Origin of the sequence: Pseudomonas sp. Irchel 3F3, assembly GCF_900187545.1 — a bacterium.
Lineage (GTDB): Bacteria > Pseudomonadota > Gammaproteobacteria > Pseudomonadales > Pseudomonadaceae > Aquipseudomonas > Aquipseudomonas fortuita.
Genome location: NZ_FYDS01000008.1, coordinates 283,567 through 324,652 on the forward strand (window position 1 = coordinate 283,567; position 41,086 = coordinate 324,652).

At 62.4% G+C, this 41,086-nt stretch carries 39 protein-coding genes (1 of these 39 cut by a window edge); 20 read left to right on the top strand and 19 right to left on the bottom strand.

The window, feature by feature from the left end:
- From CKW35_RS19675 to CKW35_RS19710, 8 genes are all read right to left on the bottom strand, one after another.
- Nucleotides 1-695 carry the beginning of a PrkA family serine protein kinase gene (locus tag CKW35_RS19675; protein WP_016484608.1) on the bottom strand. It extends 1,228 nt beyond the left edge of the window, so only the first 695 of its 1,923 coding nucleotides appear in the window; it begins with the start codon at nucleotides 693-695; its stop codon lies off the left edge, out of view.
- 284 nt (nucleotides 696-979) lie between these two features.
- Nucleotides 980-1,312, bottom strand: coding sequence for a thiosulfate sulfurtransferase GlpE (glpE, locus tag CKW35_RS19680; protein ID WP_095116675.1), 333 nt, complete (start codon nucleotides 1,310-1,312; stop codon nucleotides 980-982).
- 14 nt (nucleotides 1,313-1,326) lie between these two features.
- On the bottom strand, nucleotides 1,327-2,193 hold the full coding sequence (locus CKW35_RS19685) for a symmetrical bis(5'-nucleosyl)-tetraphosphatase (RefSeq protein ID WP_095116677.1): 867 nt from the start codon (nucleotides 2,191-2,193) through the stop codon (nucleotides 1,327-1,329).
- On the bottom strand, nucleotides 2,193-2,573 hold the full coding sequence (gene apaG, locus CKW35_RS19690) for a Co2+/Mg2+ efflux protein ApaG (protein ID WP_016484611.1): 381 nt from the start codon (nucleotides 2,571-2,573) through the stop codon (nucleotides 2,193-2,195). Before apaG ends, CKW35_RS19685 begins: the two co-directional genes overlap by 1 nt.
- 205 nt (nucleotides 2,574-2,778) lie before the next feature.
- A complete protein-coding gene (rsmA, locus tag CKW35_RS19695; protein WP_095116679.1) occupies nucleotides 2,779-3,579 on the bottom strand; it encodes a 16S rRNA (adenine(1518)-N(6)/adenine(1519)-N(6))-dimethyltransferase RsmA in 801 nt (266 codons plus the stop codon).
- Nucleotides 3,576-4,565: a 4-hydroxythreonine-4-phosphate dehydrogenase PdxA gene (gene pdxA, locus CKW35_RS19700; protein WP_016484613.1), complete on the bottom strand. Its 990-nt coding sequence runs from the start codon at nucleotides 4,563-4,565 to the stop codon at nucleotides 3,576-3,578. Before pdxA ends, rsmA begins: the two co-directional genes overlap by 4 nt.
- Nucleotides 4,562-5,881 (bottom strand): peptidylprolyl isomerase SurA, encoded by a 1,320-nt coding sequence (gene surA / locus CKW35_RS19705; RefSeq protein WP_095116681.1) that lies wholly within the window; start codon nucleotides 5,879-5,881, stop codon nucleotides 4,562-4,564. The genes pdxA and surA overlap by 4 nt, the downstream gene beginning before the upstream one ends.
- Entirely contained in the window at nucleotides 5,862-8,669 is a 2,808-nt protein-coding gene (locus tag CKW35_RS19710) for an LPS-assembly protein LptD (RefSeq protein ID WP_024717956.1), read from the bottom strand. The genes surA and CKW35_RS19710 overlap by 20 nt, the downstream gene beginning before the upstream one ends.
- A gap of 130 nt (nucleotides 8,670-8,799) precedes the next feature.
- Here CKW35_RS19710 and CKW35_RS19715 point away from each other — a divergent pair, with 130 nt between their 5' ends.
- Genes CKW35_RS19715 through CKW35_RS19725 form a run of 3 tightly spaced genes read left to right on the top strand, consistent with a single transcriptional unit; the run spans nucleotide 8,800 to nucleotide 11,256 of the window.
- Nucleotides 8,800-9,819, top strand: a complete 1,020-nt coding sequence (locus CKW35_RS19715; protein ID WP_023048201.1) for an aminoglycoside phosphotransferase family protein — start codon at nucleotides 8,800-8,802, stop codon at nucleotides 9,817-9,819.
- On the top strand, nucleotides 9,816-10,487 hold the full coding sequence (gene murU, locus CKW35_RS19720) for an N-acetylmuramate alpha-1-phosphate uridylyltransferase MurU (protein WP_023048200.1): 672 nt from the start codon (nucleotides 9,816-9,818) through the stop codon (nucleotides 10,485-10,487). The genes CKW35_RS19715 and murU overlap by 4 nt, the downstream gene beginning before the upstream one ends.
- Before the next feature lies 1 nt (nucleotide 10,488).
- On the top strand, nucleotides 10,489-11,256 hold the full coding sequence (locus CKW35_RS19725) for a TerB family tellurite resistance protein (protein WP_016484618.1): 768 nt from the start codon (nucleotides 10,489-10,491) through the stop codon (nucleotides 11,254-11,256).
- A 134-nt stretch (nucleotides 11,257-11,390) separates the two neighbouring features.
- On the opposite strand, the gene CKW35_RS19730 is transcribed toward CKW35_RS19725, so the two are convergent.
- Nucleotides 11,391-12,386, bottom strand: a complete 996-nt coding sequence (locus CKW35_RS19730) for an alpha/beta hydrolase family protein (RefSeq protein ID WP_016484619.1) — start codon at nucleotides 12,384-12,386, stop codon at nucleotides 11,391-11,393.
- 95 nt (nucleotides 12,387-12,481) lie between these two features.
- Here CKW35_RS19730 and CKW35_RS19735 point away from each other — a divergent pair, with 95 nt between their 5' ends.
- The 9 genes from CKW35_RS19735 to trpE all read left to right on the top strand — a co-directional run bounded on the left by CKW35_RS19735 (nucleotide 12,482) and on the right by trpE (nucleotide 23,574).
- On the top strand, nucleotides 12,482-14,869 hold the full coding sequence (locus CKW35_RS19735) for a PAS domain S-box protein (protein ID WP_095116684.1): 2,388 nt from the start codon (nucleotides 12,482-12,484) through the stop codon (nucleotides 14,867-14,869).
- A 7-nt stretch (nucleotides 14,870-14,876) separates the two neighbouring features.
- Complete coding sequence (locus CKW35_RS19740; RefSeq protein WP_172455960.1) at nucleotides 14,877-15,509, top strand: response regulator transcription factor; 633 nt, start codon at nucleotides 14,877-14,879, stop codon at nucleotides 15,507-15,509.
- 295 nt (nucleotides 15,510-15,804) lie between these two features.
- Nucleotides 15,805-16,929, top strand: a complete 1,125-nt coding sequence (locus tag CKW35_RS19745; protein ID WP_016484622.1) for an ABC transporter ATP-binding protein — start codon at nucleotides 15,805-15,807, stop codon at nucleotides 16,927-16,929.
- Between the two features lie 40 nt (nucleotides 16,930-16,969).
- Nucleotides 16,970-18,004 carry an ABC transporter substrate-binding protein gene (locus CKW35_RS19750; RefSeq protein WP_016484623.1) on the top strand — a complete coding sequence of 345 codons (1,035 nt, stop codon included), beginning with the start codon at nucleotides 16,970-16,972 and terminating at the stop codon, nucleotides 18,002-18,004.
- A 202-nt stretch (nucleotides 18,005-18,206) separates the two neighbouring features.
- Nucleotides 18,207-19,454, top strand: coding sequence for an ABC transporter permease (locus CKW35_RS19755; RefSeq protein WP_016484624.1), 1,248 nt, complete (start codon nucleotides 18,207-18,209; stop codon nucleotides 19,452-19,454).
- An 11-nt stretch (nucleotides 19,455-19,465) separates the two neighbouring features.
- The gene (locus tag CKW35_RS19760) at nucleotides 19,466-20,293 is read left to right on the top strand and encodes an ABC transporter permease (protein WP_003260880.1); all 828 of its coding nucleotides are present in this window, start codon (nucleotides 19,466-19,468) and stop codon (nucleotides 20,291-20,293) included.
- A gap of 240 nt (nucleotides 20,294-20,533) precedes the next feature.
- Entirely contained in the window at nucleotides 20,534-21,208 is a 675-nt protein-coding gene (rpe, locus tag CKW35_RS19765; protein WP_016484625.1) for a ribulose-phosphate 3-epimerase, read from the top strand.
- Entirely contained in the window at nucleotides 21,205-22,023 is an 819-nt protein-coding gene (locus tag CKW35_RS19770) for a phosphoglycolate phosphatase (RefSeq protein ID WP_016484626.1), read from the top strand. Before rpe ends, CKW35_RS19770 begins: the two co-directional genes overlap by 4 nt.
- Nucleotides 22,024-22,092: 69 nt before the next feature.
- Nucleotides 22,093-23,574 carry an anthranilate synthase component I gene (gene trpE / locus CKW35_RS19775; RefSeq protein WP_016484627.1) on the top strand — a complete coding sequence of 494 codons (1,482 nt, stop codon included), beginning with the start codon at nucleotides 22,093-22,095 and terminating at the stop codon, nucleotides 23,572-23,574.
- 32 nt (nucleotides 23,575-23,606) lie between these two features.
- On the opposite strand, the gene estP is transcribed toward trpE, so the two are convergent.
- Complete coding sequence (gene estP / locus CKW35_RS19780; protein ID WP_016484628.1) at nucleotides 23,607-25,496, bottom strand: esterase EstP; 1,890 nt, start codon at nucleotides 25,494-25,496, stop codon at nucleotides 23,607-23,609.
- 368 nt (nucleotides 25,497-25,864) lie between these two features.
- Here estP and CKW35_RS19785 point away from each other — a divergent pair, with 368 nt between their 5' ends.
- The 4 genes from CKW35_RS19785 to CKW35_RS19800 all read left to right on the top strand — a co-directional run bounded on the left by CKW35_RS19785 (nucleotide 25,865) and on the right by CKW35_RS19800 (nucleotide 29,201).
- A complete protein-coding gene (locus CKW35_RS19785) occupies nucleotides 25,865-26,458 on the top strand; it encodes an aminodeoxychorismate/anthranilate synthase component II (RefSeq protein ID WP_016484629.1) in 594 nt (197 codons plus the stop codon).
- Nucleotides 26,459-26,467: 9 nt separating this feature from the next.
- Complete coding sequence (gene trpD, locus CKW35_RS19790; RefSeq protein ID WP_023048031.1) at nucleotides 26,468-27,517, top strand: anthranilate phosphoribosyltransferase; 1,050 nt, start codon at nucleotides 26,468-26,470, stop codon at nucleotides 27,515-27,517.
- A complete protein-coding gene (gene trpC / locus CKW35_RS19795) occupies nucleotides 27,514-28,347 on the top strand; it encodes an indole-3-glycerol phosphate synthase TrpC (protein ID WP_016484631.1) in 834 nt (277 codons plus the stop codon). The genes trpD and trpC overlap by 4 nt, the downstream gene beginning before the upstream one ends.
- A gap of 149 nt (nucleotides 28,348-28,496) precedes the next feature.
- Nucleotides 28,497-29,201 carry a lipoate--protein ligase family protein gene (locus tag CKW35_RS19800; RefSeq protein ID WP_095116686.1) on the top strand — a complete coding sequence of 235 codons (705 nt, stop codon included), beginning with the start codon at nucleotides 28,497-28,499 and terminating at the stop codon, nucleotides 29,199-29,201.
- Here the strand turns inward: CKW35_RS19800 and crp are convergent.
- Nucleotides 29,198-29,842 (bottom strand): cAMP-activated global transcriptional regulator CRP, encoded by a 645-nt coding sequence (gene crp, locus CKW35_RS19805; protein WP_024717954.1) that lies wholly within the window; start codon nucleotides 29,840-29,842, stop codon nucleotides 29,198-29,200. The genes CKW35_RS19800 and crp overlap by 4 nt on opposite strands.
- Nucleotides 29,843-30,032: 190 nt before the next feature.
- Between crp and CKW35_RS19810 the strand changes: the two genes are divergently transcribed.
- Nucleotides 30,033-30,455, top strand: a complete 423-nt coding sequence (locus CKW35_RS19810) for an OsmC family protein (RefSeq protein ID WP_004376171.1) — start codon at nucleotides 30,033-30,035, stop codon at nucleotides 30,453-30,455.
- Nucleotides 30,456-30,494: 39 nt separating this feature from the next.
- On the opposite strand, the gene CKW35_RS19815 is transcribed toward CKW35_RS19810, so the two are convergent.
- The 6 genes from CKW35_RS19815 to hemJ form a co-directional block, all read right to left on the bottom strand.
- On the bottom strand, nucleotides 30,495-31,535 hold the full coding sequence (locus CKW35_RS19815; protein WP_095116688.1) for a DUF2157 domain-containing protein: 1,041 nt from the start codon (nucleotides 31,533-31,535) through the stop codon (nucleotides 30,495-30,497).
- Nucleotides 31,536-31,545: 10 nt separating this feature from the next.
- Entirely contained in the window at nucleotides 31,546-32,193 is a 648-nt protein-coding gene (coq7, locus tag CKW35_RS19820; RefSeq protein WP_060517960.1) for a 2-polyprenyl-3-methyl-6-methoxy-1,4-benzoquinone monooxygenase, read from the bottom strand.
- A gap of 65 nt (nucleotides 32,194-32,258) precedes the next feature.
- The gene (locus CKW35_RS19825; RefSeq protein ID WP_016484636.1) at nucleotides 32,259-32,597 is read right to left on the bottom strand and encodes a histidine triad nucleotide-binding protein; all 339 of its coding nucleotides are present in this window, start codon (nucleotides 32,595-32,597) and stop codon (nucleotides 32,259-32,261) included.
- A gap of 63 nt (nucleotides 32,598-32,660) precedes the next feature.
- Nucleotides 32,661-33,443, bottom strand: coding sequence for an SDR family oxidoreductase (locus CKW35_RS19830; protein ID WP_016484637.1), 783 nt, complete (start codon nucleotides 33,441-33,443; stop codon nucleotides 32,661-32,663).
- Between the two features lie 67 nt (nucleotides 33,444-33,510).
- Nucleotides 33,511-34,467 (bottom strand): nitronate monooxygenase family protein, encoded by a 957-nt coding sequence (locus CKW35_RS19835; protein WP_060517956.1) that lies wholly within the window; start codon nucleotides 34,465-34,467, stop codon nucleotides 33,511-33,513.
- 28 nt (nucleotides 34,468-34,495) lie between these two features.
- Nucleotides 34,496-34,921, bottom strand: a complete 426-nt coding sequence (gene hemJ, locus CKW35_RS19840; RefSeq protein WP_016484639.1) for a protoporphyrinogen oxidase HemJ — start codon at nucleotides 34,919-34,921, stop codon at nucleotides 34,496-34,498.
- A gap of 142 nt (nucleotides 34,922-35,063) precedes the next feature.
- Between hemJ and argC the strand changes: the two genes are divergently transcribed.
- Together argC and erpA are read left to right on the top strand one after the other, a co-directional pair.
- Nucleotides 35,064-36,098: an N-acetyl-gamma-glutamyl-phosphate reductase gene (argC, locus tag CKW35_RS19845; protein ID WP_019472953.1), complete on the top strand. Its 1,035-nt coding sequence runs from the start codon at nucleotides 35,064-35,066 to the stop codon at nucleotides 36,096-36,098.
- A 146-nt stretch (nucleotides 36,099-36,244) separates the two neighbouring features.
- Complete coding sequence (erpA, locus tag CKW35_RS19850; protein WP_095116690.1) at nucleotides 36,245-36,595, top strand: iron-sulfur cluster insertion protein ErpA; 351 nt, start codon at nucleotides 36,245-36,247, stop codon at nucleotides 36,593-36,595.
- Nucleotides 36,596-36,654: 59 nt separating this feature from the next.
- On the opposite strand, the gene CKW35_RS19855 is transcribed toward erpA, so the two are convergent.
- Nucleotides 36,655-37,746: an anhydro-N-acetylmuramic acid kinase gene (locus CKW35_RS19855; RefSeq protein WP_095116692.1), complete on the bottom strand. Its 1,092-nt coding sequence runs from the start codon at nucleotides 37,744-37,746 to the stop codon at nucleotides 36,655-36,657.
- Between the two features lie 4 nt (nucleotides 37,747-37,750).
- On the bottom strand, nucleotides 37,751-39,172 hold the full coding sequence (locus CKW35_RS19860) for a peptidoglycan DD-metalloendopeptidase family protein (RefSeq protein WP_095116694.1): 1,422 nt from the start codon (nucleotides 39,170-39,172) through the stop codon (nucleotides 37,751-37,753).
- 212 nt (nucleotides 39,173-39,384) lie between these two features.
- Between CKW35_RS19860 and tyrS the strand changes: the two genes are divergently transcribed.
- The gene (gene tyrS, locus CKW35_RS19865; protein ID WP_095116696.1) at nucleotides 39,385-40,584 is read left to right on the top strand and encodes a tyrosine--tRNA ligase; all 1,200 of its coding nucleotides are present in this window, start codon (nucleotides 39,385-39,387) and stop codon (nucleotides 40,582-40,584) included.
- The last annotated feature ends 502 nt before the right edge of the window (nucleotides 40,585-41,086 follow it).

Consider the following 41,086-nt stretch of genomic DNA (forward strand, 5'->3'; position numbering starts at 1 on the left):
TCCTCAAGCTTGCGAATATCGACCTTGCCGACCAGGGCGGAAATGTCCTGGTTGTTCTCGTCGCCCGGCTCGGTCTTGGCGATGGCGATCTGGTTGAGGATCGACGGGTACAGCTTGACCACTTTGAACTTGCTGATGTCGCCGCCGAACTCCTGCAGGCGTTTGGTGGCCCAGGGCGACATGATGGTGTTCAGGTAGCGCCGCGAGATGCCGTACTCTTCCTCGAGGATGGCCCCGTCTTCGGTAGCGTTGAACAGCCCCAGGGGCGACTCGAATACCGGCGAGCCCTTGATGGCATAGAACGGTACCTTTTCCATCAGCTGCTTGAGTTTTTCGGCCAGCGACGATTTACCGCCGCCCACCGGGCCCAGCAGATAGAGGATTTGTTTCTTTTCTTCCAGGCCTTGGGCGGCGTGGCGGAAATAAGACACGATCTGGTCGATGCACTCTTCCATGCCATGGAAGTCGGCAAAGGCCGGATAGCGGCGGATAACCTTGTTGGAGAAGATGCGCGACAGCCTGGAGTTGGTAGAGGTGTCGATCAGCTCTGGCTCACCGATGGCCAGCAACAGCCGTTCGGCCGCCGATGCGTAGGCACTGCGATCCTCTTTGCACAGCTCGAGGTACTCCTGCAGCGAGAGTTCTTCCTGGCGCGTGGACTCGAAACGTTGTTGGAAGTGGCTAAAAATACTCATGACGTCACCTCGCTCGATACGTGGAGACGACGCCGGATCAGTCAGCTGATGCTGGCATGCAACCGGTTTTGCCGGCTGCTGTATACCCCCCAGAACACCCTGTAACGCTACCGATGACCCGCACGCCGGTGTACCGGCTCTCCCCTTTTTCTGGATGGCCTGCGCTTAAGAATAGTTGGTTATCGGCAAGTTCAAGGGGGAGGGGCGGAGAAGTTGCGAACTACCGTTCGTCAGATAAGCCGCAAGCCCGCACAGGGCGCGGGCTGCAGTAGAAATGAAAATTTTTATTCGGCGGTGCCTTGGGCGATCTCGGCCGGGTAGGTGGCGCGCCACAGTTCAAAGCCGCCGTCCACGCTGTACACGTCGGAAAAGCCCTGGCCGACCAGGTAGGCGGCAGCGCTCTGGCTGGAATTGCCGTGATAGCAGACCACCAGGGTAGGTGCATCGAGGTCGGCGTTGCGGATGAAATCGGCAACCGAATGGTTATCCAGGTGCCGGGCACCGGTGATATGACCGGCGGCGAAGGCTTGGGAGTCGCGAATGTCGACGACGACCGCACCTTCTTGCTTGCGAAGCTCCAAGGCCTGCTCGGGAGGGATGCGCTTGAATTCGCTCATGGGTACTACTTCCTTCAGGTGTGGTCGTTGAGTGTAGTGGGTTGTGCCGGCTGGCGCAGGGTGCCGTCGTCGGCGCAGTCACAACGGTGGTATTGGCCGCTGTCGACGTTGTACAGGGTCATGGCGCCGCCCCACACGCAGCCGGTGTCCAGGGCGATGACGCCTGGCTCGTTGACCCGGCCTTCGAGGGCAGCCCAGTGGCCGAAAATGATCTTCACATGCCGCGAGCGGCGGTCCTTGTGGGCAAACCAGGGCTTGTAGCCCTTGGGCGCGGTGCCCAGGCCTTCCTTGCTCTTGAGGTCAAGTTTCCCCTCGGCGGTGCAGAAGCGCATGCGTGTGAAGTAATTGGTAATGACCCGCAGGCGTTCGATGCCGGAGAGGTTCTTGCTCCACTTGTTCGGCTCGTTGCCGTACATGCCGTCGAGGTATAGCTTCAGGCGGCCGTCGTCGCGCAATACTTCTTCCACCTCAGCCGCAAGACCAAGGGCCTGGCCGAGCGTCCACTGCGGCGGGATGCCGGCGTGCGACATGGCGATACCCCTTGCCTCGTCGTAATGCAGCAGTTTTTGCTGGCGCAGCCAGTGGAACAGCTGGTCGGCATCCGGTGCTTCGATGATCTCGCGCAGCGTGTCGCTTTTCCTCAGGCGCTCGACGTTGTACCAGGCGGCCAGCAGGTGCAGGTCATGGTTGCCGAGCACGCACACCAGCGACTGGCGTATCGAATACAGAAAACGCAGGGTTTCCAGTGATTCGGGGCCGCGGTTGACCAGGTCACCGACCAGCCACAGGCGGTCAACGGCCGGGTTGAAACTGACACGTTCCAGCAGGCACTTGAGGGGCTGCAGGCAGCCCTGCAGATCACCGACGGCGTAGGTTGCCATCAGTGCAACGCCCCGGGCACTGCGAGGCGGAAGGGGGCGATCTCGGCGTCGAAGCGCTTACCGTCTTCGGCGAACATCTGATAACTGCCTTGCATGGTGCCCACCCGGGTGGTGATCACCGCACCGCTGCTGTAAGTATGGCTCTGGCCCGGGTCGATGTTGGGCTGTTGGCCCACCACGCCTGAGCCCCGTACTTCCTCGACCTCGCCGTCACCATTGGTGATCAGCCAGTGGCGTGACAGCAGCTTGGCTTTCAGCGAGCCTTTGTTCTGGACGGTGATGGTGTAGGCGAAAGCGAAACGACTGTTTTCCGGGTCGGATTGTTCTTTCAGGTAGCGAGTCACGACGTTGACGTCGATTTGATAGCGGGGGTCGGACATGCAAGGGCCTTGGGCGAGCTGACGCAATAATGCAGTCTAGGCCATTGGGAGGGGGGAGGGCCAGCGGTGTGGGGCTTGTGGTCTTTGTTGTCAGCGCCGGCCTCTTCGCGGGTGAACCCGCTCCCACAGGAATTGCACAGTATTCGAAGGCTGTGGCGTACCTGTGGGAGCGGGTTTACCCGCGAAGAGGCCGGTACAAGCGATATCAGGCTTGCAGATCAGCCAACTGGTCAGCCAGGCGCACAAAGGCCGCCAGGTCCAGCTGTTCGGGACGCAAGCTGCCATCCACGCCGGCTGCCTCGATGGCCGCGCTGTCGAGCAGGCCTTTGAGGGTATTGCGCAGTGTCTTGCGACGCTGGTTGAACGCTTCGCGAACGACGCGCTCCAGCAGCAGGTGGTCCTTGGCCGGGAACGGCAGCACCTCGTGCGGCACCAGGCGCACGATGGCCGAGTCCACTTTTGGCGGCGGGTTGAAGGCACCAGGGCCCACGTTGAACAGGTGCTCGACGCGGCAGTGGTACTGCACCATGATCGACAAGCGCCCCCAGTCACCACCGCCTGGGCCTGCGGCCATGCGCTCGACCACTTCCTTTTGCAGCATGAAGTGCATGTCGCGGATCAGCCCGGCATGGCTGAGCAGATGGAAGATCAGTGGGGTGGAAATGTTGTAGGGCAGGTTGCCTACCACCTTGAGGCTGCGCGGCGGTACGCCCAACTGGTTGAAGTCGAACTTCAGGGCGTCGCCCTGGTGCAGGCGGAAGTTAGTGCGGCCAGCGAACTTGTGCTGCAGGATCGGGACCAGGTCCTTGTCCAGCTCCACCACGTCCAGTTGTGCACCGCTGCCCAGCAGGCCTTCGGTCAGGGCGCCCTGGCCTGGGCCGATTTCCAGCAGGTGTTCGCCGGCCTTGGCGTTGATGGCACGCAGGATGCGGTCGATGATGCCGGCGTCGTGCAGGAAGTTCTGGCCGAAGCGCTTGCGCGCCCGGTGTTGGTATTGCTCGTTCATGGTCGGTTCTCGGCCATCTGGTAGGCGGTTTCCAGCGCGACGCGCAGGCTGCCGGTGTCGACGTTGCCGGTGCCGGCGAGGTCCAGGGCGGTGCCGTGGTCGACCGACGTACGGATGATCGGCAGGCCCAGGGTCACGTTGACTGCAGCGCCGAAGCCTTTGTACTTGAGTACAGGCAGGCCTTGGTCGTGGTACATCGCCAGCACCGCGTCGCAGTGCTCCAGATATTTGGGGGTAAACAGGGTATCGGCCGGCAGCGGCCCGCGCAGGTCCATGCCTTCGGTGCGCAGGCGGGCCAGGGTCGGCTCGATGATGTCGATTTCCTCGCGGCCCAGGTGGCCGCCCTCGCCCGCGTGCGGGTTAAGGCCACATACCAGTATGCGCGGGTTGGCAATGCCGAACTTGTCGCGCATGTCGGCATGCAGGATACGGGTTACACGTTCGACGCGCTCGGCAGTGATGGCGTCGGCAATATCACGCAGCGGCAGGTGGGTGGTCACCAGGGCCACGCGCAGGCCGCGGGTGGCCAGCATCATTACCACCTGCGCGGTGTGGGTCAGCTCGGCAAGGAATTCGGTATGCCCTGAGAAGGCAATACCGCTTTCGTTTATCACGCCCTTGTGCACAGGGGCGGTGATCATCCCGGCAAAATGCCCATCCAGGCAGCCTTGCCCGGCGCGGGACAGGGTTTCCAGCACGAACGCCGCGTTGGCTTTGTCGAGCTGGCCTGGCACCACCGGGGCGGCGAGAGGGGTATCCCACACGTACAGGCTGCCCGCCGGTGCCGGTCGGTCGGGCCATTGACCCGGGACGACTGGCAGCAGGCTGACAGCCAGCCCCAGCTGCGTGGCCCGCTCGGCGAGCAGGTCACGGCTGGTGATGGCGATCAGGGGGTGGGGCTGGGCGTCTGCGGCAAGCAGCAGGCACAGGTCAGGGCCTATGCCGGCCGGCTCGCCGGGGGTGACGGCGAAGCGCAGGGGCTTCACTGGGCGGCCTGGTCAGCGCCAGGCAGCTTGATTTCAACGTAGGCTTCGTCGCGAATCTGGCGCAGCCAGGTTTGCAGCTCTTCGTCGTACTTGCGGTTGCGCAGGACGCTCTGGGCCTGTTGCTCACGTGCCTGTTCGGTGCTGTCGGTGGCGCGGCGGCCCAGCACTTCCAGAACGTGCCAGCCGTACTGGGTCTTGAACGGTTTGGTGACCACGCCTTGCTGGGCGTTGGCCATCTGTTCGCGGAATTCCGGTACCAGGCTGTTCGGGTCTACCCAGTTGAGGTCGCCGCCGTTGAGCGCCGAACCCGGGTCTTCCGAGAAGCTTTTCGCCAGCTCGCCGAAGTCTTCGCCGTTCTTGATGCGGTCGTACAGGCGCTCGGCCAGTTGCTCGGTGGCCGCTTCGCTGCGGATTTCGCTTGGCTTGATCAGGATGTGGCGTACATGCACTTCGTCACGCAGTACGTTCTCGCTCCCGCCGCGCTTCTCCTCGAGCTTGAGGATGATGAAGCCGTTAGGGATGCGAATAGGCTGGGTAATTTCACCGATCGGCATGCTGCTGAGCATCTTGGCGAAGTCGGGTGGCAGCTGGCCGGCTTTACGCCAGCCCATCTCGCCGCCTTCCAGGGCGTTTTCGCTGGCGGAGTTGGCAATCGCCATCTGGCCGAAGTCGGCGCCCTGGCGCAGCTGCTGGTACACGTCACCCACCTTGCGCGCTGCCTTCTGGATATCATCCGAGCTGGCGGCTTCCGGGGTCGGGATGAGGATGTTGGCCAGGCGGTACTCTTCCGACATCTGCATCTTGCCCATGTCGGAATTGAGGAAGTTTTTCACTTCCTGCTCCGACACCTGAATGCGTTCGGCCACACGGCGCTGACGCACGCGGCTGATGATCATCTCGCGCTTGACCTGCTCGCGAGCGTCATCGAACGACAGGCCGTCACGGGCCAGGGCGGCGCGGAACTGGTCCAGCGACATGCCATTGCGCTGGGCAATGGTGCTGATGGCCTGGTTCAGCTCTTCGTCGGTAATGCGGATGCCGGAGCGCTCGCCGATCTGCAGCTGCAGGTTTTCGACGATCAGGCGTTCCAGTACCTGCTGTTCAAGGGCGCTGGTCGGCGGCACGCCGCCGCCGCGCTTGGCGATGGTTTGCTGTACCTCATGGACGCGTTGGTCCAGCTGGCTTTGCATGACCACGTCGTTGTCGACGATGGCCACCACGCGATCAAGAGGTTGTACCGCGGCATGCACCGCGCCACTCAGCAAAGCGGCGCCCAGCAACACTGGGCGCAGACGATCAATAAGCTTGGTCTTCACGTTCACGGTAACCTTGAATGCCTTGGTCGAGGAAAGATTCGACCTTGTTGCCCACTACGCCACCGAGGCCTTTCAGAACGATCTGAAGGAAGATGCCGTGGTCGCCTTTTTCGTTCTGCGGAAGCGCCTGGCTGAAGTCGTCGTAATCGATCCAGTAACGGTTGATCAGGCGCAGCTTCCAGCAGCAGTTGTCGTACTCGAAACCACCCATGGCTTCCAGGGTGCGGTTGCGGTTGTAGTCATGCTGCCAGCGGGCGATGACGCTCCACTGCGGAACGATCGGCCAGATGACCGAGAAGTCATGCTGCTGGATCTTGTAGTAGTCCTTGATGTAGTTCGGATCGCCGGGGGTGCCGTAGTCACCGCCACCCACTTTCCAGGTACCTGTGGTCGAGTCGAAGGCAATGGTGTCATTACGGTAGCGATAGCCGAGGTTGACCACCTTGTTCGGGTTGTCTTCAGGCTGGTAGTGGAACATCGCGCTGCCCGAGCGGGTGCTGCGGCTGTCCGGGTCCCAGTTGAAGTCCGAATTGAAGCGCCAGTCGCGGTTGAAGTAGTAGTTGTACACCAGTGCATACGGCGACACGTCAGACTGCGAATCTTTGCGGGTGCGGTAGTCGATCCCAGGCAACTGGACCTTGCGGTCCTTGAAGTAGTAAGCCTGGCCAATGCTGAAGTTCTGGCGCTCGAAGCCGTTGTCTTCGATCCAGCGGGTGGTCACACCCAGCGACAGCTTGTTCTCGTCGCCGATGCGGTCGGTGCCACTGAAGCGGTTGTCCCGGAACAGCGAGTCGTAGCTGAACAGGGTTTCGCCCGTATCGAACAGCGGAATGTCCTTCTGGTCCTTGTACGGGACGTTGAGGTAGTACAGGCGCGGCTCGAGGGTCTGCTTGTAATTGGTACCGAACAGCGACGTGTTGCGGTCGAAGTACAGTCCGCTGTCCACGCTAAAGATCGGTACATCGCGATTCACGGAGCTGTCATAGCTGCCGTAGGCGCTTGGGTTCGCGTTCTGCAAGGCGATTGCATCTGCTTTGCCTTTGCTGTCCAGGTCGAGGTCGTACTGGGTATAGGCATACTTCAGCTTGGGTGTGATGAAACCGTAGCTGGCTGTCATCGGGTAGCTGATGGACGGCGCGACGTTCAGCCGTGTTCCGTTGGCACGTTCAATACCCTGGATGTTTTCGTCAAGCCGGCGACCGGCTGCCCCGGCAGAGAAATCCGGGTTGCCATCTTTGTCTCGAACGAAGTCATTCTTCAAGTCACGTTCGAAGCGTGCCGCCTCGGTTTCATAAGCAAAGTTCAACCCACCCGGCTGATAGGGCAGTACACCATTGAAGGTAATCTGCGGCAGGCGATCATAAGGCGTGATCTGCGAAATGGTCGCCGCCTCGTAGGCGTGCACGTTCAACCGCGCGGTGTAGCTGTCGCCGCGGTAGGTCAACGCACCTTGCTGGTCAAGGAAGTCCTTGCTTTCAACGCCGATCTGGTCGGATTCCAGGTCCTGGAAGTAGAACGGGTCGCTGATGTCGGTGTAGTTCACCTCGGTCATCAGGCGCTCGTCCAAACCGCCTTTGTGCTGCCAGTTGACCATCCAGCGCTGTTCTTTGTAGTCAGTCTGGTCTTTGCGGTCGTCGTCTTTGTCGTTCAGGTAGGCGCCGCCGAACTGGCCTTCGCTCGAAGGTGTCAGGTAGCGGAACTCGCCTTCCATCAGCAAGCCGCGTTTGGTCATGTAACGCGGGTACAACGTGGCGTCGTAGTTAGGCGCCAGGTTGAAATAGTACGGCGTGACCAGCATGAAGCCGGTGTCGCTGCTGCTGCTGAACGATGGCGGCAAGAAGCCGGACTGGCGACGGTCGTCGATCGGGAAGTAGATGTACGGTGTATAGAACACCGGGAAATCCTTGACCCGCAGCGTAACGTTGGTCGCGGTACCGAAACCGGTGGCCGGGTTCAGGGTGATGTTGTTGCCCTTCAGCTGCCAGGCGTTGCTGCCCGGTTCGCAGGTGGTGTACGTACCGTCCTTGAGGCGGATGATGGCGTTTTCACCACGCTTGGCATACAGCGCACTGCCGCGGATGTGCGACTTGTGCATCACGTATTCGGCGTTGTCGACCTGGGCTTCGCCGGTGTCGAGCTGGATCTGTGCCTGGTCACCGACCACCAGCGAACCGTTGTCACGAATCTTGACGTTACCCTTGAGCTCGCCACGGTTTTCGGTCTGGTAGAGGTTTGCCTCGTCGGCTTCGGCCTGCATGCTGCCCTGGCGCATCACCACGTCACCGGCGAGGGTAGCAATCTGCTGCTCCTGCTGGTACTTGGACACCTTGGCGTTGATGTAGGTCGGCGACTCGTCCTTCGGCGTGGTATCAGCCATGCCCGGGCGGGTTGGCTCGACATACGCGCCACCGCAGTACGGGCCGGTTTCGGCCAGCTGCGCGGCGGTGAGCTTTTCACGCGGTACCCAGTCCAGGTGGCTGTAGTCTTCGCTGCGCGACTTCAGGCCGCGGCCTTTGGCCTCGGTGACCAGCATCGGCCGGTCTGCGGTGTCGGCTTCGCTCGCGGCTTCTGTGCCGGAGCTGACGGCCGCACCCTCGTGCACCGGGCGCGGTGGCAGGTTGTTGACTGGCGCTTTGGGCTTGCAGTCCCAACCACCGGAGGCGGACACTTGGCAGTCGAATTGTTCGGCTGCCACTGCATATGAGGTGGCCAGAGGTTGCAGGGCCAGCAGACCGCCGGTTACCAGCAACGGAAACTTTCTACGAAACGCGGGGGATTTCAATGCCATCTTATTAGTCCGGGCTTCCTGCGTGCCATCTGCCCGCGTGTGGGGCCGCACGCCTCTCGATGGTCTGAAAAAGATGCTGGATAATAAAGCATGACCCGCTTGACGGCTAGGGCCGTCGGAGACCCTTGTAATGCCTGAACACGATGTACGCCTGCAACAACTGACGGTCTGGCTCGATGAGCAGCTCAATGATCTTTTCCGGAACAACGCCTGGGGCGAAGTGCCTGCAGGCAGCCTGACCGCCGCCAGCAGTGACGCCAGCTTCCGCCGCTACTTCCGTTGGCAGGGCGCGGGCCATAGCTTCGTGGTCATGGATGCACCCCCGCCGCAGGAAAACTGCCGACCGTTCGTCGCCATCGATCACCTGCTGGCCACCGCTGGTGTACATGTGCCGCTGATCCATGCCCAGGACCTGGAGCGCGGCTTCCTGCTGCTTGGCGATCTGGGTACCGAGACATACCTCGACATTATCAATGCCGACAACGCCGACGGATTGTTCGCCGATGCCATCGTGGCCTTGCTTGCCTTCCAGCGCCTGCCAATGGGCGCGCCGCTGCCCAGCTACGACGATGCCCTGCTGCGCCGTGAAGTCGAGCTGTTCCCCGAGTGGTACGTGGGGCGGGAGCTTGGCGTAGCTTTGAGCGAAGCACAGAAAGCCACCTGGCAGCGCGTCAGCCAGTTGCTGATCGACAGCGCCCTGGCCCAGCCCCAAGTGCTGGTGCACCGCGACTACATGCCGCGCAACCTGATGCAAAGCACCCCCAACCCCGGTGTACTGGACTTCCAGGACGCGGTGTACGGCCCCGTCACCTACGACATCACCTGCCTGTTCAAGGACGCCTTCCTCAGCTGGCCGCAAGCACGGGTCGAAGGCTGGCTGCGAGACTACTGGCAGCGGGCGAAGGCAGCCGGCATACCGGTGCAGGGTGACTTTGAAGCATTCCAGCGTGCCAGCGACCTGATGGGGGTGCAGCGCCACCTGAAGGTCATCGGCATTTTCGCCCGCATTTGCCACCGTGATGGCAAGCCACGCTACCTGGGCGACGTGCCGCGTTTCTTCGCCTATATAGAAGAAGTGATCGGCCGCCGGCCCGAATTGGCGGAGCTGGGTGAGCTGATTGCCGAGTTGCAGGCCGGAGCGCGTGCATGAAGGCAATGATCCTGGCAGCGGGCAAAGGCGAGCGCATGCGCCCGTTGACCCTGCATACCCCCAAACCGCTGATCCCGGTCGCCGGCCAGCCGCTGATCGAGTACCACCTGCACGCCCTGGCCGCGGCGGGCGTTACCGAGGTGGTGATCAACCATGCCTGGCTCGGCCAGCAGATCGAAGACCACCTGGGCGATGGCAGCCGCTTCGGGTTGAGTGTCCGTTATTCACCCGAGGGCGAGCCGCTGGAAACCGGTGGCGGCATCTTCAAGGCCTTGCCATTGCTGGGTGACGCGCCGTTCCTGCTGGTTAACGGCGATGTCTGGAGCGACTACGACTTCAAAGGCCTGCAGGCCCCCTTGCGAGGCCTTGCTCACCTGGTACTGGTCGACAACCCTGGCCATCACGGGCGCGGTGACTTCTGCCTGGTAGGCGAGCAGGTTGTCGATGGTGATGCCGCACCGGGCACGCTGACCTTCAGTGGCCTTTCGGTGCTGCACCCGGCGCTGTTCGACGGTTGTCGGCCGGGTGCCTTCAAGCTGGCGCCGCTGCTGCGTCAGGCCATGGCGCAGGGCAAGGTCACTGGCGAGCACTACCGTGGACACTGGGTAGATGTTGGCACGCCTGAGCGCCTGGCCGAGGCTGAGCGTTTGATTGGCGAGCGCGCCTGACATGTGGTGGCCAGGCACGGTGATTGGAATGGGTGCCGGTTTTGCTGTTGCCAGCATTCCGGGGGCCTTGCTCGGGGGGCTGTTAGGGCAAGCCATGGACCGCCGCCTGCGCTTGCAAGGCTGGGAAGACATGCGCGAACGCCTGGGCGGTCGCTCGGCGTTGCGCGACGACGAGCTGCTGTTCGTGATGCTCGGGCGCCTGGCCAAGTGCGATGGCCGGGTGGTCGAGCAGCATATCCGGCAGGCGCGCCAGGAAATGGTGCGCCTGGACCTGGCCGAAGCGGCCCGGCTCCGCGCGATAGCTGCGTTCAATCGCGGCAAGGCAGGCAAGGACCGGCTGGGCAGCCATTTGCGCCGCATTCGCCAGCAGCCGCATGCGGCTGAAGGCACCCTGCGTGCGTGTTGGCGCATGGTCTGGGCCGATGGCAAGATGGGCAACAAGGAACGTGAGTTGCTGCTGGATTGGGGGCAGAAGCTGGGCCTCAGCCGGCGCCAGGTGCAGGCGATGTCGCTGGAGTACGAGCCGCGCAAGGTAGCCGGAACGGAAGGGGTAGCCATGACCTATGCCGCAGCGTTGCGCTTGCTGGCAGTTGAGGCGGACACGGATGTGGACAAGGTCAAGCAGGCGTATCGCCGGCTGGTCAGCCGGCATCACCCGGACAAGCTGGCGGGTACCGGTGCCAGCGAGGTGCAGGTGCGTGAGGCGACCGAGCGTACCCGTGAGTTGCATCAGGCCTACGCCATGATCCGTAAGCGCCGGGGCCTGTGAAAATGGGGCCGCTGTGCGGCCCATCGCGACACAAGGCCGCTCCCACAAGTTCGCGCAAAGCCCGAGGGGGCGCAGTACTTGTGGGAACGGCCTTGTGTCGCGATGGGGGTGCACGGCACCCCATCGGTTTCAGCTCAACCCTGCGGGCTCATCCACCCCCGCACCCGGCGGAACAACTGCTCCTGTTCCGCAGCCTTGTTCCCCGGCATGGCAATCAACGACAACTGCCGGTACTGGCTGTCCTTCTGCCGCTTGCTGGCTTGCAGACGCTGCGCGGCCGCGTTGCGGTCGCTGCTGCGGGTGACGTAATAGATATCGGCCGTCGGCACCTTCAAGGTCGGCGCCAGGCTTTCCAGGTCATGCTCAACCCGCGCCGGTGTCTGTGCGGCCACCATCACCAGTTTTTGTACCTGGGGTGGCTGCTTCTCGCTCAGATAGCGGGCCGCCCAATACGCACCGCTACCATGGCCGATCAGCACGATGCTGCGAGCGTTGTGTTGCTGGGCGTACGCCACGGCGGCATCCAGGCGGGCGAAGATACGCTCGGCATCTGCAGGGTCCGCCTGCTCGCTGGCCTGTTCGGCGTCAGTGCTTTCTGCCGCATCGGCATCGGCCGCCGTGGCCTGGGCGACGTTGGCATTGGCATCGGCCGGCACGTCCTTGGCCGGGGCGCTTTCGCCTTGGTCTTTCGCAGGCTCGGCAGGCGGGGTGGCCTCGACCCGCGCTTGCGGGCTGTCGGCGAGCAGGTCGGGCAGGCTGACGCTCAGGCTGTGCCAGCCGACATCAGGGAATTTCTGCCGCAGCGGGCCGACCGCATTGGGCCAGTCGGCGGTCTCGCCTGCACCTGGGATGATGATGACGGCCCCTTGCGGGTCGTTGTCGTTAGCCGGTTTCCACAGGGCCAGAAAGCTGTCGGCACCGGCCTGCAGGGTCTGCTGCTCAGCCTTTGGCACCAGCCGCTCCAGCGCCTGGGCATCTTCCTGGCTGCGCTCCAGCAGGGGCGGGCGCGGGGCTTCGGCGGCTGGAGCCTCGGTGGTAGTGGTTTTTTCGGCATCGGCGGCCAAGGCGCCGAGTGGAAGGATCGAGGCCAGGCAGCACATTGCCAGCGTCGTGCGATAAAGTGTGGACATGAGTCAACCCAGGGCCAGAATGATACCGGCAGCCTAATAGTATTTGCCCGTGACGGCCATGCTGCATGGCCGCCTTTGCCAAGACGAGCGTTTAGATGAAGCGAGTACGTCGCCTGTTGGTTATCGGCTGCTTGTGGCTGCCCTTGATTGCATTGGCCAGGCCCGAGGCGGTGCCCACCGTTACGCTGGAGCCTGCGCAGCAGCAGTGGCTGGATGCGCACCGCAACGTGCGCGTCGGCCTGGTGCTGCAGGCACCCTACGCCCAGTTCGACCGGCGCCTGCAGCAACTGTACGGGGCCAACGTAGAACTGGTGAACAGCCTGGCGCAGGCACTGCACCTGGACCTCACCTGGCGCAACTTCAACGACCAGGCCAGCCTTGAACACGCCCTGCAGAGCGGTGAAATCGACTTCGCCCCTGGCCTTACCCAGACGCCGGCCAGCCTGCGCCTATGGTTGTTCAGCGACCCGTACATGCGCGTGCCGCAGCTGGTGGTGGGGCCGCGCACCGGCGCCATGGCGGTGGAGCTGGAAAAGCTTGAAGCCGAGCAGCGGGTGGCCGTGCGCATGCCAAGCCAGCTGGCCGATTACCTGCGCGGCAACTACAGCAACCTCAACCTGCAGGGGGTGCCCAACGAGCGCGAGGCCTTGCAACTGGTGGTGGGTGGCCAGGCCAGTTTTGCGGTGCTGGATGAAGCCCAGCTCAGCCGCTTGTCACGCGAGAGTGAGTTCAGCGAGCTGGCGGTAGTCGGCGATATCGGCCTGCCGCAGCTGCTGCGCATCGGCTCGCGACGCGACTGGCCGCTGCTGGCCGATGTGCTCGAACGTGGCCTGCAGGCGCTGCCGGCGAAAGAGCTGGAGCAGCTGCACCAACGTTGGCTACAGCCGAAATACCCACGCCTGAGTGAGTCGCCGGGCTTCTGGCAGAACCTGGCGTTGCTGTTCGGTTTGTTGCTGTTGTGTGCCTTGGCCACTTTGGTGTGGCAACGCCGGCAGCAGCGCCAGCTGGAGCGCAGCCTGCTGGCCACGCGGGAAAGCCTGGCGGAGCGACAGGTGCGTGAAGAGGCCTTGCGCCTGAGCCAGTTCGCCATCGACCAGAGCACGGTGGGCATCCTCTGGGTCAACTGGGACAGCCACGTACGCTACGCCAACCATGCCGCCGAGCGCATGCTGGGTTATGGCGACGGCGAGCTGCTGGAGCGGCCGCTGAGCGCCTTTGAGCCAAGCCTGACCATGGACCGTTGGCTGGAGTTGTGGAAAGGCGCTCGCACGGGGGAGGGCGGTGTCGGCCAGTTCGAGGCGCAGTGCCGGCGGGCCGACCACAGCCTGTTGCCGGTCGAGCTGTCCCTGAGCTTTCTGCGCTTTCGTGATTCCGAATATCTGGTGGTCTACCTTGCCGATGTCACCGAGCGCCACCGCGCCCTGGCGGCACTGCGAGAAAGCGAGGCGCGGCTCAAGGGCATTGCCGGCAACGTGCCGGGGCTGGTGTTTCGCCTTGAGCGTGACCCGGGCGAGGGCGAGCTGGAATTCCCCTACATCAGTGAGGGCAGCGAGGCGCTGGTGGGGTATGCGCCGGCCGAGATCCAGCACCCACAGATGGGCCTGCGCAACCTGGTTCACCCCGAAGACCGCGCCGATTACCACCGCGTCCAGGACCTGGCCTTGGCCAGCGACCAGGACTGGTCCTGGCAGGGGCGCATCCTGACTCGCCAGGGTGAACAACGCTGGGCGGACATCAAGGCCAGTACCCGGCGACTGGCCAACGGCCAGGTGGTATGGGACGGTGTGGTATGGGACATCACTCAGGGCAAACGGGCAGAGCTGGCACTGGCCCGTTCCCAGGAACAGTTGCGCGAGCTGTCGGCCCACCTGGAAAGCGTGCGCGAGGAAGAAAAAGCCCGCATCGCCCGGGAAGTGCATGACGAGCTGGGGCAGATGCTGACTGTGCTCAAGCTGGAGGTGTCGATGTGCGAGCTGGCGTTTGCCGAGTTGGACGCCGGCCTGAATGAGCGCCTGGCAAGCATGAAGCGCTTGATCGCCCAGCTGTTCCAGCTGGTACGTGATGTTGCCACTGCCTTGCGTCCGCCGATCCTCGACGCCGGCATTGCTTCGGCCATCGAATGGCAGGCACGGCGCTTCGAAGCCCGCACGCAGATCCCCTGCCTGGTACAAGTGCCGGATAATCTGCCAGCATTGAGCGATGCCAAGGCCACCGGCCTGTTTCGTATCCTGCAGGAGGCGCTGACGAACGTGATGCGTCACGCTCAGGCGCACAGCGTGGAGATCGAACTGGTGCGTGAAGAGGGGCGGCTGCGTATGACGGTCAGCGATGATGGCCGAGGCTTTTGCCGCGAGCAGACCCGGCCCACTTCATTTGGCCTGGTGGGTGTTCGCGAGCGGGTGCTGATGCTGGGGGGCAGCATGGTGCTGGACAGTGAACCAGGCGAAGGCACCAGCCTGAGTGTGGCCATTCCGTTGGAGTAGGAGAGCAATCGTGATTCGAGTACTGGTGGCCGAAGACCACACCATTGTCCGTGAAGGCATCAAGCAGTTGATTGGCCTGGCCAAGGACATGCAGGTGGTAGGGGAGGCCGGGAATGGCGAGCAACTGCTCGAAACCCTGCGCTACACACCGTGCGAGGTGGTGCTGCTGGATATCTCGATGCCAGGTGTGAACGGCCTGGAGGCGATCCCGCGGATCCGTGCATTGCACGATGCCCCGGCAATCCTGATGCTGTCGATGCACGACGAGGCCCAGATGGCGGCGCGGGCGCTTAAAGCCGGTGCAGCGGGCTATGCCACCAAGGACAGTGACCCGGCGCTGCTACTGACTGCAATTCGCCGGGTAGCGGGGGGTGGGCGTTACATCGACCCGTCGCTGGCCGACCGCATGGTGTTCGAAGTGGGCCTGACCGAGTCCCGACCATTGCACACGCTGTTGTCGGAGCGGGAGTTCTCGGTGTTCGAGCGCCTGGCCCAAGGGGCCAACGTCAACGACATTGCCCAGCAGCTGGCGCTGTCGAGCAAGACCATCAGCACCCACAAGGCGCGCTTGATGCAAAAGCTGAAAGTGAACTCGCTGGCGGAGTTGGTGAAGTACGCCATGGAACACAAGCTGGTCTGATTGCGACATCCCCGTGCCCGAAGCTTGCCGAACCCTCCGTGGGAGCGGGCATGCCCGCGAAAGGGCCTGGCCTGCTGATCTCTATGGCTGAGCCGGCCTCTTCGCGGGCATGCCCGCTCCCACAGGTTTAGTGGTTGGCTCGCAAGGGCATTCCAATCCCGCCATCTTTGTAGGGCAATCCCTACAACAAATCTTCCATCCGGATGATGGCATTCTCTCAGTGCCCCCGATTTCCGGGCGCTTGCGCCTCTTCTACGCTTTGGCCTACGCAGTCATCCAACAAGAAGGTGCAGGCATGAGCGAGGCGAAGTCGAACGCTGCAACCAGCGAAACGCTGGTCAGCTTCCGTGGTGTGCAGAAGAGCTACGACGGCGAGTCGCTGATCGTCAAAGACCTCAACCTGGACATCCGCAAGGGCGAGTTCCTCACCCTGCTTGGCCCGTCCGGCTCCGGCAAGACCACCAGCCTTATGATGCTGGCCGGCTTCGAAACCCCTACCGCCGGTGAAATCCAGCTGGCCGGGCGCTCGATCAACAACGTGCCGCCGCACAAGCGCGACATCGGCATGGTGTTCCAGAACTACGCGCTGTTCCCGCACATGACCGTGGCCGAGAACCTGGCCTTTCCGCTGACCGTACGCAACCTGAGCAAGACCGACGTCAGCGAGCGGGTCAAACGCGTGCTGAACATGGTCCAGCTTGATGCTTTCGCCAAGCGCTACCCCGGCCAGCTTTCCGGTGGCCAGCAGCAGCGGGTGGCCTTGGCCCGTGCGCTGGTGTTCGAGCCGCAACTGGTGCTGATGGACGAACCGCTCGGCGCGTTGGACAAGCAACTGCGTGAACACATGCAGATGGAGATCAAGCACATCCACCAGCGCCTCGGTGTGACCGTGGTGTACGTGACCCACGATCAGGGCGAAGCGCTGACCATGTCCGACCGCGTGGCGGTGTTCCACCAGGGCGAGATCCAGCAGATCGCCGACCCGCGCACGCTGTACGAAGAACCCTGCAATACCTTCGTTGCAAACTTCATCGGCGAGAACAACCGCATCAACGGCACCCTGCTGGCCAGCGATGGCAAGCGCTGCCAGGTGCAGCTGCCGCGTGGCGAGCGGGTCGAGGCGCTGGCGGTGAACGTCGGCCAGGCCGGCGAGCCGGTCACCCTGTCGATCCGCCCGGAGCGTGTGCGCCTGAATGGCCACAGCGAGAGCTGCGTCAACCGCTTCTCTGGCCGGGTGGCCGAATTCATTTACCTGGGCGACCACGTGCGGGTGCGTCTGGAAGTTTGCGGCAAGGCCGATTTCTTCGTGAAACAGCCGATTGCCGAGCTCGACCCGGCCCTGGCCGTGGGCGATGTGGTACCGCTGGGCTGGGAGGTGGAGCACGCCCGCGCGCTCGATCCGATTGCCGAAGCCCATTGATGGATTGCTTCACCAACCCTGTACTGTGGAGAGAATAAGAATGCGCAAGCAGTTGAAATTGACCGCCCTGGCCCTGGGGCTGTTCGCCGCTGGCCAGGCCATGGCCGCAGACCTTACCGTGATCTCGTTCGGAGGCGCCAACAAGGCCGCCCAGGTCAAAGCGTTCTACGAGCCATGGGAGAAGGCGGGTAACGGCAAGATCGTCGCCGGTGAATACAACGGCGAAATGGCCAAGGTCAAGGCGATGGTCGACACCAAGAGCGTGTCGTGGAACCTGGTAGAGGTTGAGTCGCCAGAGCTGGCGCGCGGTTGCGATGAGGGCATGTTCGAAGAGCTCGACCCCGCCCTGTTCGGCAACGAGGCCGATTATGTACCGGGTGCCATCCAGCCTTGCGGCGTTGGCTTCTTCGTCTGGTCCACGGTCATGGCCTACAACGCCGACAAACTCAAGACCGCACCTACCAGTTGGGCCGATTTCTGGGACACCAAGCAGTTCCCAGGCAAGCGTGGCCTGCGCAAGGGCGCCAAATACACGATGGAATTCGCATTGATGGCCGATGGCGTTGCGCCCAAGGACGTCTACAAAGTGCTGGCGACCAAGGAAGGCCAAGACCGCGCGTTCAAGAAGCTCGATGAACTCAAGCCCAGCATCCAGTGGTGGGAAGCTGGCGCACAGCCACCGCAGTTCCTGGCTTCAGGCGACGTGGTCATGAGCTCTGCCTACAACGGCCGTATTGCCGCTGTGCAGAAAGAGAGCAACCTCAAGGTGGTGTGGAACGGCGGCATCTACGACTTTGACGCCTGGGCAATTCCTAAAGGTGCCAAAAACGTCGAAGAGGCGAAGAAATTCATCGCCTACAGCGTCAAGCCCGAGCAGCAGAAGATCTACTCCGAGAACATCGCCTATGGCCCGGCCAATTCCAAGGCCGTGAGCCTGCTGTCGGACGAGGTGAAGAAGGACATGCCGACCACGCCTGAAAACATCGCCAATCAGGTGCAGATCGACGTGGCCTTCTGGGCCGACAACAGCGAGCAGCTGGAGCAACGCTTCAACGCCTGGGCGGCGAAGAAGTAACAAACCGCAAAGCAGGGCCGCCATGCGGCCCATCGCCGGCAAGCCAGCTCCCACAGGGAACGTGTAATCCCCCAAGCCGGTGCAGTGCCTGTAAGGGACAGGGATCAGAAGTCTTGAAGCCGGTGCAGTACCTGTGGGCGCTGGCTTGCCGGCGATGGGCTGCACAGCAGCCCCATTTTCAGTTCGTATCGCGGAGTTCGCCATGGCCATTGCAGTGCCCCTCAACGAAGGCGCAGGTCCAAGTCTCAAGCAGCGCCTGAAACACGCCGAGCGGGTCAACCGCTGGAAGGCGCAGGCGTTGATCGCGCCGCTGGCGCTGTTTCTTCTGCTGGTGTTCCTGGTGCCGATTGCGGCGCTGCTGTACAAGAGTGTCGGCAACCCGGAAGTGGTGGGCGGCCTGCCACGCACGGTAGACATCATCACCCAGTGGGATGGCAAGAGCCTGCCGGGCGAGGATGTGTACAAGGCGCTGAGCCAGGACCTGGCCGAGTCACGCAAGAACCAGACCCTTGGCGACCTGTCCAAACGCTTGAACATGGAACTGGCCGGCTACCGCAGCTTGTTGACCAAGACAGCCCGGGCACTGCCATTCAAGGCAGAACCTGCCTCTTATAAAGACGCTTTGCAGGCCGTCGACGAACGTTGGGGCGACCCGGCCTATTGGCAGGCGATACGCCGCAACACCAGTACCGTGACCTCCTTCTACCTGCTGGCTTCGGTGGACCATCGCATCGACGACCTGGGCGAGCTGGCCAAGGCCACCCCGGACCAGGCCATTTACCTGGATATCTTTGCCCGCACCCTGTGGATGGGTGTGGTGATTACCGCCATCTGCCTGGTGCTGGCTTACCCGCTGGCCTACCTCCTGGCCAACCTGCCGACCCGGCAAAGCAACCTGCTGATGATTCTGGTGCTGCTGCCCTTCTGGACCTCGATCCTGGTGCGGGTGGCGGCGTGGATCGTGCTGTTGCAATCGGGTGGCCTGATCAACAGTGCACTGATGGCCATGGGCATCATCGATCAGCCGCTGGAACTGGTGTTCAACCGCACCGGTGTGTACATCTCCATGGTGCACATTCTGCTGCCATTCATGATCCTGCCGCTGTACAGCGTGATGAAGGGCATTTCGCCGAGCTACATGCGTGCCGCGATCTCGCTGGGCTGCCACCCGTTCGCCAGCTTCTGGCGGGTGTACTTCCCGCAGACCTATGCCGGTGTTGGCGCGGGTTGCCTGCTGGTGTTCATCCTGGCAATCGGCTACTACATCACCCCGGCGCTGCTGGGTAGCCCGAACGACCAGATGGTCAGCTACTTCGTTGCCTTCTACACCAACACCAGCATCAACTGGGGCATGGCCACCGCACTGGGCGGGCTGTTGCTGCTGGCTACCGTGCTGTTGTACCTGATCTATAGCTGGCTGGTCGGCGCCAGCCGCCTGCGCCTGAGCTGAGGAGCCTTGTCATGCTGAGCCCATACATGTCGCCCGTGGAGCGGGTCTGGTTCTACAGCCTGCGCATTCTTTGCGGTCTGATCCTGCTGTTCCTCATCTTGCCAGTGCTGGTGATCGTGCCGCTGTCGTTCAACAGTGGCAGCTTCCTGGTGTACCCGCTGCAGGGCTTTTCGCTGCAGTGGTACCAGGACTTCTTCGGCTCGGCCGAGTGGATGCGGGCGCTGAAGAACAGCATCATCGTCGCCCCGGCGGCCACGGTCTTGGCCATGGTGTTCGGCACCCTGGCAGCCATTGGCCTGACCCGTGGTGATTTTCCCGGCAAGTCGCTGGTGATGGCGCTGGTGATTTCACCGATGGTGGTGCCGGTGGTGATCATCGGTGTGGCCAGCTACCTGTTCTTCGCCCCGCTGGGCATGGGCAACAGCTTTACCTCGCTGATTCTGGTGCATGCGGTGCTGGGTGTGCCGTTTGTCATCATTACCGTGTCGGCAACCTTGCAGGGTTTCAACTACAACCTGGTGCGGGCGGCTGCCAGCCTGGGTGCGTCGCCGCTGTTGACCTTCCGCCGCGTGACCTTGCCGCTGATTGCACCCGGGGTGATCTCAGGGGCGCTGTTCGCCTTTGCGACGTCGTTTGACGAGGTGGTGGTGACGCTGTTCCTGGCCGGGCCGGAGCAGGCAACCCTGCCGAGGCAGATGTTCAGTGGTATCCGCGAGAACCTGAGCCCCACCATTGCTGCGGCGGCGACCTTGCTGATTGCTTTCTCGGTGGTGTTGCTGCTGACCCTGGAGTGGTTGCGTGGGCGCAGCGAGAAGCTGAGAACCCAGCAGCCGGCCTGATTTTCAGGCGTCTGCGCTGGCCTCATCGCCGGCAAGCCAGCTCCCACAGAGATCTCTACAGGACCCTGCATCTCATAAGGCCTGTGGAGAACCCTGTGGGAGCTGGCTTGCCGGCGATGAGGCCAGCTCAGGCAGTGCAAGGCTCTTGGGTATCGGTCGGGATCATGTGATACCAATCAGCCCTCATCCGTTCGCCTGGGTTACAATGCGCGCCACCGTGATTCTGCCAACAGGTGCGCCATGCAGCCCTACGCTATTGCCCCCTCCATCCTCTCTGCCGATTTCGCCCGCCTGGGTGAAGACGTCGACAAGGTATTGGCTGCGGGTGCCGACATCGTCCACTTCGATGTCATGGACAACCACTACGTTCCCAACCTGACCATCGGCCCGATGGTCTGCACCGCCCTGCGCAAGTACGGTGTTACCGCACCGATCGACGTGCACCTGATGGTCAGCCCGGTCGACCGCATCATCGGCGACTTCATCGAAGCCGGCGCCACTTACATCACGTTTCACCCGGAAGCCACGCAGCACATCGACCGTTCGTTGCAACTGATCAAGGACGGCGGTTGCAAGGCCGGCCTCGTGTTCAACCCGGCCACCAGCCTGGATGCCCTGAAGTACGTGATGGACAAGATCGACATGGTGCTGCTGATGAGCGTCAACCCAGGCTTTGGCGGGCAGAAGTTCATCCCTGGCACCCTCGACAAGCTGCGCGAGGCGCGTGCGCTGATCGACGCCAGCGGCCGTGATATCCGCCTGGAAATCGACGGTGGCGTCAACGTCAATAACATCCGCGAGATCGCTGCCGCTGGCGCTGACACCTTCGTGGCCGGTTCGGCGATCTTCAACGCCCCGGACTACCAGGAAGTCATCGCCAAGATGCGCGCCGAACTGGCTCAGGCCCGCCCATGAGTGGCTTCGAGCAGCTGTTCCCGGGGACGCTGCCCAGGCTGGTGATGTTCGATCTGGACGGTACCCTGATCGATTCCGTGCCAGACCTGGCTGCCGCCGTGGACCGCATGCTGCTCGAACTGGGGCGCCCGCCCGCAGGCCTTGAGGCAGTCCGCCACTGGGTCGGCAACGGCGCCCAGGTGCTGGTGCGCCGGGCGCTTGCAGGTGGCATCGACCACGCCGCGGTGGACGATGCGCTGGCCGACCAGGCGCTGGCGCTGTTCATGGACGCTTATGCTGAAAGCCACGAGCTGACGGTGGTCTATCCCGGTGTGCAGGACACCCTGCGCTGGCTGCGCAAGCAGGGCGTGGAAATGGCGCTGATCACCAACAAGCCCGAGCGCTTCGTCGGCCCGCTGCTGGACCAGATGAAAATCGGCCGCTACTTCCGCTGGATCATTGGCGGCGACACCCTGCCGCAGAAAAAGCCCGACCCGGCGGCTTTGCTCTTCGTCATGCAGATGGCCAGCGTTACCCCGCAGCAGTCGCTGTTTGTCGGCGATTCGCGCAGCGACGTGCTGGCGGCCAAGGCGGCTGGCGTGCAGTGCGTAGGGCTGACCTATGGCTACAACCATGGCCGGCCGATCCAGGACGAATCTCCCAACCTGGTGATCGACGACCTGCGCGCACTGCTGCCCGGTTGCGCAGACCCGGCCACTGGGATAACGTTGGCCAACCTTCAAGCCTCACAAGACAGAGAGCCCACCGTGGTGGTTACTGGCAAATTCTGGATGAAAGTCATCAAGGCCCTGGCCCGTTGGCGTTGGCGCGCCTGACTTCAGCCTGCCGGCGCGTGCCGGCCCGTCCGTTTGCCTGACCTATTGCTGCTTGCCACGAGGCTACTCATGAACCGCGAAGAATTCCTGCGCCTGGCCGCTGCCGGCTACAACCGCATTCCACTGGCCTGCGAAACCCTGGCCGACTTCGACACGCCGCTGTCGATCTACCTGAAACTGGCTGACCAGCCCAACTCGTACCTGCTCGAATCGGTGCAAGGCGGCGAGAAGTGGGGCCGCTACTCGATGATCGGCCTGCCATCGCGCACGGTGATGCGGGTGCACGGCTATCACGTCAGTATCCTGCAGGATGGCGTCGAGGTGGAAAGCCATGATGTCGAAGACCCGCTGGCCTTTGTCGAAAGTTTCAAGGACCGTTACAAAGTCGCTGACATCCCTGGTCTGCCGCGCTTCAACGGCGGCCTGGTCGGCTACTTTGGCTATGATTGTGTGCGTTACGTGGAAAAGCGCCTTGGCGCCAGCCCCAACCCGGACCCGTTGGGCGTGCCGGATATCCTGCTGATGGTGTCCGATGCGGTGGTGGTGTTCGACAACCTGGCAGGCAAGATGCACGCGATTGTGCTGGTCGACCCGGCTGAAGATCAGGCCTTTGAACAGGGCCAGGCACGCCTGCAAGGCCTGCTGGAAACGCTGCGCCAGCCGATCACCCCGCGCCGAGGCCTGGACCTGAGTGGCCCGCAGGCCGCCGAGCCGGAATTCCGCTCCAGCTATACCCGCGACGACTACGAGAACGCGGTCGGCCGTATCAAGGAGTACATCCTGGCCGGCGACTGCATGCAGGTGGTGCCGTCGCAACGCATGTCGATCGACTTCAAGGCTGCGCCCATCGACCTGTATCGTGCGCTGCGCTGCTTCAACCCGACGCCGTACATGTACTTCTTCAACTTCGGCGACTTCCATGTGGTCGGCAGCTCGCCCGAGGTGCTGGTGCGGGTCGAGGACAACCTGGTCACCGTGCGCCCGATTGCCGGTACCCGCCCGCGTGGCGCGACTGAAGAAGCCGACCGCGCGCTGGAAGACGACCTGCTGTCGGACGACAAGGAAATCGCCGAACACCTGATGCTGATCGACCTGGGCCGCAACGACGTTGGCCGTGTGTCCTCGACCGGCAGCGTGCGCCTGACCGAGAAGATGGTGATCGAGCGTTACTCCAACGTGATGCACATTGTCTCCAACGTCACCGGCCAGCTGCGTGAAGGGCTGACGGCGATGGATGCGCTGCGGGCGATCCTGCCGGCTGGCACCCTGTCGGGTGCGCCGAAGATCCGTGCAATGGAAATCATCGACGAACTGGAGCCGGTCAAACGTGGGGTCTACGGTGGTGCAGTCGGCTATTTTGCCTGGAACGGCAACATGGATACCGCGATCGCCATCCGTACTGCCGTGATCAAGGACGGTGAACTGCATGTGCAGGCCGGTGGTGGCATCGTTGCCGACTCGGTGCCGGCGCTGGAGTGGGAAGAAACCATCAACAAGCGCCGGGCGATGTTCCGTGCCGTGGCGCTTGCAGAGCAGACGTTGGCTAAATAAACAGATTGGGGCTGCCAAGCAGCCCCATCAATTCAGAAGTCCACGCTCACCCCCAGGCTCACCCCCTGCTGCGTCAACTCATCACTCTTGCGCCAATTGTAGTTCCCGCGCAAATGCACCCCTGCGACCACTTCATGGCTCACCCCCAGGCTCGCACGGGTCAGGTCGCTGTGCGGCGTATAACCGGTCAGGGTGAAGTCATTGGCGGGCAAGCTGGTCAGGTGCATCGTCACATCCTGCTGGTCATCCTCGAACTCATGCTCCTGTGCCACCTCGGCGAACAGCCGGGTACCTGGCAGCACCTGCACGCTGCCCAGTAACCCCAGGCCCAAGCGGCGTGACGTGCGTTCCTGGTCATCGAAGCCCAGTGCCGTCGAGCGCCCGCTCTTCTCGTCGTACCCATCCACCTTCACGCGCGCGTAGTCGGCACTGATGAATGGCGCCAGCTGCCAATTGCTGCTGTCTGCCGCCAGGTTGTAGCCCAGCCGCCCGGACATCGCCCAGGCCTCGCCGTCGGTGTCGCCCTTTTCGCTGCGCTCGTTCACGCCAAGGGCGAAGGTGCGCTTGAGGTCGCTGTAGTCCAGATGCCCGGCGGTCAGCGCAGCATCGGCCCACCAGCGGTCCTGGCGGTATTGGGCGAAGGCGCTGGCCAAGTAGCTGTTCAGTTTGTAGTCCGAATCATTGGCGCCGGCCTCCAGCTTTTGCCGGTACGCGCCGCCGGCCAGGCCCAGGCGCCAGGCGTCGTTCAACCGGTAGCTGCCGCCCAGTGTCAGGTTATAGCCGCGGCCATCGCCGCTGGCCGCGCTGTGCTGGCCGTCGAAGTCCAGGTCCTGGGCACCGGTGGCGACGAAGGCCTGCCATTGGCCAACTGCTTGCCAGGGTGTCTGCCATTGGTTGCGCAGCTCATCCTGATGGGCGCGCAGGCTGGCATGTGCCATTTCGGGGAGCAGGGTAAGCTCCCAGGGGGCGGAGATGATCGAATAGGCGTAGTCGGCAATCAGTTGCTGGCCGGCGATGGTCGGGTGCACCGAGTCGTTGAACAGCAGTTTAGTCGGGTCCGGGGTTGTGCCATTGATACCGTACACCGGGTTTTCCACGCAGCTGTTGCCGCTGTAGCAGGTGCCGACCAGGTTCTGGTCGCTGGCCAGGCCGAACTGGTTGGGGCTGGCCAGTGCCTCGCTCAGCAGCACAGGGATGTTCAGCGGGATGATCTCGGCATCGATCTGCCGCAGTTGGCTGAGCAGCGACTGGTTGAATGCGCCAGACAGCAGTGAAAGCGGGTTTTGTTGCGGCGTGCCGCTGAAGTTGGGCGTTTGGCCGAGGTCGGGCAGCAGCCAGACCATGATGTAGCGGGCGCCACCTTGTTGCAGTGCCTGGGCGCTGGCCGCAAGGCGGGCGCCGGCGGCCACGGCGTCGGCCGGGCTGTTTACCAGGCCTTGGAGGAAGTCGTTGCCGCCGCCCGTCACGTAGTAAAGCGCGTTGGGGTCGGCACGCAGGCCGTTGGCCAGGTAGCCCGCCTTTTCACGCAGCACCAGGCCGGCGCCGGGGTTTCCTGGCGGGATGACAGTCTCGGAAGTTGTCGTGATCGAATCCAGGATCTGCTGGGTGGTATAGCCACCGACAGCCCAGTTGTTGCCATCGGGCCGGATGCCTGTCGATGTCGACGGGTTCAGGTCATCGGGTGCAACGCCCAGTCGGCCACCGAGGATCATCGGTGACACCGGGGCAAAGTTACCGTCGGCATCGCGGTTGGTAAACCGGGCGCCTGGGGTACCGCCAGTCAGATCGGGAAATTGCCCGGCGTCGGCGAGGCTGTCGCCAAACACGATCAGCGTGGAATAAGGTGAGGGACCTGCGAATACCTGGCTGCAGGCCAGGGCCAATGAAGCGAGGGTAAAGCGCATTAACGGGGCTTTTCGCATCAGGGAACATCCTTTTCTTTGTTTTTATCAAGGACTGCCTGATCGACCTTAGCAAATCGCAGTGCATCCCTCCCAAGTCCATTCGTTTCCCCGTGTTTGCAGGCATATTGCGCCCGCCGCCCCGGTAGGCTACTGTGCCGGAACGTATGAGCGAGACCTATCCTGTGTTGATCGTCAGTAAACTCTTGATGCGCGTAATCAAGGCCCACGCCCGTTGGCGTTGGCGCGCCTGACTTTATCCCCTGCCGGCCCGCCCGGCTCGCCCCCGTTTGCCTTCTTCTTTACTGCCCTGTGTGGCGAAGCCGTGCCTGTGGCGGTGGCAAGAAGGTTCGAATTCTGAAGTCAGTAAATTCAAGAGGTTTAACACCATGTTACTGATGATCGACAATTACGACTCATTCACTTACAACGTCGTCCAGTACCTTGGCGAGCTGGGTGCCGAGGTCAAGGTCATTCGCAATGACGAAATGACCATTGCCCAGATTGAAGCCCTCAACCCCGAGCGGATCGTGGTATCCCCAGGCCCTTGCACGCCGAGCGAGGCGGGTGTGTCCATCGAGGCCATCCTGCATTTTGCTGGCAAGCTGCCGATTCTGGGCGTGTGCCTGGGGCATCAGTCCATCGGCCAGGCCTTTGGCGGTGACGTGGTGCGCGCCCGCCAGGTGATGCACGGCAAGACCAGCCCGGTACACCACCGCGACCTGGGCGTGTTCACCGGCCTCAACAACCCGCTGACCGTTACCCGCTACCACTCGCTGGTGGTCAAGCGCGAAACCTTGCCCGATTGCCTGGAAGTGACTGCCTGGACCGCCCATGAAGACGGCTCGGTGGACGAAATCATGGGCCTTCGTCACAAAACCCTGAATATCGAAGGGGTGCAGTTCCACCCCGAGTCGATCCTGACCGAGCAGGGCCACGAGCTGTTCGCCAACTTTCTCCAGCAGACCGGCGGCCGCCGCTAAGGATCGAACATGGATATCAAGAGCGCATTGAGCCGTATCGTCGGCCACCTGGACCTGTCTACCGAAGAAATGCGCGATGTCATGCGCCAGATCATGACCGGCCAGTGCAGCGAGGCGCAGATCGGCGCCTTTCTGATGGGCATGCGCATGAAGAGTGAAAGCATCGACGAAATCGTCGGCGCGGTGTCGGTGATGCGTGAGCTGGCCGACAAGGTTGAGCTGAAAAGCCTGGATGGCGTGGTCGATATCGTCGGCACCGGCGGTGATGGCGCCAATATATTCAACGTGTCCACCGCGTCGTCGTTCGTCCTGGCGGCGGCGGGCTGTACTGTTGCCAAGCATGGTAACCGCGCGGTTTCCGGCAAGAGCGGCAGTGCCGACCTGCTGGAAGCTGCCGGCATCTATCTTAACCTGACGCCAACCCAGGTGGCTCGCTGCATTGACAGCCTGGGCATCGGCTTCATGTTCGCGCAAAGCCATCACTCGGCCATGAAGCATGCCGCCGGTCCGCGTCGTGAGCTGGGGTTGCGTACCCTGTTCAACATGCTCGGCCCGCTTACGAATCCGGCCGGAGTGAAGCATCAGGTGGTTGGCGTTTTCGCCCAGACCCTGTGCCGCCCGTTGGCCGAGGTGCTGCAACGCCTGGGTAGCAAGCATGTGCTGGTGGTGCATTCGAAGGACGGCCTGGATGAGTTCAGCCTGGCTGCCCCCACCTTTGTTGCCGAACTGAAGAACGACACAATTACTGAATACTGGGTCGAACCGGAAGACCTCGGCATGAAAAGCCAGAGCTTGCATGGCCTTGCCGTCGAAAACCCACAGGCTTCGCTGGAGCTGATTCGCGATGCTCTGGGCCGTCGCAAGACCGAAAACGGCCAGAAGGCTGCGGAGATGATCGTGCTCAATGCGGGCGCGGCACTGTATGCCGCCGATCATGCGATGAGCCTGGCTCAAGGTGTGGAACTGGCCCACGACGTACTGCACACCGGGCTGGCCTGGGAGAAGCTGCAGGAACTGGGTGCCTTTACTGCAGTATTCAAGGTGGAGAACGAAGCATGAGTGTGCCGACGGTGCTGGAAAGGATCATTGCCCGCAAGTTCCAGGAAGTGGCCGAGCGCAGCGCGCGCGTCAGCCTCGCCGAGCTGGAAGGCCTGGCCAAGGCCGCCGATGCCCCGCGTGGTTTCGCCAACGCGCTGATCGAACAGGCCAGGCGCAAGCAGCCAGCGGTGATCGCCGAGATCAAGAAGGCTTCGCCGAGCAAGGGCGTGATCCGCGAGCACTTCGTGCCGGCGGAAATCGCTGTCAGCTACGAGAAGGGCGGTGCTACCTGCCTGTCGGTGCTGACCGATGTCGATTACTTCCAGGGTGCCGATGAGTACCTGCAGCAGGCCCGCGCGGCAGTTTCGCTGCCGGTGATCCGCAAAGACTTCATGGTCGACCCTTACCAGATCGTCGAAGCCCGGGCCTTGGGCGCGGATTGCGTGCTGCTGATCGTCTCGGCACTGGATGACGTGAAGATGGCCGAGCTGGCCGCGACTGCAAAAGACGTCGGCCTGGACGTGCTGGTGGAAGTGCACGATGGCGATGAGCTGGAGCGCGCGCTGAAAACCCTGGATACGCCGCTGGTGGGGGTAAATAACCGCAACCTGCACACCTTCGAGGTCAGCCTGGAAACCACCCTTGACCTGCTGCCGCGTATTCCGCGTGATCGCCTGGCGATTACCGAGAGCGGTATTCTCAACCGGGCCGATGTCGAGCTGATGGCAATCAACGAGGTTTACTCGTTCCTGGTGGGCGAAGCGTTCATGCGCGCCGAGCAGCCTGGGCTGGAGTTGCAGCGGTTGTTCTTCCCGGAACAGGTGAAGAAGACTGTTCAGCATCTTGACTGATCAAATGAAGCCGGCTTTTTTGCCGGCTTTTTTGTATGCCTGCCAGGGCCGCTTCGCGGGTAAACCCGCGCCTACAGTGGGTGTGCTCCCTTTGTAGGAGCGGGCTAGCCTGCGAAGAGGCCATCAAAAACAACATCAAAGGTGGATCAATGACCGATCAACCCCTGGCCCTGACCGTCGAACAAGGCCTGCACACCGAACAGGAACTGCTGGCCGCCGTTTGCCGCGGCGAACGCGAAAACGGTGTGCTGTTCTGGCGACCCACCGACCATGCGCTGGTCATGCCCCGGCGCATGAGCCGTCTGGAAAACTTCGAGGCCGCCTGTGCGGAGCTGGCGATTGCCGGCTGGCCGGTGCTGCTGCGCGAGACTGGCGGTGAGCCGGTGCCTCAGTCCCATTCCACTGTCAACGTTGCCCTGGTCTACGTTGCCCCGCGCAGCGAAGGTGATCACGGCCGTATCGAAAGCGCCTACGAGCGCCTGTGCCTGCCGCTGTGCGAGGTACTGCGCGAGTGGGGCGGGGTGGCGTCGGTGGGGGAGATAGACGGGGCGTTCTGCGATGGTCGCTACAACGTCAACCTCAATGGCCGCAAGCTGGTGGGCACCGCCCAGCGCTGGCGCCAGGGCCTGGGCGGCAAGCGCCCGGTGGTGCTGGTACACGGTGCGTTGCTGCTGGACAACGAGCGGGAGTCGATGGTGGCAGCGGTCAACCGCTTTAATGAGTGCTGCGAGCTTGAGCAACGCTGCCGCGCTGATGCACATATCGCCTTGCATGAAGTGGCGCCCGCAGCACCCTGGTTTGAGCGCTTGTCGCAGGCCTACGCCAAGGTGCTTGCAGACCTGCCCAGGGGCTAGCGGGTACCGTAGACCACCATGGTCTTGCCTTTGACCTGCACCAGGCTGCGTTCCTCAAGGTCCTTGAGGACGCGGCCGACCATTTCCCTGGAACAACCGACGATTCGGCCGATTTCCTGACGGGTGATCTTGATCTGCATGCCGTCGGGGTGGGTCATGGCGTCGGGTTGTTTACACAATTCCAGCAGGCAACGGGCAACCCGGCCGGTGACGTCGAAAAACGCCAGGTCACCGACCTTGCGTGTGGTGTTGCGCAGGCGCTGGGCCATCTGGCCGCCCAGGGCATAGAGGATTTCCGGGTCTTGGCGCGCCAGTTCGCGAAACTTGTCGTAGCTGATTTCCGCCACTTCGCACTCGGTCTTGGCTCGCACCCAGGCACTGCGCTGCTGTTCGCCGTCAACCGGTTCGAACAGCCCGAGCTCGCCGAAGAAATCGCCATTGTTGAGATAGGCAATAATCATTTCGCGGCCATCCTCGTCTTCGATGAGGATGGTCACCGAGCCCTTGATGATGAATGACAGTGTCTCGGCGCGGTCGCCGGCGCAGATGATGTTGCTTTTGGCGGTGTAGCGGCGGCGCTGGCAGTGTACCAACAGTTTGTCGATGTTCTTGATCTTGGCGGGTAGGGCGGAGGCAACCATCACGAAATCCTGTTCGATGCGCCGCATAGGCTTTTTATAAGGTTGTCTGGCGGCGAGCGCCATTCATTTGGCGCCAGCTTATCAGACGTCTCCGGATGTTTCGGTATTAAACCGATACGTCTCGTGCTTTTCGCACGGCCTTACAAGGTCTAAGCTGACACCCTTTTCCGAATATCAGGAGTCCGGGTAGATGAAGGCACGTATCCAGTGGGCCGGTGAGGCCATGTTCCTCGGCGAATCGGGGAGTGGCCATGTCGTCGTGATGGACGGCCCGCCTGAGGCCGGCGGCCGCAACCTGGGTGTGCGCCCGATGGAAATGTTGCTGTTGGGCCTGGGTGGCTGCAGCAGCTTTGACGTGGTGAGCATTCTGAAGAAATCGCGCCAAGCGGTAGAAAGCTGCGAGGCGTTCCTGGAAGCCGAGCGTGCCAGCGAAGATCCGAAGGTGTTTACCAAGATTCACATGAACTTTGTGGTGAAAGGGCGTGGGCTGAAAGAAGCGCAGGTCAAGCGGGCAGTGGAGCTGTCGGCAGAGAAGTACTGCTCGGCTTCGATCATGCTCGAACGCGCGGGGGTTGAGATTACCCACGGGTATGAAATCGTAGAGCTCGGTTAACGCAACGTTGTTGGGGGCCGCAAAGCGGCCCCGGCACTATCAGCTCCGAAGTGCGGGCAGTGCAGCTTGCACCCACCGTGGCAACCATCCCCGCATCACTTGGCTCAACCGCTCCCGCCGCTTCTGGTAAACCAGCCCCAGCCAGATAACCGCCAGCCCGATCAAGGTCACCACCACCGGGAACAGCAGCGATTCGGCAAATACCTCGTACGACAGGTACCCCAGGTAAGCCGCCACCCCCAGTGCACCAAACACCATGAACACCGGCCGGCGCAGCAGCACGGCCATGCCCATCAGCGCTATGTTGGTCAGGCAGTACATGGCCTTGCCCAACTCACTGCCGCTGTCCAGCAGCGTCAGGCCGCCCCAGAATGCCGCCAGCCCGGCCAGGTAGCCCCAACGGGCGTAGTCTTCTTGCGTGCGGCCGTCTATCAACAGGAACACCACCAGCAAACCCAACCCGAACCACAGCGAAACTTCGCGGCGCTGCTCCCAACTGAACGGCGAGCCGAAGAACCATTCGCTCAGGTCCATCGACATGAACCACAGGGCCACGGCTATAGGCATGACGACGAACGGGTAGGGGATCAGCCTCAGCATCAGCAAACCGGCAAGCACCGTGGCCGCTTCCATCGCCAGCCAGCCGCCCTGCACGTAGGTGTAGTACTGGTGATACTTGGCTTGCGCGTCGTCCAGTGGCCACCAGCCTGCCAGGCGCTCAATGGCAAACACCGCCAGTGGCACGATACTGACCGCTACCGCCGCCAGTACCCCGGCAGCAACGGGCTGGGCGCGGCGCTGCAGGTTGAGGGCGGACAAGGTGATCAGCAGGATATAGAGGCTGACGATGATCAATAGCGCGCCGTCACCAATGCTCATCCAGGCTTCGGTGAGCAACCAGCCCATGGCTGCCATGATCAGCATGGCGCCGAAGTAGAACGCAACATGGGCCAGCTGAAAGCTGCCACGTGCCGCCGGTTGCTGGCGCAGGAATGCCAACAGGCTTTGGTCCTGGCCCGGCTGGAGAATCCCGGCCTGCACGGCACGCGCCAGGTCCTTGGCGTCGAAACGGTCCGTCATGGCGATGCCTTCAGATGCGGTAGGTGCTCTTGGTCATGACCTTGGCCAGCAAGCTCATGCCAAAGCGGACAGGGGCCGGGAAGCGATAACCACCGGCTTCCAGGGCGGACTCGGCGTGATGCTCTTCGTCGATGCGCATCTGTTCGAGAATGGCCCGGGACTTTTCGTCTTCGTGCGGGATCTGCTCCAGGTGCTCGTCGAGGTGCTTGCACACCTGGTGCTCGGTGGCGGCGACGAAGCCCAGGCTGACCTTGTCGCTGACCAGGCCGGCAAGTGCGCCGATGCCGAACGACATGCCGTAGAACAAGGGGTTGAGCACGCTTGGGTGGCTGTTCAACTGGCGAATGCGCTGTTCGCACCAGGCCAGGTGGTCCACCTCTTCCTCGGCGGCATGCTCCATGGCCTTGCGTACTTCGGGCAGCTTGGCGGTCAAGGCCTGGCCCTGGTACAGCGCCTGGGCGCACACTTCACCGGTGTGGTTGATACGCATCAGCCCGGCGATGTGGCGGGTCTGCTGCTCGTCCAGGTCGACGTCTGGCTGGACAATGGCCGGCGATGGCCGGGCGGGTTGGCCGCTGAAGGGCAGCAAGGTGCGCATGGCGGTATCGGCCTGCAGCAACAAGCGGTCGAGCGGCGAGTAGTGACGTTCGGTAGCCATCGGGCACCTCCGCAAGAATGTGCCCGACAGTTTACCGCAATAGCGGCGGGGTCGCTTGCCGTGGATCAGCCCGGTGGCCAGTTCATCTGGCGCTGGCCCAGCACGTGCATATGGATGTGGTAGACAGTCTGGCCGCCCTTCGGGTTGCAGTTCATGACCACGCGGAAACCTTCCTCGCAGCCCTGCTCGACAGCCAGGCGCTGGGCGGTGAACAGGATGTGGCCCGCCAGGGCCTTGTCTTCTTCGGTCAGGTCATTGAGCGTGCGGATGTGTTTTTTCGGGATGACCAGAAAATGTACCGGTGCCGCGGGTGCAATGTCCTTGAAGGCCAGGACCTGGTCGTCTTCGTAGATGATATCCGCCGGGATTTCCCGGTTGATGATTTTGAGGAATAGATCGTCCACAGCACTTGCTCCATGGTGAGGGTCGGGCCGAGTGTACTCAGCCGAGCGCCGCTCGCCCAGTGGCTATTCCATGCCGGCCGGGCAATAGCGGCGGTGGATGGCGCCGGCCAGTTTGCACACCAGCCAGCGCGGCAGCAGGCGCGGGGCCAATGCCAGCCAGCGGTTGCGTCGGCCGGGCATGATCAGCGCACGGTTCTTGTCCAGTGCACGCACGGTATACAGCGCTACTTCTTCGGGGCTGAGGCAGCGGGGTTTGCCATCGAGCCGCGCAATGCGCCGGCGCGAGGAGCGTACAGGGCCTGGGCACAATACCGAGACCTTGATACCGGTACGCTTGAGTTCTTCGCGCAGCGCCTGGGAAAAACTCAGCACGTACGCCTTGCTGGCGGCATAGGCCGCCATCCACGGGCCGGGTGCCACCCCGGCAAGGCCAGCGACGTTGAGGATCTGGCCGCCACCCTGCACGGCCATCAGGTTGCCGATGGCGTGGCACAGGCGGCTCAGGGCCAGAACGTTGACCTCCAGCAGATCCTGCTCGTCGGCCCACTCATGGGCCAGGAACGGCCCGTAGGTACGCAAGCCGGCACAGTTGACCAGCAGGTCGATACGCCGTTCGCCTTCTTCCAGTTCCAGTACGAAGCCAGAAAGGCGCAGCGGCTGGCTGAGGTCGCAGGCGCGGAACAGCACCTCGACACCAAAGCGTTGGGTCAACTCAAGGGCCACGGGTTCCAGCGTTTCCCGCTGACGTGCCACCAGGATCAGGTTGCGCCCGCGCCGTGCCAGCGCTTCCGCCAGGGCCAGGCCCAAGCCGCTGGAAGCACCAGTGATCATGGCGTAACGGGTCATGCAAGGCTCCTGGGGGCGAAAGAGGGCGCCTAGTGTACAGCTTGGCCGGGTAAGGTGTTGCGTTTTGCTACAAGGTGCGGGCGCGCAGAATCTGGCAGCGATCCAGGGCTTCCCGGTACTCACTGTGGAGCCGTTCGATCAATGCACTGGCGCTGGGCAGATCATGGATTTCGCCGACACCCTGGCCCGCCGACCATACGGTCTTCCAGGCCTTCGCTTCGTCGTCGATAGGTTTGAGCTTGCCTTGCTCGTGGCCGCCCTTGAGGGCGTTCATGTCGTAGCCAGCCTGCTCCAGGCTTGAACGCAGGAAGCTGGCAGGTATGCCGGACACTGCCGGGGTGTGAATGATGTCGGCGGCGTGGGCAGCGAGTAGCATCTGCTTGTAGGCATCCTGGGCCTGGCTTTCTGCGGTGGCGATGAAGCGCGTACCCATGTAGGCCAGGTCGGCGCCCAGCAATTGTGCGGCGAGGATTTCGTGGCCATGGTTGAGGCAGCCGGCCAGCAGCAGGGTCTTGTCGAAGAACTGGCGAATCTCTGCGGCCAGGGCGAAAGGGCTCCAGGTGCCTGCATGGCCGCCCGCGCCGGCAGCCACGGCGATCAAGCCATCGGCACCCGCTTGCGCGGCCTTCTCGGCATGGCGGCGAGTGGTGACATCGTGGAACACCAGGCCGCCGTAGCCATGCACGGCATCGACCACTTCCTTGACCGCCCCCAGGCTGGTGATGACGATCGGCACGCGATGCTCCACGCACAAAGCCAGGTCGGCCTGCAGGCGTGGGTTGGTCGGATGGACGATCAGGTTGACCGCATAGGGCGCTGGCGCCTCCAATAGCGCCAGGCCTGCCTCGATTTCCTCCAGCCAGGCCTTGAAGCCGGCGCTGTCGCGCTGGTTCAGGGCCGGGAAACTACCCACTACGCCGCTGGCGCAGCACGCCAGTACCAGTTTGGGGTTGGAGATCAAGAACATCGGCGCTGCGACAACAGGCAGGCGCAGGCGTTGTTCGAGCGAGGCAGGTAGCGACATGGCAAGGCTCCTTGAGCGGGTGGCTATGTCAGAACGGTTTGACCACCACCAGAATTACGATGCCCAGCAGGAACAGCACGGGCACTTCGTTGAACCAGCGATAGTAGACGTGGCTGCGGGTGTTGTTGCCGCTGGCGAAGCGTTTGCGTTGGGCACCGCACATGTGATGGTAGCCGGTCAGCAGGATGACCAGGGTCAACTTGGCATGCAGCCAGCCCTGGCTCAGCCAGCCGGGCGTGAGATAGAGCATCCATGCGCCGAACACGTAGGTGGCGATCATCGCCGGGTTCATGATGCCCCGGTACAGCTTGCGTTCCATGGTCACGAAGCGTTCCTGGCTGATGCTGTCCTGGCTCTGGGCGTGGTAGACGAACAGCCGCGGCAGGTAGAACAGGCCGGCGAACCAGCAGACCACGCTGACGATATGCAGCGCTTTGATCCATAGGTAAAGCATGGAGGGAGTTCCTTCAGGTATTCACGGTCGTCAGATAGTAGTGGTCAAGCGCCCGAAGGGTCACCCGAAGAGTTGTTACAGGCGCTTCACGCCCCTATCATCGTGCGCTTTCCAGACGGCTCGTTGATAAGGGGCAAGCGTTATGATCAAGGTCGGTATCGTCGGCGGCACGGGTTACACCGGCGTCGAACTGTTGCGTCTGCTGGCACAGCATCCACAGGCCGAAGTGGCGGTCATCACTTCGCGCTCCGAGGCGGGCGTGGCGGTGGCGGACATGTACCCGAACCTGCGCGGCCACTATGACGGGCTGGCGTTCAGCGTGCCGGACAGCAAGGCGCTGGCTGCCTGTGATGTGGTGTTCTTCGCTACCCCGCACGGTGTTGCCCATGCTTTGGCCGGTGAACTGCTGGCGGCCGGCACCAAGGTGATCGACCTCTCGGCCGACTTCCGCCTGCAGGATGCCACCGAGTGGGGCAAGTGGTATGGTCAGCCGCACGGTGCGCCAGAGCTGCTCAAGGACGCCGTGTATGGCCTGCCTGAAGTCAACCGCGAGAAGATTCGCCAGGCGCGCCTGATCGCCGTACCGGGTTGCTACCCTACCGCCACTCAGCTGGGCTTCCTGCCGCTGCTGGAGGCGGGCCTGGCCGACCCGTCGCGCCTGATTGCCGACTGCAAGTCGGGTGTCAGCGGTGCCGGTCGTGGTGCGGCAGTGGGTTCGCTGTTCTGCGAGGCCGGCGAAAGCATGAAGGCCTATGCGGTCAAGGGCCATCGTCACCTGCCGGAAATCAGCCAGGGCCTGCGCCTGGCTGCTGGCAAGGACATCGGCCTGACCTTCGTGCCGCACCTGACGCCAATGATCCGTGGCATCCACGCCACCCTGTACGCGAATGTTGTCGACACCTCGGTCGACCTGCAGGCGCTGTTCGAGAAGCGCTACGCCGACGAACCGTTCGTCGATGTGATGCCAGCTGGCAGCCACCCGGAAACCCGCAGTGTGCGCGGCGCCAACGTCTGCCGCATTGCCGTTCATCGTCCGCAGGGTGGTGACTTGGTGGTGGTGCTGTCGGTGATCGACAACCTGGTCAAGGGAGCCTCCGGCCAGGCGGTACAGAACCTGAACATCCTGTTCGGCCTGGATGAGCGGATGGGCCTGTCCCACGCAGGCTTGCTACCGTAAGCGAACTGCGATCGAAATGGCCCGCCTTGCGCGGGCCATTTTGTCAGTCGCGACTAAAGCCGCACAATTCTTGACCAATTTTCTCGGGAAAGCGGATAATGCGCGTCATCGAGTTTTAAGGCGGCAACTGCGCCGGGAGAGTCAACATGAGCGTCGAAACCTTCACCCCTACCGGTCTGGAATTCACCCATGGGGCGGCCCAGAAAGTGAAGAACCTGGTCAATGAGGAAGGCAATGAACGTCTGAAACTGCGGGTGTTCGTGACCGGTGGCGGCTGCTCGGGCTTCCAGTACGGTTTCACTTTCGATGAAGATGTGGCCGAAGATGACACCATCGTCGAGCGCGAAGGCGTGTCGCTGTTGGTCGACCCGATGAGCTTCCAGTATCTGGCTGGCGCTGAGGTGGACTATCAGGAAGGCCTGGAGGGGTCGCGCTTTGTGATCAAGAACCCGAACGCTGCCACTACGTGCGGTTGCGGGTCCTCGTTCTCGATCTGAGATCTGGCTCTACGAAAACGCCGCGCAATTGCGCGGCGTTTTGCTTTCTGGTGTAGCAGTTAGGCCGGGTAGATTGCGCCCAGTACCCGCAAACCCTTGGCCGCCGTCACGCTTGGCCGGTTGGCGCTGATGCCTTCGAGGCAGCAGTGGGCCAGCCAGGCAAAGGCCATGGCCTCGACCCAGTCAGGGTCTACGCCATGGGCGCCGGTACTGGTGACACGGGCCTTGGGCAGCAGTTGGCCGAGGCGGGCCATGAGGGCACCGTTACGTGCGCCGCCACCGCACACCAGCAACGCTTCGGTGCCTTGCTGGGCATTGCTCAGCGAGTCGATGATGCTGCGAGCGGTAAGCTCCAGCAATGTCGCCTGTACATCCTCGTCCGGGTAAGCGGGCAGGCCTGCCAGGTGGCCATCCAGCCAAGGCAGGTTGAACACTTCGCGGCCTGTGCTCTTCGGGCCGCTACCCGCAAAGAACGGGTCGGCCAGCATCGCACTCAGCAAGCCCCCCTGTACCACGCCCGAGGCCGCCCAGGCACCATCGGCATCGTAGGCCTGACCGCGCTTGCGCTCTATCCAGGCATCCAGCAGCACGTTACCCGGACCGCAGTCGAAACCGTGGACCGGCTTGTCCTGCTCGATCAGGCTGAGGTTGCTGAAGCCGCCCACATTCAGGATTGCCAGACGCTGGCCCAGGTGGCCGAACAGGGTTTCGTGGAAGGCCGGAACCAGCGGCGCACCTTGGCCTCCGGCAGCCACATCGCGCCGGCGGAAATCGGCAACCACGCGGATACCCGTTAGCTCGGCGAGCAGCGCCGGGTTGCCGATTTGCACGGTAAAACCGCGTGCGGGCTCGTGGCGGATGGTCTGGCCGTGGCTGCCGATGGCGCGGATGGCCTCGGCCCCCAGTCCTTGGCGGGCAAGCAGTTGGCGTATACCTTCGCCTGCCAGGGTGGCCCAGCGGTTTTCGGCCAGCGCCGCGCGGGCTATTTCGTCAGGGCCGCTGCTGCACAGGGCAAGCAGTTCCTGGCGCAGGTCGCCGGGCATGGGCAGGTAATGGGTGGCGAGCAGTTCAAGCTGCTCGCCTTGTTCGATCAAGGCAATGTCAAGGCCATCAAGGCTGGTGCCGGACATTACCCCCAGGTAGAGCGCCATGGGCTTAGCGCTTGTTCGCTGCGAGCAGGGTGGCCTTTTCCTGATCCATACGGGCAATCAGGGGCTGGCTCTGCTGCAGGAAGCGCTGGCGCTCGTTCTTGGCGATTGGATCAGCCATTGGCACTTTCTGGCTCAGCGGATCGACGTGCACACCGTTGACCTGGAACTCATAGTGCAGGTGGGGCCCGGTAGACAGGCCGGTGGTGCCGATGTAACCGATGATCTGGCCCTGCTTTACCGAACTGCCAGTCTTGATGCCTTTGGCAAAGCCCTGCATGTGCCCGTACAGCGTCTTGTAGCGGTTGCCGTGCTGGATGATCACGGTGTTGCCGTAACCGCCACGGCGCCCAGCCAGTTCGATGCGGCCGTCACCGGCAGCCTTGATTGGCGTACCGCGCGGGGCGGCGTAGTCGACGCCTTTGTGCGCGCGGATCTTGTTCAGGATGGGGTGCTTGCGGCCGGCGGAAAAGCGCGAACTGATACGGGCAAAGTCCACCGGCGTACGGATGAAGGCCTTGCGCAGGCTGTTGCCGTCGGCAGTGTAGTAAGTGGTGTTGCCCTGCTTGTTGGTGTAGCGCACGGCGGTGTAGGTCTTGCCGCGGTTGGTGAAGCGGGCGGACAGGATGTTGCCGGTGCCGACCACCTTGCCGTCCATGACCTTCTGCTCGTAGACCACATCGAACTCGTCGCCTGGGCGAATATCCTGAGCGAAGTCGATGTCGTAACCCAGCACCCGGGCCATGTCCATGGTCATGCTGTGGGAGAGACCGGCGCGCTGGGCCGAAGCCGATAGCGAGCTCTTGATCACGCCGTGGGCATAGGCAGTACGAACTACGGGTTTGCTGATTTCACGGTTGAAGGTGTAGCCCTTGGCGGACTTCGTCAGCCGAATGGTCTCGAGATTGCTGACCTTGCTGTGCAGGCTGGCGAGCTGGCCATCCTTGTCGAGCTCGAACTGCAGTACCTGGCCGTGTTTGAGCTGGCTGAACTGCTTGGCCTGCTTGTTACTGGCCAGCAGGTCGTGTACCGCATTGGCCGGCAGGCCGACCTTGGCGAACAGGGTGGACAGGGTGTCGCCACGTGCCACGGTGACTTCGCGGTGGCCAGGCTGCTTGGCTGCTTCGGCGGCGGGTTCGGTGGCAGGGGCTGGCTGCTCGGCCGTTTGGGTCTTGGGGGCTGCTTCTTCGATCTGGGCGAAGGGCGAACCTTGCTCACTTTCTGCCTGCACCAGGGGGGCAGCACGGGATTCGTCTTTCAGCTGCTCGGCCGGGCTCTCCAGCTCGAGGTTGAGGGTGGTTTTCTTGGCTTCCACTTCGCTGGAGGGGAATACCAGCAGAGCCAGACTGAGCAGGGCGGCAATGCCGCTGGCGGCCAACAGATGGCTTTTCGGATAAAGCGGGGGCGCTTTAGGCGGTTCGTTGGTCATGGGTAAGGTGACTTTGAAAAAGTGAAATGGAAAAGATGAATGACATGATGAAGATGAAATAACTGTATAAAATATAACCAAATCCATTTTCACGCAAGGGCGCGTAGACGCCGCAAGCCCGTGCCCGGGTCACATTCCTTTGCGAAACTTGTATTTGACGGCCGATCTTGTATGGTTGGCTCCCCCTGAATCTGAGCCTTGCGGGTTTGTCTATGAAGTCGGTTGAAGAGCAGCTGGCGCTTATAAAGCGCGGCGCGGAAGAAGTACTGGTCGAGTCGGAACTGGTAGAGAAGCTCAAGCGCGGCCAGCCTCTGCGCATCAAGGCCGGCTTTGACCCGACTGCGCCTGACCTGCACCTGGGTCACACGGTGCTGATCAACAAGCTGCGTCAGTTCCAGGAGCTGGGCCATCAAGTCATCTTCCTGATCGGTGACTTCACCGGCATGATCGGTGACCCCAGCGGCAAGAGCGCCACGCGCCCACCGCTGACCCGTGAGCAAGTGCTGGACAACGCCGAGACCTATAAGCAGCAGGTGTTCAAGATTCTCGACCCGGCCAAGACCGAGGTCGCGTTCAACTCCACCTGGATGGACAAGCTGACCCCGGCCGACTTCATTCGCCTGGCGTCGCAGTACACCGTGGCGCGCATGCTTGAGCGCGATGACTTCGACAAGCGTTACACCACCAACCAGCCGATCGCTATTCACGAGTTCCTCTACCCCCTGGTGCAGGGCTATGACTCGGTGGCGCTGAAGGCGGACGTCGAGCTGGGTGGTACCGATCAGAAGTTCAACCTGCTGATGGGGCGCGAGCTGCAACGCGCCTATGGTCAGGAAGCGCAGAACATCGTGACCATGCCGTTGCTCGAAGGCCTCGACGGTGTGAAGAAAATGTCCAAGTCGCTGGGCAACTATGTAGGTATTCAGGAAGCGCCGGGGGTGATGTACAGCAAGCTGGTATCTATCCCGGATACTTTGATGTGGCGTTACTTCGAGCTGCTGAGCTTCCGTTCGATGGAAGAGATCGAGCAGTTCCGTGCCGATGTCACCAAGGGTGCCAACCCGCGCGACATCAAGATCAAGCTGGCCGAAGAGATCGTTGCGCGTTTCCATGGTGAGGAGGCAGCGGCCAACGCTCACCGTGGTGCTGGTAACCGCATGAAAGAAGGTGAGTTGCCGGAAGACCTGCCGGAAGTCGAAGTGGTTGCAGCGGAAAACTTGCCGATTGCTGCCGTGCTGAACCGGGCTGGCCTGGTAAAGAACTCGGCTCAGGCGCGGGACCTGCTGAGTGGCGGCGCTGTTAAAGTCGACGGTGCGGCCGTGGATCGTGACTTCGTGTTTGCGCTGGGCGCGACCCATGTGTGCCAAGCGGGCAAGAAGTCGTTTGCACGGGTTACCCTCAAGGCTGAGTGAGCGATTGCAGGTGTAGCTATATAGAAGCGGGGAGGCCGAAAGGCCTCCCCGCTTTGTTTTTTTGGGTGTTCGCCTTGGGGTCTTCAGCGGCTGCAAGATCGGGGGCGCTTGATCTCATAGGCGCTGAATGTGTTGTGGCGGACATCTGGTGGCCTTCATAGGGTCTTTCCCCTCATATTTCGATTTCTTGAAATTAAGGGTTGACGCCCTTCTGAATCCCCTTATAATGCGCCCCACTTCCAGCGACATCGGAACGACAAACTCCTTGAGATTCAATGAGTTAGGTAGTTAAGGTGGCGTTGAAAGGGCTACGATCGAAAGATCGCAAGCGGTTGAAATGGTGGTTGACAGCGCTTCTAAACGCTGTATGATTCTCCTCCCGCTACGAGAGATCGCAGCGAGCCAAGTGTTTGAAGCTAAACGAGTTTCTCGCAAAAAACTTCAAAATAAACGCTTGACAGGCTCTGAGGAAAGCGTAGAATGCGCGCCTCGGTTGAGACGA

What these genes read in the sequence shown, in the direction of transcription:
- CKW35_RS19860 (WP_095116694.1), bottom strand. Translation starts at nt 39,172, where the DNA reads ATGACCAACGAACCGCCTAAAGCGCCCCCGCTTTATCCGAAAAGCCAT.
- trpE (WP_016484627.1), top strand. Translation starts at nt 22,093, where the DNA reads ATGAACCGCGAAGAATTCCTGCGCCTGGCCGCTGCCGGCTACAACCGC.
- CKW35_RS19800 (WP_095116686.1), top strand. Translation starts at nt 28,497, where the DNA reads ATGACCGATCAACCCCTGGCCCTGACCGTCGAACAAGGCCTGCACACC.
- CKW35_RS19830 (WP_016484637.1), bottom strand. Translation starts at nt 33,443, where the DNA reads ATGACCCGTTACGCCATGATCACTGGTGCTTCCAGCGGCTTGGGCCTG.
- CKW35_RS19725 (WP_016484618.1), top strand. Translation starts at nt 10,489, where the DNA reads ATGTGGTGGCCAGGCACGGTGATTGGAATGGGTGCCGGTTTTGCTGTT.
- CKW35_RS19685 (WP_095116677.1), bottom strand. Translation starts at nt 2,193, where the DNA reads ATGGCAACCTACGCCGTCGGTGATCTGCAGGGCTGCCTGCAGCCCCTC.
- rpe (WP_016484625.1), top strand. Translation starts at nt 20,534, where the DNA reads ATGCAGCCCTACGCTATTGCCCCCTCCATCCTCTCTGCCGATTTCGCC.
- CKW35_RS19855 (WP_095116692.1), bottom strand. Translation starts at nt 37,746, where the DNA reads ATGGCGCTCTACCTGGGGGTAATGTCCGGCACCAGCCTTGATGGCCTT.
- trpC (WP_016484631.1), top strand. Translation starts at nt 27,514, where the DNA reads ATGAGTGTGCCGACGGTGCTGGAAAGGATCATTGCCCGCAAGTTCCAG.
- CKW35_RS19730 (WP_016484619.1), bottom strand. Translation starts at nt 12,386, where the DNA reads ATGTCCACACTTTATCGCACGACGCTGGCAATGTGCTGCCTGGCCTCG.
- rsmA (WP_095116679.1), bottom strand. Translation starts at nt 3,579, where the DNA reads ATGAACGAGCAATACCAACACCGGGCGCGCAAGCGCTTCGGCCAGAAC.
- CKW35_RS19815 (WP_095116688.1), bottom strand. Translation starts at nt 31,535, where the DNA reads ATGACGGACCGTTTCGACGCCAAGGACCTGGCGCGTGCCGTGCAGGCC.
- CKW35_RS19750 (WP_016484623.1), top strand. Translation starts at nt 16,970, where the DNA reads ATGCGCAAGCAGTTGAAATTGACCGCCCTGGCCCTGGGGCTGTTCGCC.
- murU (WP_023048200.1), top strand. Translation starts at nt 9,816, where the DNA reads ATGAAGGCAATGATCCTGGCAGCGGGCAAAGGCGAGCGCATGCGCCCG.
- CKW35_RS19760 (WP_003260880.1), top strand. Translation starts at nt 19,466, where the DNA reads ATGCTGAGCCCATACATGTCGCCCGTGGAGCGGGTCTGGTTCTACAGC.
- CKW35_RS19745 (WP_016484622.1), top strand. Translation starts at nt 15,805, where the DNA reads ATGAGCGAGGCGAAGTCGAACGCTGCAACCAGCGAAACGCTGGTCAGC.
- coq7 (WP_060517960.1), bottom strand. Translation starts at nt 32,193, where the DNA reads ATGGCTACCGAACGTCACTACTCGCCGCTCGACCGCTTGTTGCTGCAG.
- CKW35_RS19735 (WP_095116684.1), top strand. Translation starts at nt 12,482, where the DNA reads ATGAAGCGAGTACGTCGCCTGTTGGTTATCGGCTGCTTGTGGCTGCCC.
- estP (WP_016484628.1), bottom strand. Translation starts at nt 25,496, where the DNA reads ATGCGAAAAGCCCCGTTAATGCGCTTTACCCTCGCTTCATTGGCCCTG.
- CKW35_RS19810 (WP_004376171.1), top strand. Translation starts at nt 30,033, where the DNA reads ATGAAGGCACGTATCCAGTGGGCCGGTGAGGCCATGTTCCTCGGCGAA.
- CKW35_RS19710 (WP_024717956.1), bottom strand. Translation starts at nt 8,669, where the DNA reads ATGGCATTGAAATCCCCCGCGTTTCGTAGAAAGTTTCCGTTGCTGGTA.
- CKW35_RS19770 (WP_016484626.1), top strand. Translation starts at nt 21,205, where the DNA reads ATGAGTGGCTTCGAGCAGCTGTTCCCGGGGACGCTGCCCAGGCTGGTG.
- erpA (WP_095116690.1), top strand. Translation starts at nt 36,245, where the DNA reads ATGAGCGTCGAAACCTTCACCCCTACCGGTCTGGAATTCACCCATGGG.
- argC (WP_019472953.1), top strand. Translation starts at nt 35,064, where the DNA reads ATGATCAAGGTCGGTATCGTCGGCGGCACGGGTTACACCGGCGTCGAA.
- tyrS (WP_095116696.1), top strand. Translation starts at nt 39,385, where the DNA reads ATGAAGTCGGTTGAAGAGCAGCTGGCGCTTATAAAGCGCGGCGCGGAA.
- apaG (WP_016484611.1), bottom strand. Translation starts at nt 2,573, where the DNA reads ATGTCCGACCCCCGCTATCAAATCGACGTCAACGTCGTGACTCGCTAC.
- CKW35_RS19835 (WP_060517956.1), bottom strand. Translation starts at nt 34,467, where the DNA reads ATGTCGCTACCTGCCTCGCTCGAACAACGCCTGCGCCTGCCTGTTGTC.
- CKW35_RS19755 (WP_016484624.1), top strand. Translation starts at nt 18,207, where the DNA reads ATGGCCATTGCAGTGCCCCTCAACGAAGGCGCAGGTCCAAGTCTCAAG.
- CKW35_RS19715 (WP_023048201.1), top strand. Translation starts at nt 8,800, where the DNA reads ATGCCTGAACACGATGTACGCCTGCAACAACTGACGGTCTGGCTCGAT.
- crp (WP_024717954.1), bottom strand. Translation starts at nt 29,842, where the DNA reads ATGGTTGCCTCCGCCCTACCCGCCAAGATCAAGAACATCGACAAACTG.
- hemJ (WP_016484639.1), bottom strand. Translation starts at nt 34,921, where the DNA reads ATGCTTTACCTATGGATCAAAGCGCTGCATATCGTCAGCGTGGTCTGC.
- CKW35_RS19785 (WP_016484629.1), top strand. Translation starts at nt 25,865, where the DNA reads ATGTTACTGATGATCGACAATTACGACTCATTCACTTACAACGTCGTC.
- trpD (WP_023048031.1), top strand. Translation starts at nt 26,468, where the DNA reads ATGGATATCAAGAGCGCATTGAGCCGTATCGTCGGCCACCTGGACCTG.
- glpE (WP_095116675.1), bottom strand. Translation starts at nt 1,312, where the DNA reads ATGAGCGAATTCAAGCGCATCCCTCCCGAGCAGGCCTTGGAGCTTCGC.